Source organism: Candidatus Nitrososphaera sp. 86-2, from assembly GCF_056726185.1.
Window position 1 is genome coordinate 878307 of record NZ_JBWZON010000001.1, and the last position, 53008, is coordinate 931314.

74 protein-coding genes and 1 tRNA gene (2 of these 75 only partly in view) are annotated in these 53008 nt (G+C 50.8%); 41 read left to right on the forward strand and 34 right to left on the reverse strand.

Going from position 1 to position 53008, the window contains the following annotated elements; all coding sequences use genetic code 11:
* The 18 genes from ACYOR7_RS05305 to ACYOR7_RS05390 all read left to right on the forward strand — a co-directional run.
* Window positions 1-398, forward strand: the 3' end of a protein-coding gene (locus ACYOR7_RS05305) for a 50S ribosomal protein L3 (protein WP_294805177.1). 604 nt of this gene lie to the left of the window's left edge; the window shows 398 of its 1002 coding nt (coding positions 605-1002); its start codon lies off the left edge, out of view; its stop codon occupies window positions 396-398.
* Window positions 398-1207 carry a 50S ribosomal protein L4 gene (gene rplD, locus ACYOR7_RS05310; RefSeq protein ID WP_479913328.1) on the forward strand — a complete coding sequence of 270 codons (810 nt, stop codon included), beginning with the start codon at window positions 398-400 and terminating at the stop codon, window positions 1205-1207. The genes ACYOR7_RS05305 and rplD overlap by 1 nt, the downstream gene beginning before the upstream one ends.
* A 2-nt stretch (window positions 1208-1209) precedes the next feature.
* Entirely contained in the window at window positions 1210-1545 is a 336-nt protein-coding gene (locus ACYOR7_RS05315; protein ID WP_294805181.1) for a 50S ribosomal protein L23, read from the forward strand.
* Between the two features lie 55 nt (window positions 1546-1600).
* Window positions 1601-2008 (forward strand): 30S ribosomal protein S19, encoded by a 408-nt coding sequence (locus tag ACYOR7_RS05320; protein ID WP_479913329.1) that lies wholly within the window; start codon window positions 1601-1603, stop codon window positions 2006-2008.
* A 5-nt stretch (window positions 2009-2013) separates the two neighbouring features.
* The gene (locus ACYOR7_RS05325) at window positions 2014-2487 is read left to right on the forward strand and encodes a 50S ribosomal protein L22 (protein ID WP_294805185.1); all 474 of its coding nucleotides are present in this window, start codon (window positions 2014-2016) and stop codon (window positions 2485-2487) included.
* The gene (locus ACYOR7_RS05330) at window positions 2484-3188 is read left to right on the forward strand and encodes a 30S ribosomal protein S3 (RefSeq protein WP_479913330.1); all 705 of its coding nucleotides are present in this window, start codon (window positions 2484-2486) and stop codon (window positions 3186-3188) included. The genes ACYOR7_RS05325 and ACYOR7_RS05330 overlap by 4 nt, the downstream gene beginning before the upstream one ends.
* The gene (gene rpmC / locus ACYOR7_RS05335; protein ID WP_294805188.1) at window positions 3175-3381 is read left to right on the forward strand and encodes a 50S ribosomal protein L29; all 207 of its coding nucleotides are present in this window, start codon (window positions 3175-3177) and stop codon (window positions 3379-3381) included. Before ACYOR7_RS05330 ends, rpmC begins: the two co-directional genes overlap by 14 nt.
* A 1-nt stretch (window position 3382) precedes the next feature.
* Window positions 3383-3649: a ribonuclease P protein component 1 gene (locus ACYOR7_RS05340; RefSeq protein WP_294805190.1), complete on the forward strand. Its 267-nt coding sequence runs from the start codon at window positions 3383-3385 to the stop codon at window positions 3647-3649.
* 13 nt (window positions 3650-3662) lie between these two features.
* Window positions 3663-4004 carry a 30S ribosomal protein S17 gene (locus tag ACYOR7_RS05345; protein ID WP_294805192.1) on the forward strand — a complete coding sequence of 114 codons (342 nt, stop codon included), beginning with the start codon at window positions 3663-3665 and terminating at the stop codon, window positions 4002-4004.
* Window positions 3988-4428 (forward strand): 50S ribosomal protein L14, encoded by a 441-nt coding sequence (locus ACYOR7_RS05350; RefSeq protein ID WP_294805194.1) that lies wholly within the window; start codon window positions 3988-3990, stop codon window positions 4426-4428. Before ACYOR7_RS05345 ends, ACYOR7_RS05350 begins: the two co-directional genes overlap by 17 nt.
* A 14-nt stretch (window positions 4429-4442) precedes the next feature.
* Complete coding sequence (rplX, locus tag ACYOR7_RS05355; RefSeq protein WP_294805196.1) at window positions 4443-4919, forward strand: 50S ribosomal protein L24; 477 nt, start codon at window positions 4443-4445, stop codon at window positions 4917-4919.
* Window positions 4919-5632: a 30S ribosomal protein S4e gene (locus tag ACYOR7_RS05360; RefSeq protein WP_294805198.1), complete on the forward strand. Its 714-nt coding sequence runs from the start codon at window positions 4919-4921 to the stop codon at window positions 5630-5632. Before rplX ends, ACYOR7_RS05360 begins: the two co-directional genes overlap by 1 nt.
* Window positions 5633-5636: 4 nt before the next feature.
* Complete coding sequence (locus ACYOR7_RS05365) at window positions 5637-6161, forward strand: 50S ribosomal protein L5 (protein WP_479913331.1); 525 nt, start codon at window positions 5637-5639, stop codon at window positions 6159-6161.
* Between the two features lie 5 nt (window positions 6162-6166).
* On the forward strand, window positions 6167-6346 hold the full coding sequence (locus ACYOR7_RS05370) for a 30S ribosomal protein S14 (protein ID WP_075053861.1): 180 nt from the start codon (window positions 6167-6169) through the stop codon (window positions 6344-6346).
* Between the two features lie 15 nt (window positions 6347-6361).
* Complete coding sequence (locus tag ACYOR7_RS05375) at window positions 6362-6754, forward strand: 30S ribosomal protein S8 (protein WP_294805203.1); 393 nt, start codon at window positions 6362-6364, stop codon at window positions 6752-6754.
* Window positions 6738-7298 (forward strand): 50S ribosomal protein L6, encoded by a 561-nt coding sequence (locus tag ACYOR7_RS05380; protein WP_479913332.1) that lies wholly within the window; start codon window positions 6738-6740, stop codon window positions 7296-7298. Before ACYOR7_RS05375 ends, ACYOR7_RS05380 begins: the two co-directional genes overlap by 17 nt.
* Before the next feature lie 137 nt (window positions 7299-7435).
* Window positions 7436-7545, forward strand: a tRNA-Asn gene (locus ACYOR7_RS05385).
* Between the two features lie 72 nt (window positions 7546-7617).
* Window positions 7618-8070, forward strand: coding sequence for a hypothetical protein (locus ACYOR7_RS05390; protein WP_294805207.1), 453 nt, complete (start codon window positions 7618-7620; stop codon window positions 8068-8070).
* A gap of 24 nt (window positions 8071-8094) precedes the next feature.
* On the opposite strand, the gene ACYOR7_RS05395 is transcribed toward ACYOR7_RS05390, so the two are convergent.
* The 6 genes from ACYOR7_RS05395 to ACYOR7_RS05420 all read right to left on the reverse strand — a co-directional run bounded on the left by ACYOR7_RS05395 (window position 8095) and on the right by ACYOR7_RS05420 (window position 12159).
* Window positions 8095-8457 carry a hypothetical protein gene (locus ACYOR7_RS05395; RefSeq protein WP_294805209.1) on the reverse strand — a complete coding sequence of 121 codons (363 nt, stop codon included), beginning with the start codon at window positions 8455-8457 and terminating at the stop codon, window positions 8095-8097.
* Window positions 8458-8495: 38 nt separating this feature from the next.
* On the reverse strand, window positions 8496-8834 hold the full coding sequence (locus ACYOR7_RS05400; protein WP_294805211.1) for a Zn-ribbon domain-containing OB-fold protein: 339 nt from the start codon (window positions 8832-8834) through the stop codon (window positions 8496-8498).
* Complete coding sequence (locus tag ACYOR7_RS05405) at window positions 8824-9909, reverse strand: thiolase family protein (RefSeq protein WP_479913333.1); 1086 nt, start codon at window positions 9907-9909, stop codon at window positions 8824-8826. The genes ACYOR7_RS05400 and ACYOR7_RS05405 overlap by 11 nt, the downstream gene beginning before the upstream one ends.
* A gap of 1 nt (window position 9910) precedes the next feature.
* A complete protein-coding gene (locus tag ACYOR7_RS05410; RefSeq protein WP_479913334.1) occupies window positions 9911-10888 on the reverse strand; it encodes an LLM class flavin-dependent oxidoreductase in 978 nt (325 codons plus the stop codon).
* Entirely contained in the window at window positions 10885-11571 is a 687-nt protein-coding gene (locus tag ACYOR7_RS05415) for a nucleotidyltransferase family protein (protein WP_294805217.1), read from the reverse strand. Before ACYOR7_RS05415 ends, ACYOR7_RS05410 begins: the two co-directional genes overlap by 4 nt.
* A 162-nt stretch (window positions 11572-11733) precedes the next feature.
* Complete coding sequence (locus ACYOR7_RS05420) at window positions 11734-12159, reverse strand: hypothetical protein (protein WP_294805219.1); 426 nt, start codon at window positions 12157-12159, stop codon at window positions 11734-11736.
* Window positions 12160-12214: 55 nt separating this feature from the next.
* On the opposite strand from ACYOR7_RS05420, the gene ACYOR7_RS05425 reads away from it, so the two are divergent.
* Entirely contained in the window at window positions 12215-12754 is a 540-nt protein-coding gene (locus ACYOR7_RS05425; RefSeq protein ID WP_294805221.1) for a hypothetical protein, read from the forward strand.
* On the opposite strand, the gene bioD is transcribed toward ACYOR7_RS05425, so the two are convergent.
* A complete protein-coding gene (bioD, locus tag ACYOR7_RS05430; RefSeq protein ID WP_294805223.1) occupies window positions 12751-13446 on the reverse strand; it encodes a dethiobiotin synthase in 696 nt (231 codons plus the stop codon). The genes ACYOR7_RS05425 and bioD overlap by 4 nt on opposite strands.
* A gap of 38 nt (window positions 13447-13484) precedes the next feature.
* Here bioD and bioA point away from each other — a divergent pair, with 38 nt between their 5' ends.
* Window positions 13485-14828, forward strand: a complete 1344-nt coding sequence (gene bioA, locus ACYOR7_RS05435) for an adenosylmethionine--8-amino-7-oxononanoate transaminase (RefSeq protein WP_479913335.1) — start codon at window positions 13485-13487, stop codon at window positions 14826-14828.
* A gap of 3 nt (window positions 14829-14831) precedes the next feature.
* On the opposite strand, the gene ACYOR7_RS05440 is transcribed toward bioA, so the two are convergent.
* Entirely contained in the window at window positions 14832-15431 is a 600-nt protein-coding gene (locus ACYOR7_RS05440) for a recombinase family protein (RefSeq protein WP_479913336.1), read from the reverse strand.
* Window positions 15432-15818: 387 nt separating this feature from the next.
* Here ACYOR7_RS05440 and ACYOR7_RS05445 point away from each other — a divergent pair, with 387 nt between their 5' ends.
* The 4 genes from ACYOR7_RS05445 to ACYOR7_RS05460 all read left to right on the forward strand — a co-directional run bounded on the left by ACYOR7_RS05445 (window position 15819) and on the right by ACYOR7_RS05460 (window position 18982).
* Complete coding sequence (locus tag ACYOR7_RS05445) at window positions 15819-16286, forward strand: cupin domain-containing protein (protein WP_294805228.1); 468 nt, start codon at window positions 15819-15821, stop codon at window positions 16284-16286.
* Window positions 16287-16464: 178 nt separating this feature from the next.
* Window positions 16465-17442, forward strand: a complete 978-nt coding sequence (gene bioB / locus ACYOR7_RS05450; protein WP_294805230.1) for a biotin synthase BioB — start codon at window positions 16465-16467, stop codon at window positions 17440-17442.
* Complete coding sequence (locus ACYOR7_RS05455; RefSeq protein WP_479913337.1) at window positions 17423-18586, forward strand: aminotransferase class I/II-fold pyridoxal phosphate-dependent enzyme; 1164 nt, start codon at window positions 17423-17425, stop codon at window positions 18584-18586. The genes bioB and ACYOR7_RS05455 overlap by 20 nt, the downstream gene beginning before the upstream one ends.
* A gap of 63 nt (window positions 18587-18649) precedes the next feature.
* Entirely contained in the window at window positions 18650-18982 is a 333-nt protein-coding gene (locus ACYOR7_RS05460) for a hypothetical protein (RefSeq protein ID WP_479913338.1), read from the forward strand.
* 38 nt (window positions 18983-19020) lie between these two features.
* Here ACYOR7_RS05460 and ACYOR7_RS05465 read toward each other — a convergent pair whose 3' ends face one another.
* Window positions 19021-19671 (reverse strand): Snf7 family protein, encoded by a 651-nt coding sequence (locus tag ACYOR7_RS05465; protein WP_294805236.1) that lies wholly within the window; start codon window positions 19669-19671, stop codon window positions 19021-19023.
* Window positions 19672-19812: 141 nt separating this feature from the next.
* Between ACYOR7_RS05465 and ACYOR7_RS05470 the strand changes: the two genes are divergently transcribed.
* From ACYOR7_RS05470 to ACYOR7_RS05480, 3 genes are read left to right on the forward strand one after another with little or no spacing between them, the layout of a single operon-like run.
* Window positions 19813-20280 (forward strand): GNAT family N-acetyltransferase, encoded by a 468-nt coding sequence (locus tag ACYOR7_RS05470; protein ID WP_294805238.1) that lies wholly within the window; start codon window positions 19813-19815, stop codon window positions 20278-20280.
* A 48-nt stretch (window positions 20281-20328) separates the two neighbouring features.
* On the forward strand, window positions 20329-20592 hold the full coding sequence (locus tag ACYOR7_RS05475) for a hypothetical protein (protein WP_294805240.1): 264 nt from the start codon (window positions 20329-20331) through the stop codon (window positions 20590-20592).
* Window positions 20593-20637: 45 nt separating this feature from the next.
* On the forward strand, window positions 20638-21978 hold the full coding sequence (locus ACYOR7_RS05480) for a threonine synthase (RefSeq protein WP_294805242.1): 1341 nt from the start codon (window positions 20638-20640) through the stop codon (window positions 21976-21978).
* 242 nt (window positions 21979-22220) lie between these two features.
* Here ACYOR7_RS05480 and ACYOR7_RS05485 read toward each other — a convergent pair whose 3' ends face one another.
* Genes ACYOR7_RS05485 through ACYOR7_RS05495 form a run of 3 tightly spaced genes read right to left on the reverse strand, consistent with a single transcriptional unit; the run spans window position 22221 to window position 25585 of the window.
* A complete protein-coding gene (locus tag ACYOR7_RS05485; protein ID WP_294805244.1) occupies window positions 22221-23603 on the reverse strand; it encodes an anthranilate synthase component I family protein in 1383 nt (460 codons plus the stop codon).
* 52 nt (window positions 23604-23655) lie between these two features.
* Entirely contained in the window at window positions 23656-25335 is a 1680-nt protein-coding gene (gene ilvD, locus ACYOR7_RS05490; protein ID WP_479913339.1) for a dihydroxy-acid dehydratase, read from the reverse strand.
* 58 nt (window positions 25336-25393) lie between these two features.
* On the reverse strand, window positions 25394-25585 hold the full coding sequence (locus ACYOR7_RS05495) for a hypothetical protein (RefSeq protein WP_294808612.1): 192 nt from the start codon (window positions 25583-25585) through the stop codon (window positions 25394-25396).
* Window positions 25586-25749: 164 nt separating this feature from the next.
* Here ACYOR7_RS05495 and ACYOR7_RS05500 point away from each other — a divergent pair, with 164 nt between their 5' ends.
* Window positions 25750-26184: an HIT family protein gene (locus ACYOR7_RS05500; RefSeq protein WP_294808609.1), complete on the forward strand. Its 435-nt coding sequence runs from the start codon at window positions 25750-25752 to the stop codon at window positions 26182-26184.
* A gap of 4 nt (window positions 26185-26188) precedes the next feature.
* Here ACYOR7_RS05500 and ACYOR7_RS05505 read toward each other — a convergent pair whose 3' ends face one another.
* Window positions 26189-26407: a hypothetical protein gene (locus tag ACYOR7_RS05505; protein ID WP_294808608.1), complete on the reverse strand. Its 219-nt coding sequence runs from the start codon at window positions 26405-26407 to the stop codon at window positions 26189-26191.
* A 126-nt stretch (window positions 26408-26533) separates the two neighbouring features.
* Here ACYOR7_RS05505 and ACYOR7_RS05510 point away from each other — a divergent pair, with 126 nt between their 5' ends.
* Window positions 26534-27187 carry a hypothetical protein gene (locus ACYOR7_RS05510; RefSeq protein WP_479913340.1) on the forward strand — a complete coding sequence of 218 codons (654 nt, stop codon included), beginning with the start codon at window positions 26534-26536 and terminating at the stop codon, window positions 27185-27187.
* Here the strand turns inward: ACYOR7_RS05510 and endA are convergent.
* On the reverse strand, window positions 27184-27750 hold the full coding sequence (gene endA, locus ACYOR7_RS05515) for a tRNA-intron lyase (protein WP_294807467.1): 567 nt from the start codon (window positions 27748-27750) through the stop codon (window positions 27184-27186). The genes ACYOR7_RS05510 and endA overlap by 4 nt on opposite strands.
* 15 nt (window positions 27751-27765) lie before the next feature.
* Entirely contained in the window at window positions 27766-28419 is a 654-nt protein-coding gene (locus tag ACYOR7_RS05520; protein ID WP_294807465.1) for a DUF47 domain-containing protein, read from the reverse strand.
* Window positions 28420-28571: 152 nt separating this feature from the next.
* On the opposite strand from ACYOR7_RS05520, the gene ACYOR7_RS05525 reads away from it, so the two are divergent.
* On the forward strand, window positions 28572-29402 hold the full coding sequence (locus ACYOR7_RS05525) for a polysaccharide deacetylase family protein (protein WP_479913341.1): 831 nt from the start codon (window positions 28572-28574) through the stop codon (window positions 29400-29402).
* On the opposite strand, the gene ACYOR7_RS05530 is transcribed toward ACYOR7_RS05525, so the two are convergent.
* From ACYOR7_RS05530 to ACYOR7_RS05570, 9 genes are all read right to left on the reverse strand, one after another.
* Window positions 29399-30280 (reverse strand): radical SAM protein, encoded by an 882-nt coding sequence (locus ACYOR7_RS05530; protein ID WP_294807461.1) that lies wholly within the window; start codon window positions 30278-30280, stop codon window positions 29399-29401. The genes ACYOR7_RS05525 and ACYOR7_RS05530 overlap by 4 nt on opposite strands.
* 550 nt (window positions 30281-30830) lie before the next feature.
* A complete protein-coding gene (locus ACYOR7_RS05535) occupies window positions 30831-31127 on the reverse strand; it encodes a hypothetical protein (protein ID WP_294807458.1) in 297 nt (98 codons plus the stop codon).
* Window positions 31121-31636, reverse strand: a complete 516-nt coding sequence (locus ACYOR7_RS05540; protein WP_294807456.1) for a hypothetical protein — start codon at window positions 31634-31636, stop codon at window positions 31121-31123. The genes ACYOR7_RS05535 and ACYOR7_RS05540 overlap by 7 nt, the downstream gene beginning before the upstream one ends.
* An 8-nt stretch (window positions 31637-31644) precedes the next feature.
* Window positions 31645-32088: an RNA-binding domain-containing protein gene (locus ACYOR7_RS05545; RefSeq protein ID WP_294807454.1), complete on the reverse strand. Its 444-nt coding sequence runs from the start codon at window positions 32086-32088 to the stop codon at window positions 31645-31647.
* Window positions 32089-32123: 35 nt separating this feature from the next.
* Complete coding sequence (locus ACYOR7_RS05550) at window positions 32124-32831, reverse strand: eS1 family ribosomal protein (RefSeq protein WP_294807453.1); 708 nt, start codon at window positions 32829-32831, stop codon at window positions 32124-32126.
* Window positions 32832-32869: 38 nt separating this feature from the next.
* Window positions 32870-34147 carry a serine--tRNA ligase gene (gene serS, locus ACYOR7_RS05555; protein ID WP_294807451.1) on the reverse strand — a complete coding sequence of 426 codons (1278 nt, stop codon included), beginning with the start codon at window positions 34145-34147 and terminating at the stop codon, window positions 32870-32872.
* Window positions 34140-34424: a hypothetical protein gene (locus ACYOR7_RS05560; protein ID WP_294807450.1), complete on the reverse strand. Its 285-nt coding sequence runs from the start codon at window positions 34422-34424 to the stop codon at window positions 34140-34142. Before ACYOR7_RS05560 ends, serS begins: the two co-directional genes overlap by 8 nt.
* Window positions 34396-35838: a RecJ family nuclease gene (recJ, locus tag ACYOR7_RS05565; protein ID WP_294807449.1), complete on the reverse strand. Its 1443-nt coding sequence runs from the start codon at window positions 35836-35838 to the stop codon at window positions 34396-34398. The genes ACYOR7_RS05560 and recJ overlap by 29 nt, the downstream gene beginning before the upstream one ends.
* 9 nt (window positions 35839-35847) lie before the next feature.
* Window positions 35848-36297: a 30S ribosomal protein S15 gene (locus tag ACYOR7_RS05570; protein ID WP_479913342.1), complete on the reverse strand. Its 450-nt coding sequence runs from the start codon at window positions 36295-36297 to the stop codon at window positions 35848-35850.
* A gap of 59 nt (window positions 36298-36356) precedes the next feature.
* Here ACYOR7_RS05570 and ACYOR7_RS05575 point away from each other — a divergent pair, with 59 nt between their 5' ends.
* The gene (locus ACYOR7_RS05575; RefSeq protein ID WP_479913343.1) at window positions 36357-37724 is read left to right on the forward strand and encodes a hypothetical protein; all 1368 of its coding nucleotides are present in this window, start codon (window positions 36357-36359) and stop codon (window positions 37722-37724) included.
* 223 nt (window positions 37725-37947) lie between these two features.
* Here ACYOR7_RS05575 and ACYOR7_RS05580 read toward each other — a convergent pair whose 3' ends face one another.
* Window positions 37948-38499, reverse strand: coding sequence for a hypothetical protein (locus ACYOR7_RS05580; protein ID WP_479913344.1), 552 nt, complete (start codon window positions 38497-38499; stop codon window positions 37948-37950).
* 156 nt (window positions 38500-38655) lie between these two features.
* Here ACYOR7_RS05580 and ACYOR7_RS05585 point away from each other — a divergent pair, with 156 nt between their 5' ends.
* Both ACYOR7_RS05585 and ACYOR7_RS05590 read left to right on the forward strand, forming a co-directional pair.
* Window positions 38656-38841, forward strand: coding sequence for a hypothetical protein (locus ACYOR7_RS05585; protein ID WP_479913345.1), 186 nt, complete (start codon window positions 38656-38658; stop codon window positions 38839-38841).
* 341 nt (window positions 38842-39182) lie between these two features.
* Complete coding sequence (locus tag ACYOR7_RS05590) at window positions 39183-39458, forward strand: hypothetical protein (RefSeq protein ID WP_479913346.1); 276 nt, start codon at window positions 39183-39185, stop codon at window positions 39456-39458.
* Window positions 39459-39497: 39 nt separating this feature from the next.
* Here the strand turns inward: ACYOR7_RS05590 and ACYOR7_RS05595 are convergent, their stop codons facing one another.
* Window positions 39498-39653, reverse strand: a complete 156-nt coding sequence (locus tag ACYOR7_RS05595; RefSeq protein ID WP_479913347.1) for a hypothetical protein — start codon at window positions 39651-39653, stop codon at window positions 39498-39500.
* A 154-nt stretch (window positions 39654-39807) separates the two neighbouring features.
* Here ACYOR7_RS05595 and ACYOR7_RS05600 point away from each other — a divergent pair, with 154 nt between their 5' ends.
* Window positions 39808-39966, forward strand: a complete 159-nt coding sequence (locus tag ACYOR7_RS05600; protein WP_479913348.1) for a hypothetical protein — start codon at window positions 39808-39810, stop codon at window positions 39964-39966.
* Between the two features lie 48 nt (window positions 39967-40014).
* On the opposite strand, the gene sso10a is transcribed toward ACYOR7_RS05600, so the two are convergent.
* A complete protein-coding gene (sso10a, locus tag ACYOR7_RS05605; RefSeq protein ID WP_479913349.1) occupies window positions 40015-40284 on the reverse strand; it encodes an Sso10a family chromatin protein in 270 nt (89 codons plus the stop codon).
* Between the two features lie 154 nt (window positions 40285-40438).
* On the opposite strand from sso10a, the gene ACYOR7_RS05610 reads away from it, so the two are divergent.
* A complete protein-coding gene (locus ACYOR7_RS05610; RefSeq protein ID WP_479913350.1) occupies window positions 40439-40735 on the forward strand; it encodes a hypothetical protein in 297 nt (98 codons plus the stop codon).
* Between the two features lie 635 nt (window positions 40736-41370).
* On the forward strand, window positions 41371-41685 hold the full coding sequence (locus tag ACYOR7_RS05615) for a hypothetical protein (RefSeq protein ID WP_479914451.1): 315 nt from the start codon (window positions 41371-41373) through the stop codon (window positions 41683-41685).
* A 138-nt stretch (window positions 41686-41823) separates the two neighbouring features.
* On the opposite strand, the gene ACYOR7_RS05620 is transcribed toward ACYOR7_RS05615, so the two are convergent.
* Window positions 41824-42174: a hypothetical protein gene (locus tag ACYOR7_RS05620; protein WP_479913351.1), complete on the reverse strand. Its 351-nt coding sequence runs from the start codon at window positions 42172-42174 to the stop codon at window positions 41824-41826.
* A gap of 310 nt (window positions 42175-42484) precedes the next feature.
* Here ACYOR7_RS05620 and ACYOR7_RS05625 point away from each other — a divergent pair, with 310 nt between their 5' ends.
* Entirely contained in the window at window positions 42485-42898 is a 414-nt protein-coding gene (locus ACYOR7_RS05625; RefSeq protein ID WP_479913352.1) for a hypothetical protein, read from the forward strand.
* 513 nt (window positions 42899-43411) lie between these two features.
* Here ACYOR7_RS05625 and ACYOR7_RS05630 read toward each other — a convergent pair.
* The 4 genes from ACYOR7_RS05630 to ACYOR7_RS05645 all read right to left on the reverse strand — a co-directional run bounded on the left by ACYOR7_RS05630 (window position 43412) and on the right by ACYOR7_RS05645 (window position 47430).
* Window positions 43412-44017 carry a hypothetical protein gene (locus ACYOR7_RS05630; RefSeq protein WP_479913353.1) on the reverse strand — a complete coding sequence of 202 codons (606 nt, stop codon included), beginning with the start codon at window positions 44015-44017 and terminating at the stop codon, window positions 43412-43414.
* Window positions 44018-45487: 1470 nt separating this feature from the next.
* On the reverse strand, window positions 45488-46765 hold the full coding sequence (locus tag ACYOR7_RS05635) for a hypothetical protein (RefSeq protein WP_479913354.1): 1278 nt from the start codon (window positions 46763-46765) through the stop codon (window positions 45488-45490).
* A gap of 5 nt (window positions 46766-46770) precedes the next feature.
* A complete protein-coding gene (locus ACYOR7_RS05640) occupies window positions 46771-46965 on the reverse strand; it encodes a DUF7557 family protein (protein WP_479913355.1) in 195 nt (64 codons plus the stop codon).
* A 291-nt stretch (window positions 46966-47256) separates the two neighbouring features.
* Entirely contained in the window at window positions 47257-47430 is a 174-nt protein-coding gene (locus tag ACYOR7_RS05645; RefSeq protein ID WP_479913356.1) for a hypothetical protein, read from the reverse strand.
* A gap of 108 nt (window positions 47431-47538) precedes the next feature.
* Here ACYOR7_RS05645 and ACYOR7_RS05650 point away from each other — a divergent pair, with 108 nt between their 5' ends.
* The 4 genes from ACYOR7_RS05650 (at window position 47539) to ACYOR7_RS05665 (ending at window position 48701) form a co-directional block, all read left to right on the forward strand.
* A complete protein-coding gene (locus ACYOR7_RS05650) occupies window positions 47539-47757 on the forward strand; it encodes a hypothetical protein (RefSeq protein ID WP_479913357.1) in 219 nt (72 codons plus the stop codon).
* Window positions 47758-47955, forward strand: coding sequence for a hypothetical protein (locus ACYOR7_RS05655; protein ID WP_479913358.1), 198 nt, complete (start codon window positions 47758-47760; stop codon window positions 47953-47955).
* A gap of 309 nt (window positions 47956-48264) precedes the next feature.
* Window positions 48265-48438 (forward strand): AN1-type zinc finger domain-containing protein, encoded by a 174-nt coding sequence (locus tag ACYOR7_RS05660; RefSeq protein WP_479913359.1) that lies wholly within the window; start codon window positions 48265-48267, stop codon window positions 48436-48438.
* Window positions 48426-48701 carry a hypothetical protein gene (locus ACYOR7_RS05665; RefSeq protein WP_479913360.1) on the forward strand — a complete coding sequence of 92 codons (276 nt, stop codon included), beginning with the start codon at window positions 48426-48428 and terminating at the stop codon, window positions 48699-48701. Before ACYOR7_RS05660 ends, ACYOR7_RS05665 begins: the two co-directional genes overlap by 13 nt.
* Here ACYOR7_RS05665 and ACYOR7_RS05670 read toward each other — a convergent pair.
* Both ACYOR7_RS05670 and ACYOR7_RS05675 read right to left on the reverse strand, forming a co-directional pair.
* Complete coding sequence (locus ACYOR7_RS05670) at window positions 48688-51075, reverse strand: hypothetical protein (RefSeq protein ID WP_479913361.1); 2388 nt, start codon at window positions 51073-51075, stop codon at window positions 48688-48690. The genes ACYOR7_RS05665 and ACYOR7_RS05670 overlap by 14 nt on opposite strands.
* Before the next feature lie 1380 nt (window positions 51076-52455).
* Window positions 52456-53008 carry the 3' portion of a ligand-gated ion channel gene (locus tag ACYOR7_RS05675; RefSeq protein WP_479913362.1) on the reverse strand. 458 nt of this gene lie beyond the right edge of the window, so 553 of the gene's 1011 nt are visible here — the last part of the coding sequence; the start codon falls outside the window, past its right edge; the stop codon is at window positions 52456-52458.

The following is a 53008-nucleotide window of genomic DNA, read 5'->3' on the forward strand; positions in this document are numbered from 1 at the left end:
CACGTGGCAAGGGTGTCGAGGGCCCCATCACGAGGTTTGGCGTCAAGCGCAAGCAGCACAAGTCGAGAAAGAGCGTGCGCGCAGTCGGAACGCTCGGCCCAATATCCCCTGCAGTAGTCATGTACACTGTCGCAAGGCAAGGCCAGCGGGGCTTCCACCAGAGGACCGAGTACAACAAGCGCATATTGATAATGTCAAACACTGAAAAGGATGGACAGCAGAGTTCTATCAACCCCAAGGGCGGATTCAAGCACTTTGGACTCGTCAAGGGCGACTATATCGTCGTAAGGGGCTCGGTTCCGGGCGTTCCAAAGCGCCTGATAAAGATGAGGCACCCAATACGCAACCTTCCAAAGAAGGTCCAGGAGCCAAAGGTTCTGGAGGTAGTTGTCCAGTAATGACAAAGGCAACAATAACAGGCATCGACGGCAAGGACGCAGGAAGTGTCGAGCTTCCAATCGTCTTTGACACGCCGTACCGGCCGGAGGTAATCCACAAGGTGTACGTCAACCTCACTTCGCATACTTATCAGAGGCAGGGTCGCTACCCCGGCGCAGGCGAGAACGTCTCTGCAGAATCCCGAAACACCGGTCTGGGCATCGCACGTCTTGCAAGGGCCCGCGGTGAAGGGTTCCCAAGGGCAGGGCAGGCGGCAGGCGTGGCAGGCGTAAGGCACGGCAGAGTTGCGCACCCGCCAGAGTCGTGGAAGCACATATACAAGAAAATCAACCACAAGGAAAAACAGCTCGGCCTCTGCTCTGCAATAGCGGCGACTGCAAGGCGCGACCTGGTAGAGGGCCGTGGCCACAAGCTCGCAAAAGATGTCAAACTGCCACTAGTAGTTTCAAACGACATTGAATCCGTCGCAAAGGCAAAAGATCTGATAAAGACACTTTCAGCGCTCGGCCTAGAAGACGACCTAGTACGCGCAGGCTCGACCCACAAGGTCCGCTCTGGCACCGCAAGACGCAGGGGCAGGTCCGCAAGGGTCGGCACAAGCGCGCTCGTGGTAGTCGGAAACGATGCCAAGGCACTTGCAATAAAGTCGATACCGGGCGTAGAAGTCAAGACCGCAAGGGAAATCAGCGTCCTTGACCTGGCGCCGGGCTCAAAGCCAATCAGGCTGACAGTATTTTCGCAGAACGCAATCGAGCAATTGAAGGAAGTCAAGGCTCCGATGCACAAGGTAATGGAGATGATTAGGTAACAATGAGCAAGGCAGAAAACAACAACAAAAAACCGGCTGCGGCAGAAGTGGCAGCGCCGGCAAGCACGGCTATGACTGCAGAAGATGCGACGGTCATAATACTGGCGCCATACGTTACAGAAAAGACATTCAACCAGATAGAGAAGGAAAACAAGCTCTCCTTCATGGTCGCAGACCACGCGTCAAAGCACCAGATAATCGAGGCGATGCGCATACTCTATGAGATAGAGGTGGCAGACGTCAACACGGCGCATACTATTCAGGGCAAAAAGGCATTTGTCAAGTTCAAGGAACCGGAAGGCGCAAGGAACCTTGCGACAAAGCTGGGGCTGGTATAGAATGACGCTCGCTAGGTTTAAAAATGGAAAAGCAGCCGAGGAGAGAGTGATATAGTTGGTACGCGAATTCAAGTTCAAGGGCTATACGCCCGAACAGTTACAGTCACTGTCTATAGAGAACCTTTTGCCGCTTCTCAACTCACGGCAGCGCAGGTCGCTTGACAAGCGCATCGGCACGTACATGAACGACGAAAAGAGAAAGCTGCGCGAAAAGATAAAGCTGGCACGCGACGGCAAGCTGAAAGGCACAATCAGGACGCACGTCCGTGACATGATAATCCTGCCGGACATGATCGGCCTCACAATAAACGTCCATAACGGCAAAGAATTTGCAGCAGTCGCAATCAGGATGGAAATGGTCGGGCACTACCTTGGCGAGTATGCGATAACTAACAAGAGAGTCCAGCACGGCGCACCAGGTGTCGGCGCTTCGAGGTCCAGCCTCTACGTCCCGCTGAAGTGATGCACATGCCAAAATTTTCTTATTCTTTCCAAAACTTTGACAAGGCCCGCCACGTGCGCGCCGCTGTCCGCGAAAAGAGCATTTCACACAAGCACTCTCGCGAAATTGCAGTCGCCATCAAGGGCATGTCCATTGAAAAGGCCCGCGAGTTCCTCGAAAACGTCGTGGCCAAGAAAATTGCAGTCCCATACCGCAGGTACCACAACGAAGTCGCGCACAGGACCAATATCCGCGACGGCTTCTCCGCAGGCAGATACCCACAAAAGGCCGCAAACGAGTTCCTCAGGCTTCTCGACAACCTTGAATCAAACGCAGAGTACAAGGGCATGGACCTTGACCGCCTCCGCATAGTGAGCGCAGTGGTCCACAAGGGGACCAAGCTGGAGCGCTTTACTCCGAGGGCCATGGGCAGGTCAAGCCCCAAGATCGACACGCTAGTGCATGTCGAGCTTGTAGCGCAGGAGGTCTCTTCAGAATGAGCGCAGTAAAGAACGTAATGAAAAACACATACCGCAACATGGAAATTGACGAGTTCCTCAGAAGGGAACTCAAGGACGCCGGCTATGGCGGAGTCGAGATCCAAAAGACGCCAGTCGGCGCAAGGATAACCGTTTTCGTGACAAGGCCCGGCCTAGTAATCGGCCGCAAGGGGACAGGCATCAAGGACCTAATGGCCAAGATAGAGCAGAGGTTCGGTTTTCCAAACCCGCAGATCTCGGTGCTTGAAGTAACAAACCCTGAGCTGAACCCGAACATCATGTGCAACAGGATTGCACAGCTCATTGAGCGCGGCACAGCTTTTAGACGTGCATCGATGTGGGCGCTCAACACGATAATGAGCCAAGGAGCGCTTGGGGTTGAAGTTACAATTTCAGGCAAGCTTCGCACAGAGCGCGCCCACTTTGAAAAGCACACGGTGGGCGTGGTGCCAAAGAGCGGCGACATTGCAGGCAAGATAGTCGAGACAGGCGTCGCGTCTGTACTGACAAAAATGGGCCTGATGGGCATACAGCTACGCATCGCATCAAAGGCAGAGCTTCCGCAAGAGTTCCAGATGGTTGAGGGTGGCGCGCAAGCGGCTGCACAACCAGCACAGGCGCTAGCCGCAGAAGAAGAAGCCAAGGAAGAAACGGTAACAGCAACACAAACAACAGGAGCGGAGACAAATGGCCAGGCTTAAGCTAAAGACGCTTCGCGAAATGAACGATACAGATCTTTCGCAAAAGCTTTCAGAAATGAAGGCGGACCTTGCAAAGGTCAGGTCTGAGCAGACTAAAGGCACGCTGAAAAAGCACTCGGGCGAGATTAGGTACATGCGTCGCGACATTGCGCGCATACTTACGCTGCTCAATGAAAGGAAGGCCAAGGCGTAAGATGATAACTGCGGCAAACATCCTTGCGCACGAGCTCATCGGCCTTGACGCAAAAATAATCGAATCAACGAATGCAGCACTCGCCGGCCTTGCAGGCACTGTTGTTTTTGAAACGAGGAACACGCTTGCAATAAGATCCGGCAGCGCGACAAAAATAATTCCAAAAGCAGCAGCGAAAAAAATCGAAATCGCAACTCAAAATGGCGCTTGCTTTATAAGTGGTTCTTCGATGATAGCAAGGCCAGAGGATCGTATATCGCGATTATAATAGAGTGATAGAGATGGTAAGAAACATTGGTGTTTCAGTCATTGCTCCCCGCAAGACGTGCGAGGATGAGCTCTGCCCGTTTCACGGCACGCTCCCGGTGAGGGGCAAACTTGTGACAGGCATCGTGGCAAGTGCCAAGGCCAAAAAGATGGTCGTGGTCACGCAAGAGTACCCGAGGCCAGTCCAGAAATACAAGAGATATGAGAGGTCCAGGTCCAAGGTCCACGCGTACCTCCCGACGTGCATGGATGTCAAAGAGGGCGACGAGGTCAAAATAGCAGAATGCAGACCGCTTTCAAAGACTGTTTCGTTCGTAGTGATTGAGGTGAATACAAAGGATGGCAGCAGGATCTAAGTCAAGAGCAGTTTCGGCCAAGGGCGTAGAGGAATTCCGCCCGTACATCACAAGGGCGCTGCCGGTGACGGCAGAGCTCGTATGCGCCGACAACACTGGCGCAAAGGTGCTGCGCATCGCGCAGGTCACCAGGTACAAGGGAAGACACTCGCGTCTGCCGGCGGCAGCAGTTGGGGACTTTGTCACAGTTACAGTAAAGAAGGGTCCGGCGGAACTGCGCAAGCAGATTTTCGGCGCCGTCATTGTAAGGCAAAAGTACCCTATACGCAGACCAAACGGGGTCCGCGTCGCGTTTGAAGACAACGCCGCGGTGCTCGTGACGCCAGAAGGCGAGATCAAGGGGACTGACATCAAGGGTCCGGTCGCAAGCGAGGCGGCGGAAAAGTGGCCGAGGATTGCAAACCTCGCGGGAATGATAGTCTAGGTGTTTTATTAGAAATGGCAATACATCCAAAACTCTTGCACGTTCCAAAGCACCAGCGCGACAACATGGTCGGCGCTACCTTGTCTGATAACCTGCGCCAGCAGTACAAGAGGCGCAGCGCGCGCGTCATCAAGGGCGACTCGGTCAAGGTCATGCGTGGTGAATACAAGGGAGTAGAGGGCAAGGTCGACAAGGTCAACACCATTGAAGGCACCCTCGAAATTGAAGGCATACAGCGCGAAAAGGTGCGCGGAGGCCAGGTCAAGGTCCCTATCCACGCTTCAAAGGTAATGATTACTGGACTAAAGACGGACGACAAGTACAGGACGGCGATGCTCAGCGGCCAAAAGCAGCAGGCGGCGCCAAAGAAGGAAGAGGCAAAACCAAAAGCCGAAGCAAAGCCAAAGGCTGCAAAGGCAACAAAAAAGAAGCCAAAAGCGCCAAAGAAAAAGAAGACGACATCAGCAAAAAAAGAGGAGGAGACTAGCTAATGGGAAAGAAAGGTGGAGCAACTAGAGTAAAGAGACAGATGGCGCCGACCTTCTGGAACATCAGAAGGAAGGAAAGCCAGTTCGTCATGAGGGTCAAGCCGGGACCGCACCCGAAAAATAGCGCATACCCGCTCGGCATGGTCCTGCGCGACGCAGTCAAGGTGACACACACAGCCAAAGAATCGCAACTGATACTCAATGAAGGCAAGGTCAAAGTCGACGGCATTGTAAGGCGCGACCCGAACCTCGCAGTCGGCCTAATGGATGTGGTAGAGCTTGCAAACGGCCAAGCGTACCGCCTCGTCCCCAAGGACTCGGAACTGCTCGCGCCAGTGGCAGTCGAGGACGCGGAAAAGGCAGTGAAACTAGCCAAGATAACAAGCAAGGTCACGACCAAGGGCAAGAAACTGCAGTACGGCTTCCACGACGGCAAGACGCTCATCACCGACGCCAAGATGAAGGTCGGCGACACGTGCCTGCTCGAGCTTCCCGGTGCAAAGGTAAAGGACCACATCAAGCTAGAGAAGGGCGCGACGGCACTCATCATCACGGGCGAGAACGCTGGCAAGGTAGGCAAGATAGAGGACTTTCGTGAAGGGCTTTTCTCGCTTCCAACCCGCGCGTTCGTCTCAGTCGACGACAGGACGGTAGAGCTTCCGGTGGAAATGGTCATGGTAGTTGGCAAGGACAAGCCAGTGATAAAGGTGAACTGATAGAATGAGCCAAGTTATGGAAAGCAGTAGCATGAAGAGGATTGTCGTCGACAAGGTGGTCATCAACATCGGCGTCGGCAAGTCCGGCGAGCCGATGGAAAAAGCAAAAAAAGCGCTCACCGAATTGACGGGCCACCAGCCTGCGATAAGGGGTGCAAGAAAGACTGTGCGCGACTTTGGCATCCACCAGGGCGAGCCGATAGGCGCCATGGTAACTCTCAGACGCGAAGAAGCAGTTGAATTCCTAAAGCGCGTCGTTGCAGCAAAAAAGAACGTGCTAAAAGAATCCTCGTTTGACAATTTCGGCAACCTTTCAATTGGTATCCACGAGCACATCGACATCCCCGGCACAAAATACAACCCAGAGATCGGCATCTTTGGAATGGACGTAAACATCGTCCTCGTGAGGCCAGGATACAGGATTGCTCGCAAGAGCAGAAAACGCGCCAAGATAGGCAAGAGTCACAGGATAACCAAAGAGGACGCCGTTGCCTACTTTAAGGAACAGTACGGAGCGGAGGTACAGTAATCAAAATGCCTAAACCAAGAGAATACGCGACAACGGGCCGCAAGCAGCTTGCGCATGGAAGAGGAGTGCGCTGGTGCAAAAGGTGCGGTTCATATAACGGACTTATCAGAAAATACAACCTGATGCTTTGCAGACAGTGCTTCAGGGAAGTGGCTGAAAGCCTGGGATTCAAGAAATTCGAGTAGGTGTAGTAGAGAGAGATGCCAGCACTAAACGTCCTGTCAAACATGTTCACTACCATCTACAACAACGAGACCCGGAGAAAGAGAGAATGCATCGTGCTTCCGTCGTCCAAATTCGCAAGCGAGGTGCTCCGCGTGATGCAAAAGCACCGCTACATCGGCGAATTTGAGCAGGTGGACGACGGCAGGGCAGGCAAGTTCCGCATACAGCTACTGGCCAAGATAAACAAATGTGGCATTATCACCCCGCGCTTTTCCGTGAAAAAAGACGCGTACTTTGACTGGGAGAGACAGTTTTTGCCGGCATACAGCATGGGCATACTGCTAGTCTCGACCAGCAAGGGCATCATGTCCCACCACGAGGCGCAGGAGCAGGGATTAGGAGGAGTTCTAGTTGGCTACGTCTACTGAGCAGCCAGCGGCAATAATGGCAGAAGTCGCCATACCAGCAAGCGTCAAGGTAACAAAGGAAGGAAGCTTCCTCACAGTCAAGGGCAAGCTGGGTACTATCAAGAAGGACTTTTTGAAACTTCCTGCCACGGTGACGGTTGAGGGCAACAAGGTAATGATAAAGCCGTACGGCACGAGAAAGCGCGACCTTGCAGTGGCCAACACAGCAAAGAGCATCGTGACTAGCATGGTAAAAGGCGTCGAAAAAGGCTACACGTACAAGGTCAAGATAATATTTGCGCACTTTCCAATCGCAGTAAAGGTAAAGGGCAAAGAGGTCCACGTGGAGAACTTTTTCGGCGAGCGCTCTGCCCGCACTGCCAAGATCCAGGGCGACGCGACCAAAGTCGAGGTCCAAGGCGAAGACGTCGTCGTAAAGGGTCCGAGCCTTGAAGACGTGTCGCAGACTGCCGCAAACATCGAGCAGTCAACCAAGATAAAGGACAAGGACCAGCGTGTCTTCCTCGACGGGCTGTACGTCTACGCCCGCGAAGAAGGCATGTGAGGTTTTTCCCTCCCCTTTTCTACCGCAATTTTTGCAAAGTGCTCTTGTCGTAACGTTTGTCCTGTCATATCACATTTTTTGTTTGCAAAGCAAAATTCTAAACATTTATTTTGTGCATGGAATTTGCGTATACTTGCGCCGCTGTAGCTCAGCATGGTAGAGCAAATTCAAAGCGCAATATTGTGCTTCGGAGCTTAACTGGCTGTTAACCAGTGGGTCACCAGTTCGAGTCTGGTCAGCGGCGCCATGTATAATTTCTCTACGATAGCTTTATAGCATTTCAGAATAGCTTCACGTCAACATTACGTGAACACCCGAGTTGTCCAAAGATAACGAGCAGGCCGGCGGCAGCGACAAAATAGAGGAGCAGCTAAAGGGAAAGACACTGCAGGTGTACATGTACATGATAAAGAGAAAAGAGCCTGTGGGAGTGCGCGAAGTGCAGCGCGACCTTGACTTTTCAAGCCCCAGCGTGGCCAACTACCATATTGACAAGCTCGTGCAGCTGGCGCTCGTAGGACAGGACGAGTACGGCCGATATTACATAATCCAAAAGGTGCAGGTCGGTGTGCTGCAGGCATTTGTCAACGTCGGCGGGATTGCTGTTCCCCGGCTATCATTCTTTGCGGCATTTTTCACGACGATGCTAATCGCGTACGTCGTCCTGAACGTTAACAACCTGGACGTCTTTGCGATAGGCTTTGCGGTGGCTGGCGCCGTCGCCTTTTGGATAGAAACGTTAAGAGTGTGGATAAAGCGCCCTATTTCATAATTCGAGTTTTGAAATATTGGTATTTTATCCAAGCGGGACAATATCGAGCGCTATCGCGTCGGCAAGGAGGTCGAGATGCTTGCTTGCCACCACGTACCCGTTCTTGATGTCGGTCGATGCGACCCACCTGTTCGTGGAACTGAAAAGGCGCTCTTTTTTCATCCTCTTTTCAACTTCCTCGACGTTGAGCTCCCTTTCCTCCACTTCCTGTGTCTCGGTGTGCTTTATCGTGAGCAGAATCTTTCTGACTAGGACCCTGTTGCCAAAGCGCCGGGAAAAGTCCCTTGCGCCTTCGTCGATTTCAACGAGCTTTATCTTGATCTGAAAGCGGTTGAGGGCGTCCCTGCTTGTCAGGACCCTCTCGTCAACAAACCTGTCGTAACTCATGAGCCTGCTCCGGTTCTCTCTCAATCATTAATAAGCATTCATTTTGGGACAAAGTGGTAGAACGGCGCGCCTTCTGCGTTCACGCCGCATTTGTCCATCCTGACCTTCATTCCATTGCACAGCTTTTTGTCGCCGTCAAATGAGCCTACGAGCCTAAAGCCATTCATTTCTATAATGCCAAAAACCCCTTCGTGTCCACGAACGTGCGAAGTCGCAAACTCGACCAGAATGCCTGTCTTGTCCACTTTTTTCAGCACAGCCTTGCCAAAGCATTCCGGACAGGAAGGCGACGGCGGCCAGGCCCTTTTCCCACATTTCGTGCACATTGGCACCAAGAACTCGCCCTTTTTCAGATAGTCAATAAAGTTAAGCGCCAAGCACCATCACCGTCGCCGACGAGCCGGCGGCAGCAAGGTTGTGCACGAGGCCGGTCTTGCAGCCTTGCACTTGCCTTTTTCCCGCCCTGCCGGACAGTTGCAGCGTTATCTCGGCGACCTGCGCCACGCCAGTGGCTCCCACTGGGTGGCCGCAGCCGAGTATCCCGCCCCGTAGGTTTATCGCGATTTCCTGCTGTTCAACGAACTTGCCTCCTTTTCCCTTTTGCGCAAAGCCTAGATCCTCGTACGCCATTATCTCAAGAATTGTAAACGCGTCGTGCAGCTCGGCGACATCCACCTGCGACGGCTTTATCCCGGCCATCTTGTACGCGTCGCGCGCAGCCCTCTTGGCTGTTTCGAGTGTCGTCAAGTCGTCCATGCTTGCAAAGCTGGCACCGGCTGTCTGCTGGCCGATTCCCTTTATCCATACCGGGTTTTCAGTTTTTTTCGCCCTTTGCTCTGAGAGCAGGAGCACGGCCGAGGCGCCGTCGCACGGCGCCGAGCAGTCGAGGAGCTTTACCGGCTCGGCTATCATTTTCGATTCCATCACCTCTTTTAGAGTCACGGGCTTTTGAAAGAGCGCGTTCTTGTTTTCTGCGGCGTTTCTGTGGTTCTTGACTGACACATGGGCCATCTGTTCTTCAGTTGTCCCAAAGCACCTCATGTGCGAGCGGGCAAACATCGACGCCCAGTGTACTGGAAAGTTGAACGAGCCTCGGGTGACGTCCCAGACGAGCCTGTTTCCCTCGCTGCGAGCCTTTTCTGCGCCTACCACAAGCGCCGAGTCGCACAGGCCAGACGCAATCAGCGAATACGCAGTGGCAATCGCGTTCGTCCCGGAATTGCAGAGGTTGTCAACCCGCTGCGACATCTTGGGCGTTACCCCGAGCATTTCAGAGACTATAGTCGAGCCGTATTGCTCTGTAGCACACGTGGAGAAGAGTACGGCATCGACGCTCTTGCCATAGCTTTTCAGAATCTCGACGCAGGGCTCGCAGGCGATGTCAAAAATCGATCTTTCTGTCGCCTTTGTGAATTTCGAGGTTGCCGCAGCCGAGATAGCTACCCTGCCCACTTTAAAAGGTTGACAACAGTTCCCTAAATGAACTTTCTGCGTCCTGTACAGGATTGAACTGCAATATCGGCAGGGTGACTCCCGAGTCGGAAAACCTGGAAAGCGCCTTTCTGCATTCCTCTTTTGTGCCACAGACCGTCAGCTCCTCTAGCATCTTTAGTGAGACCTGCCCTGCAGCCGCGTCGCCGCCGTTCTTTTGGTACTCGGCTGAAATGCGCTCGACCTCGTCGCGGTAGCCGTTCTCTGCAAGGAACCTGCTATAGTACTTTCCGACTGCAACGTAGAATGCGAGGGTCTTTGCCGCACGCGCCCGGGCTTTTTCCGGCTCTTTATCCGACACGGCGCAGATGAGCGAAAGCGCGACCTCGAAATTGCCTGCTGCTGTAGCTCTTGCTCTCAGTTCCGGCACCGTTGCTTTCAGCTCTTCAAGCGGGCGCATGTAAAGGAGCACGCCATCTGCCTTTTCTGCGGCAAGCGCAAGCATACGCCTGTTGACTGCCGCAAGGAAAATTGGAATGTGCTTTCTGAAGGGCGTATTCAGCATCTTGAAGTTGTTTATCTTGAAAAACTCGCCGGAATAGTTGACCCGCTCGCCAGACGTCATCAGCCGGATGCACTCGACATACTCTTTCATCCGAGATGCAGGCTTTACAAATTCCACTCCATGCCAGTTCTCGACTATGGCCTCCGTGCTCGTGCCAAGGCCGATGACTGTTCTGTTGCCTGAAATCATGTCAAGCGTGGCTGCGCCCATCGCTATCGTGGCAGGAGTCCTTGAAAAAATGCTAACAATCGATGTACCAAGCCTGACTTTTTTTGTGGCCTGTACCACTGCACCAAGCGTGGCAAAAGACTCTCGGCCCCACGACTCTGGGACCCATATCGAATCCACATTTTTTTGCCTGTCCGCAAGGCTTGCGCACCGGAGCACGTCCTCCATAGAAAGGAGTGGCCCGAGACTGTACCCAACTTTCATCATGAGATGTGCGCAGCCTGCATTTCCTTTGTCGCTTCCTCGATATCCTTGTGCGAGTCGATGGAGCGCCAAAAGACGCTGTCGTAGGTGGTTGCCCGGAGCTTTCCTTCCTTTGCCAGCGCAGGCAGGGCGGTCATCTCTATGTTGCCATTTTCAGGCAGGTACGAAAACACTTCGTTCGTGAAATGGTAGACGCCTGCATTTATCCACCTGTCCTTTATCCGGGGCTTTTCCACAAAACCGAGCACCTTGTTCGACTTGTCCACCTCGACCACGCCGTATGGGCTGCGCAAGGGCACGAGTGCAAGCGCGTGCGCCGACCCGCCGTCGCGCAATTTTGAAGGATCGAGGTTTGAAAGTATGTCGCCGTTTAGCATGAAAAACTCGCTCTGGCCTGAAAGAAGACCCTCCGCGTTCTTGAGCGCGCCGCCGGTGCCTAGCGGCTCTTCCTCAACGGCGTAGCCGACCTTGACTCCGAGCCTGCTTCCGCTTCCAATGTGGTTTATTATCTGCTCCTTCAGGTATCCTACGCAGATTATGAACTCCTTTATGCCGTTTCCGGCCAGCCACTTTATCTGCCACTCGATTATCGGGAGGTTTGATACCTCTATCATGGGCTTTGGTATCTGGTCTGTCAATGGTTTCAGGCGCTTGCCAAAGCCACCCGCAAGTATTACTGCTTTCATGTCCCAGAATTCCTGTATAATCGTATAAAATGTTATCCGGACTCTGTCAAAAGCCAGTGTATCTCTTGATAACATTCTGTGCACACTTCCTTGTCCTCGGTGTGCACGCAAGAGTAAGTCCTGTCGGCCTGAGAGCTGCAGCGCGCGCAGACTGGCAAAAAATTACCTTGAAGCCTGCGATGGCTTGCTTGCTACACGCCTGTCGCTTGCGGCCTTCCAGGCGCCGAGGCCTACCAGGATTGCGCCCATGCCAATCGTGCTCCCGATTGTGCGCATCGCGCCCGATGCGTTTGCAGAGGCAAGAGCCCCCTGCGCGATTAAGGCAAGCATACCGGCGATTATCAGGCCGCCATTTACAAACAAGAGCGCCATGACTGCCTTTGACGGCTCTTTTCTTGCAATGACAAAAGCGATTATCGACATTATCACCGCGCCTCCTCCAAATCCGCCGCCCCTCACTGACTCGTCAAGTGGGAGAAACCCCCTGTGGTCCGGGCTAGAGCCGGCGGCTGCAGCATCTGCGCCGTATATCACCAAAAGCACCAGCGAGGCGACGAGCAGGCCGATTGCAATCTTGACCTTGGCCATTTTGTATTATTAAAGGGCAATCAGATTTAATAAACGTACCCGGGTTTGCAATGGTGTGCCCAAGGACATCAAAGAGGTCCTCTATGCAGTAATTGACCGCATAGGCAGGGAAAAGATCCGCGCAGACGTCAGCTCCAACATTGAATCGTCAAGGAAATATTGTTCCGAAATAATAGACAGGTGCACGCAGGACCTTGGCGACGAGGCAAACGACGAGACCCTCGGGACATTGTGTGAGGCGCTCTTGCATTTTATGCTCACTGCATCGCTTCTGCCGTCAGAAAGAAAAGTGACTGTGGACGGGACAGAGCTGGACGTGGTCGTGCCGTCTGTAAAGAGCCTTGCAAAAAGCCCCGACAAGGCGCTTGTCATACAGGTTTTGAAAACAAATGTAGATACGGTCAGGATAAAGCAGGCGCAGGCTGTCCAGAAAAATGTTGAAAACTTGTGGATAATTTCTGCAAGAAAGGTTGACTACAAAGGCAGGAATTACCATCTTGGCAGTGCAAAATTCCAATATTCATCGGTAGTTTCAGACATACACGCCTTTCTTGCGCGCAAGGGCGTCAGCAGCCTAAAAATGCTGCATGGCTAGGCGAGGACTGTTTCTGTAACGCCTGCCTTTCCAAGAAGCCTGCCTACCTCTTTGTAGTCGGGATTTTTCATTTCCGGAAGCACCGCAAGCACGGGCACGCCTGCAAGCCTCTGTATCACATGCGGCGCGTTCTTTTCCACGGCACTCGGCCTTTTTGGCATCATGTTGAAAATTATCCCCCGGACATCAAGGCCGAATTCGCGGCAGGCACGCACCGTAAGAAGGGTGTGGTTCAGGGTGCCAAGGCGCGGGTGCGTCACTATCACCACGGGCACGCCTGCAAGCCGTATAAAATCCGCGATAAACTCGCGCTCTGTCAGGGGCACCATCAGGCCCCCGATGCCCTCGACGACTACGAACTGGTGCTTTATCCCCAGTTTTTTCAGCGGGAACAGCGCCCCATGGACGTCCGGAGGGCTTTTCTTCAGGATCTGCGCGGCCATAAGTGGAGATGCAGGCACCCTGAAAAAGACAGGGTTCAGCTCATCGTCAGGCTCGACGGTTCCTGCGGCCTCTGCAAGGATGGCAGTATCCTCCGACTTGAATTTCTTTGAATGATATTTTGCGCCCGTCGCAAACGGCTTCATGGCAACAACGTCTATGCCCCTTTTCCTCAAGAGCCATGCGATGCCGGCCGCAACAACGGTCTTGCCGACACCAGTGTCGGTGCCCGTCACAAACACGCCGCGCATGGAAATAATTAGATAGAGCAAGGGGTTGCATTTAACCTATGAGCGATCCTGGCCTACAAGACGCCGACAGGAATTTTGTCTGGCACCCCTACACCCAGATGAAGGACTGGGAAAAGCAGGACAACAGAGTCATCGTGCGGGGCGAGGGCTTTTACATGGTCGACGATGAGGGCAGGCGATACCTCGACGGGACCGCGAGCATGTGGTGCAACGTGTGGGGCCATGGGCAGAACAAGGTGGTCGAGGCAATGCGCGAGCAGCTTGGGCACCTGCAGCATTCCACGCTGTTTGGCCTTGCAAACGAGCCATCCGCGCGCCTTGCAGAGCGATTGATAAAACTGACAAAAGGCATGGACCGCGTATTTTACACGGACAACGGCTCGACTGCGATTGAAGCCGCGTTAAAGATGGCGCTTCAGTACTGGCAGAATCGCGGAAAGCCGGAAAAGAAGGTGTTCGTGTCGCTTGAGGGAGGATACCACGGCGACACGGTCGGCGCCATGTCGGTTGGGTACATCGAGCAGTTCTTTGGCGCATACAAGCCGCTCTTGGCCAAGGTGAGCAGGGCGCCAAGCCCCCTTCTCTATGGAAGCAAATTCAAAAGCGAGCAAGACTTGGTCGAGCATTGCTTGGAGCAGACGGAAAAGACGATGAAAAAGCTGGACGGAAAATGTGCCGGCCTAGTCATGGAAAGTGGCGCCCAGATAGCAGGAGGCGTGGTCGTATACCCGAAAAACTATCAGCAGAAAATTTCAGAATTGTGCAAGAAATACGACATCCTTTTGATCCTTGACGAAATCGCGACCGGCTTTGGTAGGCTTGGCAACATGGTCGAGTACCTGGCGCAAAAGTCAAAACCTGACATTGTCTGCATGGGAAAGGCGCTCACCGCAGGCTACTTTCCACTTGCAGTCACGCTGGCGCAGGAAAAGATCTATGACGCGTTTCTCGGCAATTACGAGAAAAACAAGCATTTCTACCATGGCCACACGTTTACCGGCCATCCTGTGGGCTGCTCCGCTGCACTTGCAAACCTTGAACTTTACGAAAAACGCAATTTGATGCAACAAATCAGAGAAAATGCACAGTACATCAAGCAGAGGCTGCGCGAATTCGAAGAAATTGGCATCGTTGCGGACGTACGGCACAAGGGAATGCTGGCAGGGATAGAGCTTGCACGAAACGGCAAGCCCATCAGCCACCTCAAGAACAAGGAGCGCATTAACTACTTTATAGAAAGAGAGTCGCTTGCGATGGGCGTGCACCTGCGCGCACTTGGCAACATCATGGTTGTCATCCCACCTCTTGCGATTGGCAGAAACGACCTGGAAAAGATGATGGACGCCCACTTAGAACTGGCAAAAAAGGTTGAAAAACTGTAGCAGCTATTTTTGCCCTATTTGGCGCAGTTCCTTGTAGAGGGTCGCCTTGGAAACTCCCAGTTCCCTAGCAATCCTTGCCTTTGAGCGGTTCTCCGCAAGCATCAGGATTAGCCGGTCCTTGTCGAGCACCTTTTGGGGTCTGCCTATCCCGCGGCCGGCAGCCCTTGCGCGCTCCATGCCATCCTTTGTGCGCTGGACGAGCATCTCGCGCTCGCGCTCTGCCACCCAGGTGAGTATACCTATCATCAGTTTCCTGACGCTTGGCTCCGTCGTCTGCAGAAACGACTCGCGGGGCGAGCACGACAGCAGTGGTGTGTATTGCTCAATCACCTTGATGGCGTCAAGGGTATCCCAGAAGGTCCTTCCGACCCGCGATAATTCATAGACTAGCACCGCGTCAACCTGCGCGGTCTTGACCATTTCCACAAGATCGCAGAATCCTCGTCTTTGGGCCGCCGGAACCCTGCCGGAAACGGCCGAATCTTCGAAAAAGTCAAGGATCTGAAAGTTGTTGTCACGGGCCCACTTTTCAAGAGCCAGCTTTTGGTTCTGGACGGTCTGCTCTTCGGTGCTGACCCGCAGGTAGGCAAACGCGTATTTCATGGCTGTCTTTTGCCGGCGTGGCTTAACAGCAGGCTAGTCAACAAAGTGCAATCAAGCGTTCAAAAATGGTAATGGTAGTTTCTAAACCACCTGTACGCAAGTGCCTGCAAAACAAGGGTAAAAAAACGGGGCTAATTTTCACACGGTCTAGAAAACGACCCCTTTTTGAACGGCTTAGGGCCTACCGCCGCGATGACGATTTTCGGTTTTTCTTCCAAAAGGCTATTTCTACAAACAAATTGTTAACTTCAAAAAATGCAAGGTGCATAACTGCCGGAAAAATAGCGCCAAACCCCCACCTAGAAAGGCCAGAAAAGCCGAATTGTTGCCAGATGTACACGAACGGGTTGCACCTAGAAATATGGCCGCCGCACTGCAACAGGGCATATGGGAAGCGATGCTGGCGGATATGCTTTGAAGGATGGCAAAGGAACGCAAATCAACTTTCGCGGCACCAAGATAACGGTAAAAGTGTCCGGCGAAAGGTCTGAAGGCGCCTACACCCTGCTTGAAATGACCCATCCGCCAAATGTCGGACCCGCGCTCCATATCCACCCAAAAGCGCCGGAAGCGTACTATGTGCTAAAAGGCAAATACTCTATCAGGTATGGCGAAAAGACGGTCATTGCCAAGGCGGGAGATTTCGTCTTTATACCAAAGGGGACGCCGCATAACTACCAGTCAGGCCCCGAAGGCGGCAAGGTCCTTGTCATATCCCCGGCAGGTCTGGAAGGGTATTTTGCAGGCGTGGCCGACGCGCTCAAAGAACGTCCAATAACGTGGGAGATGGAACAAGAGATCGCCAGAAAATACGGCCAGGAGTTTCTGGATGGGCTAAAGCATTGGGGACAATAAATCATCAAAACTGGCCTGTAAACCCCTGCTGCAGGCGCCCAAAACCTGCCAGTTAGGGACAGGTAGTTTTGAGCATGACTTTAGATAATATTTCTAAACTCGAATTTAGAAATATTGTCATTTTTGGCCTACTTGTAAACCAAACTTTTAATTACGAGTTTACAACATCGATTCAAAAATGTCAGACGCGGGTTTTATCAAGGCTTGCATGGATAAAGTGCTAGCAGGCGGCAAGATAACAATTGACGAAGCCGAAAGGCTGCTTGCTACCGACGACGTCGTGGCCCTTGCAGACTGCGCCAATACCATAACGCGCAAGTTCAATGGCGATGTCGTTGATGTTGAAGCCTTGATTAATGCAAAGTCGGGCAAGTGCCCGGAGGATTGCAGTTTTTGCGCCCAGTCTACGTTTTACGAAACTGGCATCAACAAGTATCCCCTCTTGCCAAAAGAAACTATAATCGAGCAGGCCGAGATGGCCAAGGCAGGAGGCGCCACCAATTTCTGCCTCGTCTGCGCGTACAGGTCGCCTCCGGAAAAGGACTTTGAGCAGATTTGCGAAACGATAACCGCGATAAAAGAGCAGGTTGGGACGGAAGTGAACGTCTCGCTTGGCTTTATGACCCTTGAGAGGGCAAGGCGCCTGAAAGAGTTAGGAGTAAAGCGTTATAACCACAACCTCGAAGCTTCGGAAAGTTATTTTTCCAAGATATGCACTACCCACGACTTTGCAGACCGCGTAAACACTGCAAAGATAGTAAAGCAAGCCGGCTTGGAATTGTGCTGCGGGGGAATAATAGGCATGGGCGAGACTCCGAGGCAGAGGCTGGAACTTGCGTTTTCAATCGCTTCGCTGGAACCGGACGAGGTGCCGATGAACATACTCATCGGCAGAGAAGGGACACCGTTTGCTGGCTACAAAGACCTCATCGAGCCGACTGACGCCATCAAGGCGATAGCGGTATGGCGCTTTATTATGCCAAAGACGATACTGAAAATAGCAGGCGGAAGAGAGGTCCACCTCAAGGACAAGGACAGGCTTGCGCTAAAGGCAGGAGCAAATGGCATCATTACCGGTGGCTACCTGACTACAGGTGGCAACGCGCCCAACAAGGACATCACGATGATCAAAGAGATTGGCCTCAAAGCAAAGTAAGACTCTCTTTGTAGACGAAAAACTTCTCGCGCTTGAAAGGGATGGCCTGTACCGCTCGCTAAAGACGGTGAGTGTGAGAGGCCCATTTGCAACTGTTGATGGCAAAAAAGCTATCCACCTGTGCTCAAACGACTACCTTGGCCTGTCGCAGGACAAGAGGGTCATAAAGGCAGCGGCCAATGCATTGAGGCAGGTATCGCAGTGCAGCTCGCGGTTAATCGCGGGAAACGATCCGGCCATCATGAAGCTGGAAGAGACACTTGCAAAACACAGGGGAACAGAATCAGCACTCGTCTATCCTACAGGATACGCGGCAAACCTTGGAGCTGTCACGGCGCTTGCCGACAAGAATACAACCATTTTCAGCGACGAGCTGAACCACGCAAGCATCATCGACGCCTGCAGGCTCTCCGGCGCCAGAATAGAAGTGTTTGGGCACAACGACATGGTGCACCTGGAGGACATTGTCTCAAAGGCGGCAGGAAGGAAAATCGTGATAACAGAAGGCGTTTTTAGCATGGACGGCGACTCGGCCGACGTTGGCGAAATTTGCAAGATCGCAGAAAAGTACGACGCGCTGACAATGGTTGACGACGCCCACGGCGACTTTATCTTTGGCCCGAAATTTGCAGGAGTTCCTGCCAAGTTTGGTGCCAAGGTCGATGTGCACATTAGCAGCATGAGCAAGAGCCTAGGCTGCTTTGGCGGGTACGTGGCGACAAGCGCCAGAATACGCGAACTCTTGGTCAACACCTCAAGGCAGTTCATCTACACCTCTGCTCTTCCAGACCACTTTTGCGCAGCTGCGGCGGCCGCAGTTCCGCTGGCAAAAAAAGGCGGCTTGCAAAAAAGGCTGTTTGAAAATATTGGGCAGTTTTCCACGCAATTGAAAAAGCAGGGATTCACCCTCGGCAACTCGTCAAGCCAGATAATCCCTGTCATGATAGGCGACGAGAAAAAGACAGTAGCATTCTCGAAGAAACTCTTGAAAGAAGGCGTATTTGCGCAGGCCGTGCGCTACCCTACGGTGAAGAAGGGCTCGGCCCGTCTGCGCGTTTCGCTCACGGCAATGCACGGAAAGAAGCACATTGAAAGTGCGATTGATGCTTTTGATAAAGCAGGCAGAAAGACGGGCGTAATCTAGAGTATATTTCTAAATTCGAGTTTAGAAACAAAGTTAATTAACACCCGTCTGCAACAAAGAATCATGCCTGCAAGTGAATTTGCCTTCCGGATAAAGCTGTCAGAGGAACAGGGAAGGGAACTTGTGACTTACCTCAACTCGCTTCCGGCAGACGACGTGCTCTTTGGCTTGCGTTTTGCGTACAACCGCTACACTGCTGCAAGTGGAGGATATCTCTTGCCGGGGCGAAAGAGCATGGTCAAGAGGGAGACGCACCTTCTTAGCGCCGACCAGGCAAAATGGCGCCTGAATAACTGGAAGACGATGATACGTACGTACCGTGAGAAGGGCTACAGCTACCCGACGATATCGAGAATAAAAAAGCAACTGCAAAAAATTTCTACGGGGAAAAAGTAGAGTAAGAAAAGAAAGAGAAAGGAGGGGGGGGGCTTTTTTTAGTAGCCTGAAGCCTCTGCGGTGGATCTCTGCGAGCCACCGGTGGAAGGAAGATCGGGGAATTTGTTCTTCATGTTCATTTCCACGATTGCGCTTGCCTCCTCCATTATCCTCGCAGTGTCGTCGTTGACCGCAGTGTATCCGCCTATCTCGCCTGACGGAATTTGTCCCGAGTCTGTCATGATGTTGCCAAGCAGGTCTGAGATCTGCGCAAAGGACTGGTCTGCCTCTGGCATCATGCCCGAAAGACCGCCTTGGAGTCCCTTTATCACAGACATCGCAGGGCTCAGCGTCACTACGACGTCGCCAAGTTCTGTTATGGTGTTCAGTCTCAACTGGATCTGTTCCAGCGCAAGTTTTGCAGAGCCTATCATTTTGCCCATCTTGCGGATCTGCGAGAGCTCGCCTGAAAGCACGCGTGCGTGCTGAGCATCGTGGCTCTGCATGGCAAGGACGACGCGCTTGAAGATCACCTGATCCTTCTCGTTGATGCGCGAGTTTATCGCGTCCAGCTTTTGTATCTGCATCTGCAATTTCTTTTGTGCTTCTTCGATTCTCGGCTTTAGGGGTGCTTGCGGCCTAATGCCTTCGATCAGCTTGTGTCCTGCGCTTTCTCCTTGTGGTTTTACCCATTTGTTACCAAATGACATCTTGACTATGATGACACCTAGCAATGCTTTGCGGGCAATCGGGTAAAAGAACGGCTGTACCGACGCCTATTGTAACCGCGGTAACAGGGCACGGCGGTTACAAATGCCGCGTGCACCTCACGCAGCGAAACGGTTTTGAACATGGGCACGGCGGAATACACGTTGTCGTACAGAATACGCGCAGCGCGTGCAGGCGATCTTGACGCACTGTTTGCGCTCATGGAAATGTACTATGATTATGACCACCACGATTTTGACAGGAAAAAGGCCAGAAATGCTATGCGCAGGCTGCTGCAGGACCGCAGGCTTGGCACGGTGCTTCTAGCGCTTGACGGCAGAAAACCCGTGGGATACCTTGTGCTTGCGCTTGGCTACAGTCTGGAATTCGGTGGACGCGATGCATTCATTGACGAGTTTTTCATCCTGCAGGAATACCGCGGAAAAGGCATCGGAAAAGCAGTCCTTGTACACGCGCAAAAAGCGGCAAAAAAGCAGCAGGTAAAAGCGTTGCACCTAGAAGTGACAAGGCACAACAGCGCAGTCATCGGGTTTTACGCACACGACGGCTTTGTAGACCACGACAGGTACCTGATGACAAAGCGCATCTAATCTCATTAGACAAGTATTTTAAACACCCGTAACCCCGGTCAGATACGGATGATAAAAGAAAAGATAAAGGTAAACAATCGCAGCTACAACATCAGCCTCAACGAGCAGACGCAGATGTACGCGATGAAACTGCGAAGGCTTTACCAGCAGAGCTACAGCGACATGGACAGTTTTGATGAGGTCAGCTCTGAGATATCATCCACCATCAACAATCTGCTAAAGAACGCGGCTTCGCCGGAGGTCCGCGAGGACGACATGGACGGCGTGATACAGCAGATCTTAAAGATGTACGAGAAGAGCGTCAAAAAGTAAAAACACCTAAATAGCAAGCGCTAACGTCTCATTCCGGACATCACAATGGCCGAGCACGCCATAAAAAAATGCATCAACCCGGACTGTGGCAAATCATACGGCATCGACAATGACATTTACAGGTGCACGTGCGGCTCGCTTCTTGACATTCAATACAGCGCAAGGCCAAGCCGCGACCTCATTGAAAAGTTTTACCAGAGGCGCAACCACGGCGGCAACATTTACAACGAGTCAGGCGTCTGGCGTTTTCGTGACCTGATAAACTTTGCAGGCATTGATACTGAAGATTTTAACGAGTGTGCACGCGTGCTGGTGTCGCTAGACGGCTCAGAAGGCCGGCTCTCAAAACCGTACAACATGAGCAAGGCTGCAGATTATGCGGACATGAACCACGGCAGCTTTTTCCTCCAGCCAGAAGGCTATAACCCGTCAGGGTCTTTCAAGGACAACGGCATGTCGACTGCCGTGACGCACGCCAAGATGCTCAAGGTAAAGAAAATCATCTGCGCCTCGACCGGTAACACTTCTGCTTCTGCCGCAATGTATGCTGCAAACGAGGACATCCAGTGCGACGTCTACATCCCAAAGGGCGAGATCGCGCCGGGCAAGCTCGGCCAGGCGTTCCAGTTTGGTGCGCAGGTAATCCAGGTGCAGGGCAACTTTGACGATGCGCTTGCAACTTCTCTCAAAAACGCCAAGGAGACGGGTGGCTACACCGTAAATTCTGTCAACCCATTCAGGATAGAAGGCCAGAAAACCATAGTCTACAGAGTGATGGAGCATCTGAACTGGAATCCGCCGGACTGGATAGTGTATCCCGGCGGCGCGCTGGGCAACACATCCAGCTGTGGAAAAGCGCTAATCGAGCTGTACGAATGGGGCTGGATAAAAAAGGTTCCGAGGCTCGCGGTGGTTAATGCCGAGGGCGCAAACACGCTGTACGAGCTCTACAACGGCATGTTTGAGGGCAAAAAGCTATCGTGGAACGACGGCAGGCCGGACCTTGGCATGGTTGACAGGTATTACGCAGACCTTGACAAGCGCGGAATTAGGCCCAAGACGCACGCGACTGCGATACAGATAGGAAGGCCGGCCAACATCGTCAAGGCTCTCAGGGCGCTTCATTTCACCGACGGTATAGTCGTACAGGCGACAGACAAGGAGATGAGCGACGGCATGTCGATAGTCGGCCTGAACGGCTTTGACTGCGAAATGGCGTCAGGCGCGGTGCCGGCAGGCGTGCGCAAGCTGCGAAAAGAAGGCACGATAAAGAAGGACGATGTGGTTGTCGGCATCCTCACAGGCAGGCAGAAAGACCCGTCGCTTGCAGTTGATTACCACATGCACGCGGACAACATGTTTGCAAGGCCGCCTACAAACCACTAGATTCTTTTTAGTAATGCAATCGTGTATATTGCTACTTTATAGTGTACACTATTTTAAACTAATAACATTAGCACAATACTATAAACTTCAATTTGCAATCGTAAATATCATTACATTATCAATAACATCATTTTTGCAGCCGGCAAAACTGCTGACCGCCGACAAGGGCCCGTTTTGAGCATACGCCAAGCACGAAATGCTCGCAAAAACGGCCAGAAAGCAGTCTGGAATTGAGCGAAAAGTCAGTTTGCGGCCTTGCGGAGCGCGGAGAGCAGAGCGTTTGCCTTGTGCTCCGTTTCGTCCCACTCTTTTTCAGGCTCTGAATCCATTACTATGCCGGCACCCGACTGGATGTATGCCTTGTTCTGGTCGACAAAAAGCGAGCGTATCGTTATTGCAAAGTCGCACGAGCCGTTGAATGAGAAATAGCCCAGCGCGCCCGCATACGGACCTCGGAGGTCAGGCTCCAGTTCGTCGATTATCTCCATCGCGCGCACTTTTGGCGCGCCCGACACGGTGCCTGCAGGAAATACTGCTTTTAGCGCGTCATACGAGTCGTAGGATTTTTGCAGGCTGCCCGTGACGTGCGAGACGATGTGCTGCACGTGGCTAAAGCGCTTGACGGTCATCAGTTCGTTCACCTTGACCGTGCCGTACCTGCACACCCTGCCGATGTCGTTTCTTGCAAGGTCCACTAGCATGGTGTGTTCGGCAAGCTCTTTTTCGTCCTTTAGCAAGTCTTGGCGCATCTCCTCGTTCTTTTTCTCGTCTTCCACTATCGGCCTCGTGCCGGCTATGGGAAATGTCTCGACATAGCCCTTTGTGACGCGGATCAGCATCTCCGGACTAGAGCCGATGATGCACCTTCTGCCCATTTTCATCAGGTACATGTAGGGCGACGGGTTGACCTCCCGGAGCGCTTCGTAAAAGCGCAACATGTCGCCCTTTACGTCAAACTTGATGTTCTTGGCAAGGACCACCTGGAACGTGTCGCCGTCATAGACGTATATCTTGGCCTTTTTGACCATGCCTGCGAAATACTCCTTGGTCATGTTCCTACGTGGCTCGGTGTATGAAAACGGGGCAGATTTTGCTGATGCCTTTGCCAGCCTGCGCTTTATCTCCTTCAGCCTCGACTTGCCCAGATAAAAGTAGTAGGCGCGGTTTTCCTTGTGGTTGTACAGTATGCCGTCTGTGTAAATCCCAAACTCCATCAAGGGAAACGTGTTTTTGCCCTTGCGTCTGTCAATGGGCAGGCTCTCCCAGAACCTTATTGCGTCGTAGCTGATGTATCCCACCGCGCCTCCGATGTAGCGGAACGTGTCGTCCTTTACCTCTGGCACGAGCTGGCGCAGCTGCGACAGGGGCTCTGTCACCTTTTGCTTTTTTATCTTGCCGCGTCTTTCTACAATAAACGCCTTTGAGTCACAGGTTACCGTGACCTCCGGATCAAAGCCGATGACGGACATCTCGGCAAGCTCTTTTGGGCCTACGAGCGATTCTAGGATGAATGCGCGCTCTGAGGAAGAATAGAGTTTCTTGAAAAGTGTGAACTGGTCTTCAGTCGTGGCTAGGGGCTCGATCCTTATCTTGCCGCCCAAGTTCAGACGGCCAAAAGCTACCATCCTGTTTCATTCTCTCCTCTAGCCTTCTTCCCTCATGCTCCTCGATAGGCATTTAAAGTTTAGGGACGGTGATTGCGCCTTCAGACGCCGACTGGACAAGCGACGCGTATTTTGCAAGAGCGCCTGACTTGTAGTGCGGCTTTATCGGCTTCCATTTCTTTGCCCGCCTTGCCAATTCGGCCTTTGACACCATCAGATCTATCTTGCTTGTCGCCGTGTCGATGACTATTTCGTCGCCTTCCTTGACAAGTGCAATTGGACCTCCCACCATTGCCTCTGGCGCCACGTGACCTATCATGAACCCTCGGGTCGCCCCGGAGAACCTGCCATCTGTGACCATCGCCACCTTCTCGCCAAGACCCTGCCCCACGATTGCGGCAGTGGTTGCAAGCATCTCGCGCATTCCAGGCCCGCCCTTTGGACCCTCGTAGCGTATGACCACGACGTCGCCTTCGACTATTTTGCGCTTGGACACTGCGTCAAACGCCTTTTCCTCGCTGTCAAAGACGCGTGCTTTTCCTTTGAATTTCTTGCTCTTTACCCCTGCGACCTTGACCACCGCGCCATCAGGCGCAAGCGTGCCCTTCAGTATCTTTAGCGTGCCCTCGCTGCTTATCGGCTCGTCAAGGCGCTTCACCACCTTTTCCTTGCCCTGGCTCAGGTCAAACGTCATCGACGCAAGGTTCTCCTTCATGGTTTTGCCCGTCACGGTCATGACGTCGCCGTTGAGAATGCCTTTTTTCAACAGCGCGTTCATGATGACCGGCACCCCGCCAATCTTGTCAAGGTCCAGCATGACGTACATGCCTCCCGGCCTCATGTCGGCAATGTGTGGTGTCTTTTTGCGGATTTTTTCAAAGTCGTTTAGATTCAGTTTTACTCCTGCCTCCCTTGCTATCGCAAGCAAGTGCAGGACAGCGTTTGTGGAACCGCCGATGGCGTTTGCCATCATTATCGCGTTTTCGAACGCCTCGTAGGTGAGTATGTCCCGCGGGCGGACGTTATTGTCAATCAGGTTCATCACAGCCTTGCCAGTGTTGTAGCATATCTCGTGACGCCTTTCGCTTTCTGCGGGCGGCGACGCACTTCCCGGCAACGACATTCCAAGTGCCTCGCTTATCGACGCCATAGTGTTTGCCGTGTACATGCCTGCGCACGAGCCTGCCGTCGGGCAGGCGACATTTTCAAGGCTGATAAGCTCTTGCAGAGTCATCTTGCCGGCGTCGTATGCTCCAACGCCTTCGTACACGTCCTGTACGGTCACCTGCTTGCCGTTCCACTCGCCCGGCATTATGGTGCCACCATACACAAAAACGGACGGCAAGTTCAGGCGTGCCATCCCCATGAGCGTGCCGGGCAGGCTCTTGTCGCAGCCAGAGATTCCCACGATGCCATCGTAGCCGTGCGCCCTCATCATTATCTCTATAGAGTCGGCTATTATCTCCCGGCTGACAAGCGACGCCTTCATGCCCTCGTGGCCCATCGCAATGGCGTCAGAAACCGCTATGGCGGTAAATTCGCGCGGCGTGCAGCCTGACTCGCTCACGCCCCTCTTGGCGCTCTGCGCAAGCTGTCCAAGGTGGATATTGCAGGGAGTTGCCTCGTTGCAAGTGGTAGAGACGCCGATTATTGGCCTGTTCAGGTCCTCGTCGGTGAGGCCCATTGCCTTGTACATTGCTCTGTGCGGCGCCCTTGCTGCTCCTTCGACAACCTTTCTGCTTGGAAGCTCCATATAGAATGAGAGAAGCCCAAGGTGTATATTTTAAGATTCTTGGCGTTTCTCAATCTTCTCAGTCGAGGCTTGCCGTTATCTTGACGCCATCAAGGCCCTCAACGCGAAAGACGGTCTCGCACATGCCGCACTCGGCGTTTCCGCTCGACAGGTCCTTGGCAGGCACCTCTTCGTTGACATAGTCACACTTGGGGCAACGGAATGAAAACGCAATGTCAAAGTCTTCCAGCTCGACTGTCTCGGCCATCATAAAAGGTCTAGAATCTGGCTTATTTAAAATTGGCTATCAAGGGCATCATAGCGTTGCAGCGTGTCAATGTCAAAAAAACAGCTGAACAATTTACCAGATACGGGACAAGCATATGCACCAAGCACAAGAAATAAACATCCATTAAATCTTAGCAGGCGCGAGAAATGCCCAAGCCGTGCATATTCTGCTCCATAATAGCAGGCGAATTGTCAAGCGCCCAGGTCTACAAGGACGACGACTTGCTCGTGATAATGGACAAGTACCCGATAAACCCGGGCCATACGCTGGTAATACCGACCAAGCACCACGACACTCTTTTAGACATGCCGCCGGCCGAAGTTGGCAAACTGTATGCAGAGGTACCAAGGATAGCCAAGGCAGTCGTGGCCGCAGCAGGTGCAGACGGGTTCAACGTCGGTCAGAACAACGGCATTGCCGCTAACCAGATAATCCCCCATGTACACGTGCACATCGTCCCACGGTTTTCAGACGACAGCCCAGATGGCAAGTGGCCCGCAAGGCGCGTCGCTCCGGAGGAAGAGCTTGAGAAAATGGCGCAGAAAGTGAGGCAAAAGCTGTTGCCTTTGCGCGCAAAATAGTCAGTCAGTGTTTCTTGTCCTTTTTCTTGGGCTCCTCGCCTTCAGATTCGTTGAACACCTTTAAGTCGACCGGCTTTTTCATCCTGTTCTTGAATTTTATCAGGTAATTCTCTGCATCTTCCTTTGTCTCAAACTTGGCCTCTCCCCGGAAAGACCCGTTTTCGTCTATCAGACTCACCGTTCCCCACATCCCGTTCTTGCCCAATTTTTTGACCGAAAACATAAGGCGCAAGTTATTTCTGATACGGATATTTAAGAAAGCCGGAACTTTGCTTAACTAGTTTCTTTAGCAAAGCTGCAAAGGTGCACCACCAACTTGATAAAGAAGCTTTGAAAATACTACGCGGGCTTGAGCTCGGGAAATAATTCTGAAGCAAGATTTACGATAAACGTCAAGGAGGGCATCGTCGAACTGGAGGGCAAGGAAAGTTTCGTCGACAAGCACCTGGAGAAATTCGAGGAGATATTCAAGACGGCGGTAAAGGAGGCGATAGCAAGTGGCATGCAGCAGCAAAACATCGCGCTAAAGGCGCAGGTTGCGCTCCCACAGGAGGTCCAGGAGGTGCCGCAGCAGGCGCCAGATGGGCAGGCAACAACAGCTATTGCTGCTCCAAAGCCGGCGGCAGCGGCGCCGGCCAAGCACACGCCGCGCGTGGCGCCCACGCTCCCGCCGATACCGGTCGACCTGAAGGCAAACGAGAGCAAGCCAGGGCTGCGCGAGTTCTATGCAGAGAAAAAGCCCCAGAACCACTACGAAAAAACCGCGGTGTTTGCATACTATATCACAAAATTCAACAAGCAGCATGAAGTCAAGTTCGGCGAGATACTTTCGTGCTACGAGGAAGTCAATGAGAAAAAGCCGAGCGTGACTGATATCGTCAAGAACTCGGTTCGGTACAAGGGCTGGCTGGAGCAGGGCTCTGACAAGTTCTCCACGCGCCTAACGATATCGGGCGAGAACTATGTCAAGTTCGACATGCCAAAGAAAGATGCAGCGGCCTAGGCGCGCCACCAGTCAAAGCCGACGTACTCTATTTTCTTTTCAGTCACTTTTGGTATCGCAAGTATAAACTGCTTTTTCACGGTGGTGGCAAGCCTGCCGGCAAGGACGACACCGGTAGCAGTCATTTCGTCGGTCGCCCTGAACACCTGCACGAGGTACGGAGCGTGGTCGATTCCCGGCCCCTGCTCGTACACCGCAAAGTCGCAGCCAAACTTTATCCCCGGCGAAACCACGTAGCCTTTTTCCCGCAGGTCTGAAAACACCAGGTACTTGGCGTCAAAGTCGACGTACTGTTTTTTGCATACCTTTCTTATCTCGGTCTGCGAGACTGGTTTGTTTCCATCCATCTGCGATATTTTCAACCTGCCCTTTTCGGCAAGATAACAGCCTTCCATCAGGTCAAGCACGAGGGGTGCATCGAACTCTACTCCCTTTGGTTTTGGCACCCCGATGGGCTTGCCGTAGTAGCCCGAGCCGTACAGCCTTTTCGAGTCTGAAATGTCCCAGACTATAATCCTGTTGCCAAAAAGCCGGCCATTTGCTACGGTTGATGTCGTCGACATTTACACCATTTTCTTTTACATTCCAAGCGCAAGTATCGTAAATGAGTCGGACGCCTCCTGGCACTTGTCGACCATGCCCTCGATGCCTTCGACCGCGTCCTTGAAAAGCAAGAGATCCTTGTTGTTTGTAATCTCGCCCAGCGCCTTGATTATCATCGCTCTGTATTTGGCGTCCACCTGGTGCTCCAGCTTTTGCATTTCCTGCGCAAGCTCGAACATGCTTGCAGGGTTTATCGAAAGAGCCCTGCCCATCTCGTTCAGCTTGAAGATGGCGTCGACTACCATACCGACCAGCTCCTGCAGGTCTGCGTCGCACTGGGCCTTTCTGAGCGTCTCGCCCTTCATGTTTGCCAGCCGGAACGCGATGCCGTTGATGTAGCCGGCGACGTCGTCCATAAGATACGCCGTGCGCAAAATGTCCTCCCGGTTTGCCATCAGGCCGCCGAGCTCCGACACTTCCCTTGTTATCTTGCGCCGGAGGTTCTCCACTTCCTCCTCGCTGTTGCGCATACGCTCAAGGCAGGCCTGCATGTCGTTGTTGTCGTCCTTGATGAGCGACGAAGTAAGCGTAGAAAGGTCTCGCGAAGAGCCCAGAATCTTGCTGATTTCGTCCTGCAAAATTGCCAGCGCCTTGCGCTTGGCCTGTACCTCAAGTTCCCCGCTGTACATATCGTTTGCACACCTAACCGCCGGCTGGCTTTTAATCCTTTTGACGAGGCGCTGTAGGCGGGGTGCAGATCATTGTTCAGTATTCCGCCCCTAGAATCCTATCGCGCAATTGATTACTATAACCTTAGGTTTGCACACACTCGCAAAGGGAAATGAGGAAGCTTGCACTTGCAATAGCAGGCTGCGCAGTGCTACTGCTTGCTACCGTTGTCGCTGCGCCAATTTTTAACGCCCAGCAGCAGACACCTGTGGAAAAGTGCAAGTGCGTCGCATTCCGGCTGGACGACATCCAGGATTACTACCTCGGGGGAGTCCAGATCCAGCTGATGGACGAGTTTGAAAGGCACAATCTACCGCTTACTGTGGGCATTATCGGCAACTACTTTGGCCAGGACCAGAAAATAGTGTCGGATGTAAAAGAAGGCGTCGCCGCCGGACGCCTTGAAGTCGCAAACCACGGGTGGAACCACGAATGGTTCACTCACTACAGTCAGAAAGAGCAGTCGGACTTGATGACAAAGACAAACGAAAAACTAAACAGCATATTTGGCTTTAAGCCACAGATATTCATCGCGCCATATAATGCTGTGAACAACAGCACATTTGCGGCTGCAAAAAAGAACAACATCCTGTACGTGAGCGCAAACATGACGTATGACAAGCCACCATACGACAAAAGGGATGATGGGTTGTGGCATTATCCGGAAACGGGAGAGACAGGCGACCTGAACAAAGACAATACTCGCTGGCTTGGCTACGATCACGAAAAGACAATGTCAGAGATAAAACGCGGAATCGAGGAAAACGGATTTGCAGTCGTCACAATGCACCCGATGGAGTTTGCACGGCGAGACGGACTGAACTTTCATGACGAGCTAGATGAAAAGCAGATGCAAGAACTCGATATGCTCCTCAAGTCCATTAATGAGCAAGGCTACGAGATAATAACGCTAAGTGGTCTTGCTTCGCGCAATGGCCTTTAAAAGCGGCGCAGGAACTTGGGCTTTAGCATCTCTGGATGCGACTTTAGCCCTTCAATGAGCGACAGCATCTTGCCCTTGTCATCGGGCATCGTCCCGCCGATAGAGTAGACGTTAGAAGCGTGGTTTGCGCGGAACACTACCGGAGTCTTTGGATCAAAGCCTTGGACGAGGCGTTCCAGCTCCTCAAGCACCTCAATATCGTCGATGAATTCAAAAGGCTCGCCGTACTTGTTCATGAACTCGTCGTGCACGCCTTCCTCCAGGTACAGCGTGAGTGCGCCCACATAATCCGGCGCTATTTCGCTCAATACCTTTGCAGTGTCGGCGATGTGCTCCTTTGTGTATTTCCTGCCGCCAAGCCCGAGGATTACCATGCACGAAAGGATATAGCCGTGCTTTTTGGCTTTGTTGCACGCCTGGACTATCGACCTGCCAGTCGCGCCCTTTGTCACCTTTTTCAAGACAACGTCGTTACCGCTTTCAATCCCTACATAGAACATGTGCAGGCCGGCGGCGCGTAACGCTTTCAATTCTTCGTCAGTCTTTTGCAGGAGGTTCTTTGGCATGGCATAGCAGGAAATGCGCTCGATGCCGGGAAACTTTTGATACAAATACTGCAGTATCTGCACCAGCTTGTCCTTGGACATGTTTAGCGCGTCGCCGTCGGCGAGGAATATCCTGCGCGTGTCTGGGTAGAACCTTGCCATCATGTCTATCTCCGCGCGAATCTCATCCCACGGCCGTTCAGAGTATTCCTTGGTGCGGTACATGTTGCAGAAGGAACACTTGTTGAAGGAGCAGCCTAGCGTGACTTGGAATATCAGCGAATTGGCCTCTGACGGAGGTCGGTAGAGAGGGTAGTCGTAGGCCAGCTCCATATGGTTCCAAGGAGGCGTCCCTGATAATTATATGTTCATCTTGTGCAGTGTCTATAGCTATTGTGCGCGCGTTTCCAGCGGACTACAAAAAAATATCACACTGTTCGATCAAAGTTCACAGTCTGCACTAGACAAACACATGTCACAGAACCTCTGCATTACAATAATACCTCCACCCTGCACCTGAAAGAGTGCTTCCACAGTTGCAAAATCTCCGCATGTGTTGCATCGATAGGGACCAGATCTGTTCTTTCTTGGTTCTAGGCGTTTTGTATCGAAGGGTTTGGACATGTTCACAGGGCGGCGATTTTACGTAATAAGCCTCGCTTATCAGCCGAATACTGATGGGCTGGTCAGTGTAAATCATCTATATGCGCCTACCAGTACGGCATATCGCTGGCAGATGCATTTCTGAGCCTCCAGAAAATGTTATTTTTAGTATATATGTATGGGTCGGTTCGTCGCGAGATCTTCATCGCTTTTGACTCAGTCTGGAGCAGCGAAACTCACCTCATCCCCGTTTGATAGAGAGGGCCTGCAAGATAAAACCCTATGTTTGCCTGCGCTTTAGTCGCTTCATGCTGGACGACATGTCAAGTGTGACGATTGGCGGGTTGCATAGCGCAACTGTCGCAAGGATGCGTTCTATCTCTGCAAGGCTGCAGCGAATTATCACGGCACCGTTTTCGTCTTTTATCAGCCTAAGAGACGCCCTTTCAAGCGCAATGCTGCCAAATAGCTCTGCGTGTCGCTTTTGGATTGCGGCAAGCGCGCCAACCCCTCCTTCTCCTACAGCCGCCTCGCACATGACAGAGATATAGCGCCTCTTTTCACGCCTCTTTAGCACGTGCGCACCCTCCGTTCAAGGCGCGATTCAAGCCAGCCGGCAAGTTCCTTCCAGTGCTCGCACGGATCGACGCCTATCACCTTCAATATCGCGTCAAAGGACTGACCCGACACGGTGCCTGCCGGCGAGCCGGCCCCGCTTGACAGCACGAACTGAAAGCCCGACGACTGGCAGAATTCGTACAGATCGTATGCGTCAGAGACCCACCTTGCGACTCCCGCCGCGTCCATTCTTCGTGCCTGCTCGACTGTGATCTCTATCCCCGCGCCGGCCTTGGCCTTTTTTTTCAATTTCTCCTTCGCCCTGCGGAAATCCCGCAGTGCAAGTATGTCGGTGCGCGAAACTTCGTCAATATTCTCAGTAACCAGCAGGTAATCGTATTTCACAGGCTTTGGTGGCAGGTTCTTTAGACGGTAAATTATGTCGGTATCGGAAAATTCACTTGCAGCTGCTGCGGCTCCTACTCGCAGGCCAAGCGCCTTTGCTGCAGAAACGGCGCGTTCGCCCACAGAGAGGTCTATTCGATTGAAGAGAGTAGCCCCCTGTAGCTCTGCAGGCTGCTTGACGGCTTGTAGCGGTGGACGGGCTTGAACTTGACCCTCACCGCGTCAGACTCTGCAAGCGACACCTTGCCCTGACAGAGCCTCTGCTTGTCAAGGCGCAGGTAGAGGTTGCCCTTTTCGTCAGAGTACTCTTCGATGTGGTCGGAAAGTTCTTGCCGGTCGATGCGGTTCAGGGCAGAGACTACTCTGGTGGCAAGCGCGCTGGCGTCCTTGCTTGCGACCATGGCGCCAAGGAGCGCTATCTGGTTGCCATAATGGCCCTCCGACTGCTCGCCCTCAAAGCTTGCGGCCGGCACGGAAAGCACCTTTTCAACCGCTGCAAGCACCTTGCCATGGTCCTCCGTGGCGTGGAGCACGAGCTGGACCTCTGCAGAGGAGAAGCGTATTTCCTCAGACATCTAATAAAAGAGGAAAAAGGGAAGGGACTAAAAAGTTATTGCGGAGCCGGTTCGGCCATCGCTGTCGCTTCGACCGGTTTGGCGTCGCTCACTGCCCTAGACTCAGGAGTAGAGATCAGCTTGGTCTTCTTTATGCCGATGTGGCGTATGTTCGAGATCTTTTTCGCCTCATTCATGATTGCCGCGCCAAGCAAGCTGTTTGTCTCCCGCGGTATGTCGCCGGGCTTGCTGCCTGTCGTTTCCTGAACGAACTGCTCGACTGTCATCTGCGGGATTTTCTCGGACAGGATGCGGCGGGCTATCATGCGGATCTCGTGCTTTTTCGAAGCGTTCACGCGCCTCTGCGTAAAGGCTACTACTGCCACACGGAAGGTGTGACCGTCCTGCGTGGTATAGTCATGCACAAAGGTGACCATGGAGCTTCCGCGCCTTATCAGCGAGCGGAGGAATTCCTTGGCATACTCGTGGCCCTTGAAGCGGGTGCTTGCTGTGCCGTCGTTTATCTTGTCAATCTGGATGAAGATCTTTATCTGGTGCTGGTCCATGGTCTGATCGGGGTTGCCCTTCATCATGTCATGGAGTGTATTTTCAATTACCCTCCCCTTGGCCTGCTCGCCGTCGGTTATGGGAACATAGTTAACTGATCCGGGCGGCTCAAATCCTGATGGCTTGTTGACGATGACCCATTGCTTGTCTCGCCACTTGTCGCGGACTCTGCCTCCCTTCTTTGCTGCCTTGACCATCGAAAACCACACTTGGCCTCCAGAATATATATTGTGCGTCAGGACTTGGGCTTGATTTCTGCAAGGCCGCCCATGTACTTTTGCAAGACCTCCGGTATTTCCACGGTGCCTGCAGGCGTCTGGTAGTTCTCCATTATTGCGACGAGCGTGCGCTGTACCGCAACAAGGGTGCTGTTGAGCGTATGCACCAGTTTTGTGTCCTCGTTTGTCTTGTCACGGAAGCGTATCGCAAGCCTGCGGGCCTGGTAGTCCGTGCAGTTTGAGCAAGACACTATCTCCCGGTACGCGCCCTGACCGGGCATCCAAGCCTCGATGTCGTACGTCTTGGCCGATATCTTGCCGGTGTCGCCCGAACACAGGAGCATCACGCGGTACGGGATGCCCAGCGCGTCAAAGAACCCCTGCGAGACTTGCAGCATGCGCTCGTGCTCCTTCCACGAGTCCTCCGGCCGGCAATAGACAAACTGCTCCACCTTGTCAAACTGGTGCACACGGAATATCCCCTTCATGTCCTTTCCGTGCGCGCCGGCCTCCTTGCGGAAGCATGGGCTGACGCCGGCATAGCGCATCGGCAGCTGCCTGCCCTCCAGTATCTCGTCCATGTGCATACTGGCTATGGCGTGCTCTGACGTCCCTATCATGTACAGATCCTCGTTTTCTATCTTGTATATGACGTCTTCAAAGTCGCCCAGTATTACCGCGCCTTCCATCGGCTGCCTGCGTATCATGTACGGCGGCTGTACGAGCGTGTAGCCTTTTTCAGTCAAATAGTCAAGCGCAAAATGCACGAGCGCAGTGTTCATGCGCACCAGCTCGTTTTTCAAAAAGTAGAATCTTGCACCAGAGATCTTGGCCGCCCTTTCGATGTCAAACAGGTCCAGCGCGGTTGCAATGTCTACATGGTCCTTGGGCTTGTCGACAATAGTTCTTATCGTGCCGGTAGTCCTGACAACCACGTTGTCCTTTTCGTCCTTGCCCACAGGCACCGACTCGTGGAGCATGTTTGGCAAAAGTGCGGCAAGCTTGAGGTACTTGTCCTCGGCCGCGACCTTTTCCTGCTCTACCCTTTCCATGTTGGCGCTGACCTCCTTCATCTGCGAAAGCTCGGCCGACGCGTCCTGCTTGGCCTTTTTCTTTGCCGCGACTGCCTCTGACAGCTTGTTCTTTTTGGAGCGGTATTCCTGCGCCTCGGTGATGAGTTCCCGCCTGCGCCTTTCAAGCGCGACAAGCTCGTCAAGCGGGAATTCCATGTTGCGCTTTTTGAGCATCTCGTGCACAGAGTCGGGGCTGTCCTTCAAGAGCTTGGGGTCAAGCATTTTCCACAATCACTTTCCGGGCAACTGAAATGTGCTCAAGGATCTCGTCGAGCGTGCTTGCGACGGTGGCGATGGAAACTGCGCCGTTGCCTCCGACCCGCACCCAGACTGTCCTGCCTCTTGAAAAGATGTCGACGGTCAAGCCCGCAGGCATGTTCACATTGTCTGGTATTAATGCCTTGACCGCAGCCCTTGCGTGCGCCGGCGTCGGAAACGACACGCCGACCTGTGCGTCAACTACCGCAAAATCAGGATGCTGTCGAGAATTTCGCGTCATTCACTGCGGACCTCAGGCATGAAAGGAACGAGTCAAGCGCCACCGAAGGTATCCTGCAGCCCGCCGCGGCCGAGTGGCCGCCTCCTGTGCCCTTGACAGACTCGGCGCAGTGGCGCATCACGAGGCCGAGGTTTGCCGGCGACGTGCACCCAAGGCCCTTTCTAGACGAAAACTTGTACGTGCCGTCCTTTGAAAGCGACCTTACGAACACGAGCCTGCCTGCAAGGGTCGGCGACCCAGAGAGGAGCGACGAGACGGCGCCTAGCATGTCCTCCGCGACAAGACCGTCGCCGTTTACTAACGCCACTTTGCCGTCGTCTGCCACCCTCCACTTTTCTGAAAATATTGTCGAGATATAGTTGCGCAGGGTGGTGCGGTACTCGGCGCTTATTTCCTCGCCGGCGGAAAGCATGGCGTTTCTGTCGCCCATGCAAATTGCTATCCCGACTCCGGATTTGCCTATCCTGCCACACGCGTTTAACAGCGTGGAAAACTCCCTTGCGTCGCGCAATTGGCTGCGCTTGTCCTCGCCGGCGAGCGTGTACACATAACCAATGAGGTCGTCGATGACAGATGCAGAAGTCTTGCTCGACGTGACTACGAACTTGGCAATCGCGTCGAGTATCGCGCTTTTTTCCTCCTGCGAAAACTCGGCCGGCACGCGCCACCGCCCATTGTCCTTTAGCTTTATACCTGCGTTCTTTAACAAGGCGTGGCAGTTGTCACGGTTCCAGGTCAGCCCGTCGATGTAGGGAAACGAAGTGAATGCAAGCGCCTCGTGCAAGGGGCGCGTCTCTCTGCCCGTCAGCATGATGTCGAGGTCCACGTTGACGAGCCCAAGTGCCTTGGCAGTTTCAAGTATCTCCTTGTTTAGTCCAAGAAACGACTTTTTGTCGCCCTGGTCCTGCCTGTCGCCGACCGCGGAAACCACCGCCACCTGCGAGAGGTCGCGGTTCTTCCGGTCAAGCGTGCTTGCAACAATGTAGGCCAGGCCGCCTGCCGGAACCTCGATGCCGCCGTCTATGCCGTATTTCCAGGCGTTCATGATCTGGCCCGCATCATCCGTCAAGATCTCCTCTTCAGGTATCTGGTGGTGGTCGATTACAACCCACCTGTCGCCAAGAGCTTTGCGAAAATTCGCGGCCATGCCGCCGCCAAGGTCCGTCACGACATAAAACTCGTGGTCCTCAGCCTTCATCCGCTCTATCACGGACGGCGTCATGTCTGACACAGTCCTGACGGAGCACTTGGCACCCATGCGCGCAAGCGCAGTCCCGATTATGCTCCCCGAAGTGATGCCATCGGCGTCAAGGTGCGTAATGACTGAAATCTCGCTCCCGTTCTCCACGACGGAGCGGAGCTTTTCGCAAAAAGGTTTGAGCGCAGAGAAAAGCTTGGAGCTGTCGCCACCCATCTCGGCGTCTTACTCTAGCTGGGCGATGACGGCGGCGTATTTCCAAGTGGCAGGAATCTTGCCGATTCCCTTGTAGTATTTTGCCAGGCGATGGATCTTTGCCTCTACAAGCTCTAGCGAGCGGACGTTTCTGTGGTCGCTATTGTGCGCCCTCAGGTGCTTTTGCAGGCCAAGGGCCTTCATTACCAGCCTCTCAAGGTCTTCGGGCATTTCGGACTTGATGTTGTTCTCGGAAAGTACCTGCGTCACGGTCTTGCCAGTCACCGACCGGGCAAGTGGGACTCCATGCTCGTCGCGAAGCTTTAGGCCGATTACGCTCGGGGTAACTCCGTCTTTTGCCATCTTGACCACCAGCGACGACACCTGGTCAGGGCTTGTAGTTAGCCAGGAAGGAGCAGACTTTGAAGTGGGACGGATAGAATGTGACTTGCCATGAGTGTGAACGTGAATCCTTGCCATGATAGACAGGTATGAAGGATTCCACCCTTAAATATCATACGCTACAGACACCCGCTGTAATGCAGGCTACCGTGATGAAAACGCTCCCTTCGGCTATAGACTTGTTTGAAGAGTCTATTAGCAGTCCGGTTACTAGGGAGGACTATAAACAGGATCTACGGAGATTCACACGGGCTACAAGCTTTATCTTTGGCGAACAGCACACGGACGCAAAAGTACTACAGGATAAGCTACTGGCATACATTGTAGAACTCAAGCACGACGGCATTTCCTATGGGCGGCGGAACGCCGTCATATCAGCAGTAAAAAAATACTGTGAGGTTTATGAGGTCGAAGGAGTCAAGTTCAAAAAAATCTATGCAGTGATGGGTGAGAAAACCCGCAAGTATAAAGATCGAGGCTATACCAAAGAAGAACTTCGTACTATGTTGGAGGCAGCCAACGTCCGAGTTAAAGCCCTCATCTTGCTATTTGCCTCTACGGGCATACGTGAAGGAGCCGTGCCTGAGTTATTCCTCAAACATTTAACAAAGCTTGAGGATGGACGGTACAAAGTCTCAGTATATGATGAGAGCGAGAAGTTCAATTACTATGCCTTCTCCACGCTGGAAGCTGCAAAGGCATTAGACACTTACTTCGGGGATAGAGAATTAGAAGGAGAGCAGATTTGGCTAAGAGATGAGAATGACAGAATCATCGGATGGGTTAATCCTGAGGCTCCAGTGATTAGGAAGGAGTTCTCGTGGAGATCAGTAAATGCGTTAGAGCCACTCTCCGAGAATAGCCTTAGGCGTATGGTTGAGGATGTAGCCGTCCGAACCGGTATTAGGAAGCCTCTTCGCAGGAAGGCACTCCTAGCCGAAATAACGAGATTGAAGGCAGAAGGTAAAGATACTACTGCCCTAGAAAAACAATATCAAATCAAAAGGCACCCCATCAAATGCGTTCACGGCATACGTAAATTCTATTCAACCCAAATAGGAGAGGCAAATCTCAATAACTCTATCCAGTCTGTGCTCATGGGCTGGAGCGAGGGAACTCGTGGTTTGAGAGGCATTTATCAGACTTTCTCGGAAAAACGAATCTATGAAGAATATCTGAAGGCTGAGAACTGGCTTACCATCTCGCAAGAGAAGGAGTTGCAAGCTGAGGTAGAACGACTGAGAACAGAGCGAGCAGATATCGAGATATTGAAAGCCAAATTGATTGAGCAAGAGAGACGGATTGCTATGATAAAGAGCGAAGTTACGAACGGGCTGCCAGATGATCCCCAAACCACGCAGCTAAAGAGCCGAGTCCAGATGATGGCTGTTGCGGCTACTTACAAGGGACGGAAGTTAACGAAGGAGCAGTATTACGCTTTGGTAGAAGCTGCTAAAGTGTTAGAAGAACTGAAGCCCCAGAGTATTTCTGACCAAAAAGGGTAAATTGGATATGTACTGATCCTTTAATTGGGATTAGCATAACATGACAAATCCGAGAGTTATCGACACCATAACCAAGATCATGAATGACAACAGCGGTGACAGAGGAGTAAAGATTGCACTTCTGATGCTGGCCTTGGAGCTTGACCGACTTAACGAAAGGCTAGATAGCAGGAAGAGTTCATAACTCTTCCATCCTTCTCTAATAGAAGAAGCTGGAGCATGGCTAAGCCACAAGCATAAGCGACTCAAGCAGGGTCTTTCTCGGCCTGCCCCTCTTCTTTTGAACCTTGGATGCTTGCACCTTAGTTTTCTTTACGCCTCTCTTCTGCGGGCGGGGTTTGATTGCGAGTGGCTCTAAAGCGGCAAGCCGGCTATGCAGTCGTGGGTCGCCGTTCTTGATCAATTCGCAGAGAAGTCGAACAGGCTCGTACTTGCTATACAATCCCTTCCGCCTTTTCAGAAGCAACGTCATAACCTCATCAGCAAAACGCTTTGGGATATGGTGCTGCTCACACAATCTTTGGATAGCCGTGTAACTGCGCAACTTGGCAAGTATCTTGATATCGACATAACGATCTCGACATTTGATCCTGCGCAGGGTGGGAACCAAGAAGGATTCGAGCGCAATGGGTGTGGCAGGGCCCCACGAAATATTTCGCCACCAGTCTTCAGGGTCAATGCCGCCCGTCAAGCGAGCAGCTTCGGGGATCTCGTTGCTCCCAACAACACCGCACCTGAAGCATATGTTTTCGTTGCCGCTGTCATCTATTGACAAGGTCTCGGTAAAGACGTGATCGCAGTCAGGTTTCTCGGTTTGTTTGACCTGCCTGCGCTCGAATGCATCTAGGACCGATTGGTCCTGAAAGATTGTTGAGTAGCTCTGCCGTTGCAAAACAATCTAAAAAGGAATGTTTGAAAACTGGACTCGGCCATGCCAAGCCGGGCCCCGTACATGGCCGAGCAGGACAGCAAGACCCTCATTCTCGGGCTATTTGAGACGCATGATGAGCTTTTCTGTTATCAGATGGTACCGGCGCTCAAACTTCCATACAACACTGTGTCCCGCTGCTTTCAAGAGATGACCGTCGGCGGAATCTTAGTATGGTCGCAGAACTAGATTATGCCGAGCAGAAATTTTAGGAGAAGCACGATGACGACTATCGCGACGAGCGCGGAAACTATTTGCCAAAGCATGAATTATCTTACACTCCAAAATAATAATGGGTTGCGCTATATCACAGTATAGCCACCGAAAAACGTACTGCATGTGTTATTTTGACCCCATTCGGAAAAGCCAGCGCCTTAGTAGCACGGCTTCTCTGAAACCTGAGTGATGTATCTTTTACATGGCTAGGCAATGGCCGATGACTCGCCCGAACGGAGGGCATTGGCGAGCCTGCCGTGCACAAGGAACTTGATTATAGTAAATTCTATTAACATGATGGCACGTTAAAGATCATGTTTGAAGGCTATCTCTTTGACTGCAAAACAAAGAGAGCAGCCCTCAAACATGCGTTGAGTATATTCGGTGAAGATGCATCAAGGCTCTTCATTTCTCAGCTTGAAGATAAGTACAAACTGATTGTTGACGGCGGCACGCCGTGCTCGTCCGTTGAAGATATAGACAATGCTATCATGGATATTGCAGGACCGAGCGCTGATTTGATAATCAGTAGAATGCATTCCTATTTGAGAACATCAGGTGGCACTGCATCTAGCGCTGCAACGCTCTAAGAATAAGCCCGCTGAACGGTGGGGAGGGGACTATGCTTTTCATCCAGTCCCCGCTTTGCCTGCTATTTCGCCTCTTCTTTTCAATTCTTTGTTTATAGATTCAAGCAGCGTCCGGGCCTGTTCATCAGTGAGCCCCGTTAGCCATTCCTCAAGCTCCTGCTGTGTCGCGTTATTTGGGTCCGGTGGAAGTTTCATTTGCGTATGCTTAGCCGGTTAATCTTTAAAAAAGTACTTGAAGTTCACGTTAGGAAGTAATGTGAGTCCGAGCCAGATATACTGCGCTACGCACGTTCGAGTCAAGCTACACAACTCATTAATAAATTACTGCAGATCATTACGTTGAAAACTTATGCCTGAAGGAAAAAGTCGAAGGTTTTCAGCCAAGCAAGATAGACAGGCAAAACACATTGCAGCCTCTGAAAGGAAGAAAGGCAAATCTGCAAAGGCTGCAAAAAGAATAGGCTATGCAACCGTAAATAAGAACAAGGGTAAGAAGAAAAAGGACTAGTTGGACTGGCAGAGATGACAATCTTGGGCCGGGCCTCCTGTGGGCTCCTTACCTTTTCCTTTTCTTATTGGGCCTTATGCCATCGGCAACGGCATCATATGCTTTACGATATAGACTACCTTTTTCAGTCGTTTTGTATAATCTTGTTTCTTCTGAAAATTCTATCAGGCCAAGCTCTTGAAGGAGTGGAATATACTTTCTAAGCTGAGAGATCGAGACATAGCAGTTGTACATGAGCATGGTCTTCGATACGCCTTTCCCCTCAGCATTTGCAAGAATGCAAAACAGAATCTGATCGGGACTTCGGTTTTTTGGCAATCTGGACATTCTAAGATCATCCTAATACAAATGAGAGTAGCCGTAAAGTTTTAGCAAAATTCGAACATTGTTTTCACATACAGGTGATTGTCCAACCCCTCCCTCTCTTCAGGGTGATTTAGACTTTATAACATGTTATCACATGTTATAACATATGACCACAATTATACAACAACACATATCCTCAAAGCTTTGCAATGACATGGCGGAGATAGGTCTGACAAAGGAGCAAGTCAACTTGATTCGTGATCTGAGTAGCTGTATGTGCCTTGAACTCGAAATATTCGTCAAGATGGCCTTGGAGGAATACATGCAAATATTATTAGAAAATTATGAGCGAATAGGAAGAAGTGCACGGGAAGGGATCGTCAAGAAATATGCTAATATCGTCATTCCGATTCGCCATTCCGGGACGCTAGAGCCTGAAGGTCAGCTGCAGGGTAAGAAATAGTGGGCACGGTCGCCGTTCAGAAAGTTTGGGAAAGAGAGCGAAGCCCGGCTCGATATGGCCGGGCCCCAAAGGACGGGACGTGATGCCGATACAAATGGGCAAAGAGGGGAAGCAGCGAACTCTCTCTGCTATGATAAAAAAGGAGAATCGGCTACGATTCTTTCGATTCCCTCACAAGTTTCTCTAGCCGCTCTACCAACTCCGACAGCTCTTCAATTGTCAGGTCTGCCTTCTCGACTGCAGCGACATTCACACCAAGAGACCGAAGGCGCTCGTAAAGGAGATCTCTTTTGCGTCTTGAGTCTATGGATGATGATATCATGCGAAACTTTTGCATTTATGAAATAAATGATTCTTCATGTATCAGACACATCTTGAGGAGATTGTCGGATCTTTTCCTCGCAGACGGCTATTGTTTTTGCCAGCCAGCTCTAAGCGGACTGGATTTAGTCGAGTTAGGACCTTGAAGGTAGGAAATAGATGACTGAATGAAACGAGTCTTTCCTCAGTACACCGGACGCCTGCGAGAGGCACGGTTTTTTGAGTATAGGATTGGACTATATTTCACGATAGCTAATGCTGTACCAATATTCTTAAATTTGCTGAAGTTTTTTACTATATTCGGGTATATTGCTATGTTTCAAACCAATATCAGCGTCCTAGTTGACGGCATGCTGCAAAATATCAGGGCAACATTAGGTAGAGAGGCATACGATGTAGTTATGTCTAAAATAATTGGCGACTACTTTGGCGAGACGATAGAAATACGTGAAGCAATAATGTACAAGCCGGAATTATTTGAAACCGCCTTTCTAGAGTTGTTAGGACAAATGGGTTTCGTCCTTCTTGCAAAATCGTTAGCCGAGACCTGTCCCGAAAGCATTGGAATGCAGTATTCGAAAAGAGGAGATTTTGCAAGATACATCACCGTGCTACGGGCATACTCATGAACGGCGATTGTGTTAAAAAAGAAGGTCATAGTTAGAAGTAATATTTCCGTAAGTATCTGTTAGAGTCCATCTTTGGCCATACCTTGGAATAGGTTCAATCAGTGTTAAAACACAAAGTCCCAGAAGACATTTCGTTTGCTAGTCCATCTTTGGAATACGCTGTTGAATATTCTCTACTAAACTAATTTTCTGCTTGCCTGATTTGACGACTAGACACAAGACCTTCTGCACGCCTGTTGGAATAAGGAACACCTGTCCAAACTTGTAGCCGGCGTTCACATATTCAAGATCTCCCAAGTAGTCTCTTGCACTTTCTGTCATTGAGGTGACCATCTGTGCCCTGAATGCCAGCTGTCTCCATGCTTGCTCGTTAGGAACTGGCGTGCCTTCTCTAACGTACCAATCTACGGGCTCGTCTGCTTCAAGCAGCGCGGCAATCAGGATATCCTCATCAGATTTAACTAGTGATTCAAGAGAAAGTTCGTCCACGAGAGTCCCGAAATAATTTGGCGGAAAACCAATTCTAAAGAGTATCTACCGACTCTGGATTCTACATATTTAGAAATAGAACGATCAAAAAGGCGGGAGGGCCCGGCAAACTACAGAAGACGAGCAGGGGCGGAAGAGGCTAACCGCCTTGCTCGACATAAGAAAACGGAGAGCACTTGGTCCTGCAATTGCTTCTTCTCAAATCCTGCTCCAAGGATCAGATTATACAATTTTCAAACGAGCAAAAGTACCATTTTATTAAACAGAAATGGTCGCCTTCGTGTTATAGAAACTTCTAAGATAAGCTAATGTGGAAGTAAATCCTGCCATCTGCAAGTTAATTATTGCGGGTGCTGTTGAATTGGTTGACAAAGAGCCGGTATTTACAAAGAGCTTTATGATTCATGTCACACACATGCTAGACACCTCTCCATCTAAAGGCGAATCATCAGATGGATGGAGCGATATCATTTCAACTTTTGACAAGTCCCTCAGAGACGTCAGTATTTGGGACTTGGGCATAATCATGTCACTTCTAGCATATCATCTGGCAAACAATGATAGTGTTGAGGGCGAGAAAGATGACTCGGACAAAATAGATAATGGTCCCAAATACAAGTGCAACGGCAGAGATGCTAAAGAAGAAGCAAAATCGCAAACTTCTCTTGAGCCCAAGAAACGACGAACTTTCCTCGGCAATATTTTGAGGAAAACCATTAGTTAGTATAACATGAATCTCGAAAGGCTTGAAGTGGCCCTCGTTCGGGAGACACGCTCATCAAACGTGATCGGAACTTTAAGCAGTCTCGATACTCGTTTATGCGATAATTGGACAGACGGCTATAGCCCTAACTAGAATCCATCATCTCGGTCAGATTTGGACCGTTCAATTGCATAAAGAATGTTTTTCACGAGTTCCTTAGCTTGGGTGGGATGCAGGCTTTCAATAAATTCCTTGTTAGCGCCATACTTTGTCAATTGGTAATAATCCCATGTCGAATCACTTTGTGTGTGTTTTGTTGCCATCAAAATCACTTACAGGTTATCCCGACTAGCAGTTTATCAAAATTGTGGACCTATATTAACTGAAGAGAGTCCTAAGCTTCAACGAATATTGGGCTTCGCAATGTTCGATATGCTAATTCTGATCGTCTGGGACTGGCACCGACCAAGCAGCTATTGCTAGGTCTCGGAGGAGAGGGAGAGGTATAACCACAATGCCGTTAGCTAAGATTGTCTAGCGATCATCGTACTCAAAAATCAAGGAATTATTGGTACTTTGGAACTTTACATTATCAGCCGCAGTAATCAGAGCAGACTTGAACAATTCGGCGAAAAAGAGCGACCATCTTTCGCCCATATCATGTTGTAATACCAGCGAGTGCTTCGTAATACCGCTTTCAATTCCCTTTACGTGATGGCGTACTGCAAAACCTCCAATCTTTGCCCATGCTTCAATAAATCCGATAATGGAGCTTGCGTTGTATTCTCCAAACATAAGCAGGATAGTATCCTGTAGATCATTCTGGGCAATGTAGCAGGAAAGTTCTTTCACTTCCTGCTCAGTCAACCTATCCATTATGCGTACCATTAGCGCTTTCGGCATTGATATCATCCCCGCCTTGGAAGAGAATGTGTGGTATTCCATGTGAGACTTTAGAATTTGGTTTACAAGAGTATTCACGGTTACACCTTTCATTCGTGACTCCTCATCCAACTGGCTGTTCATATCATCTGCAAGTCTGAAGGTCTTGCTAATGCTTTTTCCAGAGCCAGAGGTGGCCATAATGATTTTCAACGATTCAACTTTAAATCTTTTTTGAGAGGCAGGCATTGCTGCCATTCTGACGTTTGGTGATACGGAGAGTGATCGAAAAGGCCCTACTCGCCCCAACCCAGATGGGGCTTTTGGGACCTAATGAACAGAGGACTTGCTCTACACCGCAACTACACTTGTCGAGCGTGCGGGGATATGGAAAGGCACGTCGGTAGGTTGGTTGATTGTTTGTAACTTAGTGAATGACTTTATGGTTTTAGAGAATTGTGGTACATTAGGGGAATGTACTACTAGGCGGTAGGCCAGAACCGCAGTGGGGCGACAATGGGCAAGCACGGCTTTCGTTCTGAGTGTTAATGATAGGATGAGCTCCGGCAGCACCAAAACAATGGCAAAACCATAACATGCAAGCAATAATCTAGACAGTTAGGTTCACCGGACATTATATACTCCGCCTAGAATGTAAGTCATGAGGGATGGGTTTGCCCGCTCCTGTCACGAAAGTCGCACGTCGTAAGGCGGGGCAGTCTTATTGCCCGATAAGTGCCAGTAGCACCCATCCCTCATTTGATGACAACAGTTAACCGCACTAGCATATTAAGTTGGTTGGTTGGTGGGTTGGTTGGTTAAAGCCCTCCGAGCCTCACTCAGGGAGACTAGGGGGAGTAAATTATTGCCATCAATCTTTGAACTTCAGTCTTACGCCTGCTATTCAAAAAAGGCCTGACTGCCGTCATGGTCTGGCTTAGACCTAACGCACAGTCAGGCTGTTTGCATTTTGTGCTCAGCGGAACGAAAAGCTACCTAGGACACGAGATCCTAGTACCTTTATTCCAAAGATGGCAAGGAGGCCGAAGATCAGTAGACCTATCCATCCTGTCATCTCTGTTGCAACCCTTGATACCCCTACACTGAAGATAGTCAGTGCAAGAATCAAGGCTGCGGTGGTTCCGAGAGCACCTTTTCCGATTGCGGAATTGATACCCATTAATTGACGGGTAATTAGTAGGAATCTTTAAATCTTCTCTATAATTTTGAACTAATAACACTGTTATAGAGTGGCAATTTAGGCAAATGTTGCGGCTGGAGATTAGACTAAAGCTTTTCTGCGGAGTGTGGAATAACGCAAAATCTGACTCCACATCTAATTAGGGCAAAACCGTGCTTGAATTAGAGCTTCTGTGGAGTGTGGAGTTTGTGGAGTCAAAATTACGAGTTCTCTCCTAAATCCTTTCTTTCTTTTTCTCTTCTTTCTATTCTATCTTTTTTCATTCCCTATAGGTATAGAAAGGATATGAAAAAGTGAGTCCACTGACTCCACACTCCACAAAACAGAAGATTTACGCTCAAAAACAGCCGATTTTGCTGTGGAGTCAAAAATCGGTGAGTCCACTGACTCCACACCCCATGCAGGATAGACCATAGTATAGGAACTAATTATTCACCAGAACAAACAAAAACTGTGGAGTCAACAGTTGACTCCACACAAGGAATTAGAGAAAAGCATGTGGAGTCAGAGTTTGACTCCACACGATTCTAAGCTGCTTCGGCGTCTGATGTCCATACCCCATCTACGAGTTTCATGTCTATTACGGAGACGTTCTTGCCAGCCAGCCTATCTATGCTGTAGTTTATGCCGGCTTGCTTGAGTTCTTCCCTGATCTTCGGGTCTTTCATCTTTCTGCCTAATACACGGCCATCTATTCCTGTTGTCTCTGCCAAGGCCTTCATCTCAATACGTGGGCCTTGCTGTCGCATCATCTTTAGTATTTCCGCTAATTGTTGTATTAGGTCTGCATTTTTGTTGGAAGGTGCTATATCTCTGATGAATGGAGCGTCGGCAATAGTCTTTCCTTCATATCGAGTGAGTATCTGGGCCGCCCCAACCACCGACTTTATCTTTGTGCTGTTAGGATGCCGGCCTGTCCTATTGTAGAATTTTAGGAAGATCTCGTCTCGTACTCTCTCATGATCAATGTCGTATGCATGGTTGTCAATTACTGCCAATGGAGTACCCGCCTCATCTTTGTAGAAAAAGATCTCATCCGTTAATTCTTGTAGAAGCAATGAGTCTACTTCTCCCCTTCCTTTGAAGATCCCTGTTACTTGAAGTTGGTAGTTTCTATGAGTATAGAACTCGTCTGTGTCTACTAATTGGACTAATTCTGTTCCTCTCCAACCGGGGAAATACACTCTATCTTTCGGGATCACCACTTCTCCAGATGTCAAGAACTGAACTCCGTTTTCAAACTGTTTAGAAGGCTTTCTGAAGTTCTTGTCGCATTTGAAAACAAAGACTAAATTCTTGTGTCGATCGGTAAACGCAACTGTTTGGAGGAGTGATAAGGAAACGTATTGGTCTTCCACTACATTATGATGCTCAGATAGCCACTCCTTGAGTTTGACTTCTGGATTGAGAGAAGACGGGACCTTTACGATGAACTGCCCATTTCCGGCTTGTATGCCAATATCCAGATTGTTATGTAGGATAAAGTACATCAGATCATTGAACTCATCTTCGGACTTGAAGCCATAATCCTCAAACCTTTCTATGTCGATCTCAGGTAGTGAAGAATCTACCTTCCCATATCTAAGAAGTCTAAATTTTACGACGTATTGTACCTTATCGAACAGCTTACTCATTTTTTCCAGCTCTGGCGTCATCTTATCTTCTTCATCGTTCTCGCCTACTATCCAATACTTGCTGATAATTTCCTCAGAGACTTTCAGGTTGCATTTACCTTTTATATCATTGACCTTTTTATTCTGGTAGTCGTCGGTTCTTGGATTGGCTTCTGGGACCTGACCGCTCATTTCTTTTATTCAGTCCTCTGCTCTGCACCGTTGATCACGGTGACTCCCGCCATCTCATCATTTACCTCAGATTCCGTGTACCGCTGGAGCAGTCTATTGATCACATGGTCATAACTATCGCCATATGCCTTCAACTGCCTAAGTCGCTCGTTGGTGGCTTTGGTTATAGCCACCGTCGTCACGTCTTCGCTTATAGCCATACTATAATAAAAAAAGAATTATGATATTTAAGGGTAGTACCATTTATATATAAGTTCCGCATGTTGTATTTAAGGATTAGAGGCTAACTACCTAAAGATTGGTAGATACCAATAAGGTGGTCACAATACGGCAACTGTCTAAGCCTTCATCCAAAACTAGCCTTTAATATCATAACGCATCCACAGAAGATGGCAAGCCAGAAAAAGGAGCGAACCATGCAAGCGAGCTAGCCAAATTAATAAGTGAACCAAACCGGTAAGCGCAAAAACGGAGGGCAAATCCCTCCCATTTTACAACTTTTGCAAGGCATTCAGCACAGAGTTAATCAACAGTACCTGCTCCGTCATTATGCCCCGTTTCTTTAGAATCCTGCTCTTCAATGTCTTGCGATAACCATCCGAATAAGCTTTGACATCTCCCTTCCGCAGGTCCTTTAGAAACTTTTCTTCCGTAGGACTTAACATAATATCGTAATTTCCCAATCTTGTATATAAGCATACATATCGATAACTGTATTACGTAAGCTAGTTAGCTTAGCTGATCTTATATACTGGATTACGGTATCCTGTAATATGAATAACGCAACAAACAACGCAAACATGAAAACACGCATGATCGGTGTAGGAATGGTAACGGGCGGAATGCTGGCAGCAGCGCTAGGCAGCGCAGCGTCGAACTCGTGGTTGGGAATCTCTATGATGACCATTGGGATTCTGTCCATCGGCATCGTGATTGGTTTTGACATCGGCATTCGTCAAGCACGCAAGGAAGCAAGGGAGGCTGTCCTGTAGTTGGCCCGCTTTTCCACCTCTGACCGCATTGCCGGCGTGATTTGTACCGGCGGCCTTTTGTTTTTGGCTGGCTGGTCGGGAGCCACTTTGAATGCGCACACGATATCGCTGCCGTTGCTCGTGGCATCGAGCGCAGGATTGGGTGCCTTGGTTGGGAGGCTTGTGAGCGTTATTGGCAAAAAGGAGGTCAGTGCATAACTTGGGCTGCCGTAACATCTGCGAACGACCGAACATCCGTTCCAGCAAGGAGCCTCGTATACCGCATGTGTTTTGCGCAACATGCGGGATTAATATCCACAAAGATTCCTTACTGCAAATGACCAGCGGAATGCTAGCATGCCCGTGTTGCCATTATCGTATAAGATCAAAGCCGAGAGACAAGGGCTACATGTTAACGATAGAGAACAGGCATTACTTAGCCAAGCTGAATCGTGAAATCGGACAGTCGATGAATAGTTGGATAAAGTCACTATGCGATGAGTGTGAAAAGGAGGTCGCACACTAGTCGTGATCAATCGTCCCTTGATCTGGAACCGTGAATGCCAAAACAAAGACTGCAATAAGATAGCACAAACTGCCTATCACTGTCGCTACTGCGGGCTGTCTTTTTGCGTCAACTGTCGCCTTCCGGAGAAGCACTATTGCCTTAAACAGGACCCGGCGTCACTGTGGATGGTATAGCATTTTTTGAGGTAGACAGAAAAGTGAACAAAATCATAACATGGCTTAAAGAACCGGGCTCTAAGCACTTCGTAGCCGCTGGCCTATGGTTCATCGGATGGGGACTCTTCGGTCCTCCAGTTGACAACCCTGCCGTCATGCCCATTGCGGTAGCCATCGAAATAGGTGGCTGGTGGCTAGGAATTACGGCTGTGCTTGCTATCTTGGGCCTAAGAAGAAGGAGTCAAGCAAAGAAGAAGGGCAGTGCCATTAGAACAGCGTAAATCTTTCCTTTTTCTTCCTACCTTTTCCGCCTCTTCTACCCTCTTTTTCAAAGGAGCCGATTCCCAAGAACTCAGAATCTCCGACTTTCCCGCCGCCTGTGAAGATGCCGCCCGAACCGTGTCTTTTCACTGCGCCTTTGGTAGGCTTGACAGCGATCGACAGCGGCGTATAGAATGGGTTGGCTACTCCGAGCTTGTCAACGTCGCTGGCAATCTTTCTCGGCCGCCTCATACTCAATAGCCCAAAGGAGCCATCACCTAATTTAGGAGGAGGCGGCAGTTTGATATTAGGTGGAGAAGGCGGAGGCGGCACTCTTGTTGGAGGTTTGCCCGGCGGCGGCATCCTGATTATGTCGGTAACTTGCCCCGGCGTGAATGTCGGTATAGTTTTGGTTGTCACTCGGCTTCCTTGTCCCGGAATGCGCAGGACGTCGAGTGTTGGCGCAGTATTTTGCCGCTGGCCTGTTTGCGAAAAGCCTGACATTGTGCTTTTCTGCTTCGTCTTGGCACGGCTCTGAATATCCATCAGTGCCGTTTGCCGAACAGCAAGAGATATGCCAAGGTCCTGAGCCTGTTGCGATGTAGATGTTGTTGCTTCCTGCGCTTGTAGAAGTTGCACAGTCTCTGTTTTCTCTTGGACCTTCTGTTTGCGTTTCTGGCCAGTGGTTTGAATTACCGGATTGATCAAAGACTGCAGTGCGGCAACGTCTGCCGGCTTGCTCTTTGATATTCGAGGCTTTGGCTTCGCCGTGGTAGTCGGTATACCTAAGAGATTCCGCAGCTTGTCTGATTGCTGTGGAATATTTTCCGCAGGGCTCGCTTTTGGTTGCACTTTTGTTTCTTGAGGTTTTGGTTTTGCAACAGTCGTGAGGTCCTCCAGCTTTTGCAATGTGACCGTCCCGTCGCTGCCTTTTGACTCTTTAAATCCAAAGTCCTCGGGCTTTATGTTTTGTGTCGGAGTAAACTTTGGACCTGTCCCGGTAGAAGGTTTTCCGCCGCCTCCAGTTAATCCACTCCCTAGTCCTGTCGAGGATGATTTGCCGAGATCGACCGTAACGTTCTCAAAGGGAGGAATTTGTGTCAACCTACCACTGCCAGTTCCAAGGTTTATGCTCTCGTTTGTAAACGGCTTGGCTGTTGCAGGTATCTCGATATTCTTTACGAGGCCACCGCTTAGAATAACTGGATTGTTCTCAAACGATGTGCTTCCAATTGGCTTTGATGCTATTGGTTTGATCTCAACAAACGAGACGTTATCGACAGGAGGCTCAGCCGGCTTTGATGATAGAGGAGCCTCATCTGCAAATGCTCGTTGAATGAATTTAGAGGATGCAGGCTTTGGTAGAGTAGGTTCAACTGATCCACCCTTACCTAATCGTGCGCCAAATATTGCCGGCAGTACGTCGATTGCCGTCGCAGCAGCAAAACCAATGGGATGCTCGGTCGCATATTGCTTGGCATACTCTACATTTTCCTGTTCTTTCTTGGCCCTTTCGCTATCACCGCTAGCTGTGGCAAGCGCACCGGTGCCAGCTCCGATAATCAAACCACCAGCACCAACAGATGGATTCTTTCTGTCGATGCCAAGCAAATCCTCAAAATGCCTTGCGCCCCTTTCACCCACGTCTTTGTAACCGATCTTTTCATAAAACGCCCTCATGCCGCCCGATAGAAACTGGCCGACTGCACCGATTGTGCCGGCGTACAAATCGTCAATCGGGTTCGCCGGCTTCTTTTGCTCCTGGGTCTCTTGTTTGTTGGCGCTCAGACTGTCATTGAGATTTACAGAATAGTTGTAAGGTCCGCCACTAAGCCTATCTTCCAGAGCGACAGTATAGTGTTTAGTGTATGTGACGGCAGGATTGTTCTTCGCACCCTGTGCAGTATTCGCCCGCTGATCGAGATACTTTTTTTGAAGTCCAAGATTCTGCCGCTGATAGTCGCTATAAGCGGCATTGAGGGCTTTGGAGCGAGCCTCATTCTCACCGACCGGCACGCTTATAGTGCGAGTGCCGGGGATCACATTCTTCCCGCCGGGTCCGATGATCGTTATGTCTGGGGTGCGTGACGTCGTGTAACTGTCCAAAACTTTCTCTTTTGCAGCGGCAACACGAGACTGCGTCAGCTCAACAGGCTTGCCCGTGCTGAGGGCTTCAGCCATTGCGTCATTTTGTGCCCGCACGTAGGCATTTGTCGCAATCTTGCGAGTGGCTTCATCTTTCATTGCAGCCTCTCGATCACTTGCAGACTCAGAACGTATAGGACCAATATCGTTTGAAGTTATGGTTTGTGACTGACCGGTACGAATAGCCTCAGCTTGCTTTTGCAAATTGACCTGTTGATATTTCTTATAGGCATCGTCAATCCCAGTCATTCTAGCTCTTGCCCTCTTTGGAATGAAGGACCTGATACACAATGTCGCTCATGCTAGCATAAGGACTCGGAGCTCTTGCTTTGAGCTCTTGGTATAATTCAGTACGAAGTCTAACGGTATGGAATCGACTTTGTTTGTGTGACATACTGTTCACGTAATAAAAAAGAGAGGTCTGGATTCGGGCGCTAGTCTTATCCCCAACGGAAATCGAGATATTGAACAAAAGGAGTCTAAATCTCGTAATTTGATCTCCAGTGGAGAATCAAACTTTGGAGCTTTTCGATAATTGTAAAGGGGTTAGGTGATTTGAATAAAGAAACCAACACGATGATCTCCTTATTTGCGATTGTCCAGCTAAAGTGCAGCACGTCCTGCAGGTCATGCCGAGTCAGGCTAAAATGCATTTTCCCAACGTACTCTTTTCTAAGATTCAGAAGCGAATTTATCAAAACTCGCTGGAATAGCAAATCTTTGATTTTGTCCTCGGGGGGGCAACATCACACCCTGCCGGCCCCTCCAAGTTTTGAGCTGTCCGTCTTCGATGAAGAGTGCGGAGATCACTTCCTTACCCACCTTCATTATTTCTGTTAGAAGGGTATCTGTAGACACCGATCTCACCTGAGCGATGTCGGGTGTGTCGTTAAGTTGTAAAATCTTGTTTGGTTGTTAGTCCGCATACGGGTAGATTGTCAAAATTCTAGAAATATGTTTCTAACATAATATGTCACTTTTAGGAAAATAACACAATATTTTTACTTCTACGCTAATGCCTCAATATCTTGCCATGCAAATAGCGTTGCATGGCCATTATCGTGTCGTGCTATTCGTACCGGTTTACTCTAATTGCCGATATACTCTAATCCGCAGTTCACACTATTTAGCTGTGAGGCGATGGAAAATCTTTGTAGCTTCAGTAATTGGGCTTGCAGCAGCATTGCTAGCGGCTTTGTTGCTAACAGGTGTTTTGGTCATATCTCCACCGAAATGACAGCGTGCTAAGTGTAAGTCCCGCTCGGCAACGGCAAATCCTGCCTTGGCTCGCGTGACTGGATGCGCAGCCGCAACCATAGTCGGCCGTTGTAACAGTATCTCATTTATTCGATCAAAGCAAGATAATCTATGGTAACGTGTCCGCAATGTCTGACAGAACTCATCTCCGAACTCAATGACGATAGTGGAAGGACTGTAATTTGGAAATGTAACGACTGTGAAAGTCTGTACGATATCACGTTTTTGAAGCGAGCTATGGCCTGCGCCTAGAAAACGAGAGACATGAGGCCTTGCTATTACATGCAGAATGATTGGGACTGCCCGCCCTGCCTTTCTTCGTTAGTCTTGCTTTGAGTACTTGTATTGATATTATCTAAATATGCGACTATTTTACACTAGTCTCAAGTCAAACGGGACCAACACTACCAATATGATGCCAACGATTACTGGCATTAACTTACGCATCTTCGCATTGACTTTTGCCGCCTGCTCCTCCTTCTTGTGGTCCACTAATCGCATCTGCAGCACCATAGACACGAGGTTGTTCAGAAACAGCGCATATGCAACAATCATAACCTTATCCATGAGAGTCAGATAGCCTATAGGCGGTAGCTGATTTGCCGCAGCCAAGTGTGCTGCGACTGCCGCTAACAAAGTTGATGCAGCCAGACCGATCCTTGATGTAAAATTTGTGGGGCTCATCCAGAACGCCAACATCGCTATCGTCGTGATGATAATTACAGGAAAAATTGTCTTTAGAAATGCGGAAAGCTCAGCTCGCTGGATGTCAAATGAAAAGACATATCTTGAAAAACTTTGGTCGGGATAATGATGGACTATTACATTCTGCTCAGTCTTTCCAAGATTCCACCCCGGCACATTTACAAGACTGTCATACCCGCTTGTTGTATCTGGAACAAATACCAGTTTGTCAACTGTCTCA

Bases quoted from the DNA above. Each gene is read 5' to 3' on its own strand.
- ACYOR7_RS05495 (WP_294808612.1), bottom strand. From the start codon at position 25,585: ATGATGGCCGAGACAGTCGAGCTGGAAGACTTTGACATTGCGTTTTCA.
- ACYOR7_RS05530 (WP_294807461.1), bottom strand. From the start codon at position 30,280: ATGGAGCTGGCCTACGACTACCCTCTCTACCGACCTCCGTCAGAGGCC.
- recJ (WP_294807449.1), bottom strand. From the start codon at position 35,838: ATGGGTGGCGACAGCTCCAAGCTTTTCTCTGCGCTCAAACCTTTTTGC.
- ACYOR7_RS05560 (WP_294807450.1), bottom strand. From the start codon at position 34,424: ATGACGCGAAATTCTCGACAGCATCCTGATTTTGCGGTAGTTGACGCA.
- ACYOR7_RS05350 (WP_294805194.1), top strand. From the start codon at position 3,988: ATGGCAGCAGGATCTAAGTCAAGAGCAGTTTCGGCCAAGGGCGTAGAG.
- ACYOR7_RS05505 (WP_294808608.1), bottom strand. From the start codon at position 26,407: ATGTTTTCGGTCAAAAAATTGGGCAAGAACGGGATGTGGGGAACGGTG.
- ACYOR7_RS05315 (WP_294805181.1), top strand. From the start codon at position 1,210: ATGAGCAAGGCAGAAAACAACAACAAAAAACCGGCTGCGGCAGAAGTG.
- ACYOR7_RS05325 (WP_294805185.1), top strand. From the start codon at position 2,014: ATGCCAAAATTTTCTTATTCTTTCCAAAACTTTGACAAGGCCCGCCAC.
- ACYOR7_RS05470 (WP_294805238.1), top strand. From the start codon at position 19,813: ATGGGCACGGCGGAATACACGTTGTCGTACAGAATACGCGCAGCGCGT.
- ACYOR7_RS05460 (WP_479913338.1), top strand. From the start codon at position 18,650: ATGCCTGCAAGTGAATTTGCCTTCCGGATAAAGCTGTCAGAGGAACAG.
- ACYOR7_RS05525 (WP_479913341.1), top strand. From the start codon at position 28,572: ATGAGGAAGCTTGCACTTGCAATAGCAGGCTGCGCAGTGCTACTGCTT.
- ACYOR7_RS05360 (WP_294805198.1), top strand. From the start codon at position 4,919: ATGGGAAAGAAAGGTGGAGCAACTAGAGTAAAGAGACAGATGGCGCCG.
- ACYOR7_RS05550 (WP_294807453.1), bottom strand. From the start codon at position 32,831: ATGGTCAAGGCAGCAAAGAAGGGAGGCAGAGTCCGCGACAAGTGGCGA.
- ACYOR7_RS05445 (WP_294805228.1), top strand. From the start codon at position 15,819: ATGGGAAGCGATGCTGGCGGATATGCTTTGAAGGATGGCAAAGGAACG.
- ACYOR7_RS05635 (WP_479913354.1), bottom strand. From the start codon at position 46,765: ATGAGCGGTCAGGTCCCAGAAGCCAATCCAAGAACCGACGACTACCAG.
- rpmC (WP_294805188.1), top strand. From the start codon at position 3,175: ATGGCCAGGCTTAAGCTAAAGACGCTTCGCGAAATGAACGATACAGAT.
- ACYOR7_RS05500 (WP_294808609.1), top strand. From the start codon at position 25,750: ATGCCCAAGCCGTGCATATTCTGCTCCATAATAGCAGGCGAATTGTCA.
- ACYOR7_RS05395 (WP_294805209.1), bottom strand. From the start codon at position 8,457: ATGAGTTACGACAGGTTTGTTGACGAGAGGGTCCTGACAAGCAGGGAC.
- ACYOR7_RS05340 (WP_294805190.1), top strand. From the start codon at position 3,383: ATGATAACTGCGGCAAACATCCTTGCGCACGAGCTCATCGGCCTTGAC.
- ACYOR7_RS05650 (WP_479913357.1), top strand. From the start codon at position 47,539: ATGAATAACGCAACAAACAACGCAAACATGAAAACACGCATGATCGGT.
- serS (WP_294807451.1), bottom strand. From the start codon at position 34,147: ATGCTTGACCCCAAGCTCTTGAAGGACAGCCCCGACTCTGTGCACGAG.
- ilvD (WP_479913339.1), bottom strand. From the start codon at position 25,335: ATGGAGCTTCCAAGCAGAAAGGTTGTCGAAGGAGCAGCAAGGGCGCCG.
- ACYOR7_RS05640 (WP_479913355.1), bottom strand. From the start codon at position 46,965: ATGGCTATAAGCGAAGACGTGACGACGGTGGCTATAACCAAAGCCACC.
- ACYOR7_RS05345 (WP_294805192.1), top strand. From the start codon at position 3,663: ATGGTAAGAAACATTGGTGTTTCAGTCATTGCTCCCCGCAAGACGTGC.
- ACYOR7_RS05330 (WP_479913330.1), top strand. From the start codon at position 2,484: ATGAGCGCAGTAAAGAACGTAATGAAAAACACATACCGCAACATGGAA.
- endA (WP_294807467.1), bottom strand. From the start codon at position 27,750: ATGTCGACGACATCAACCGTAGCAAATGGCCGGCTTTTTGGCAACAGG.
- ACYOR7_RS05465 (WP_294805236.1), bottom strand. From the start codon at position 19,671: ATGTCATTTGGTAACAAATGGGTAAAACCACAAGGAGAAAGCGCAGGA.
- ACYOR7_RS05670 (WP_479913361.1), bottom strand. From the start codon at position 51,075: ATGACTGGGATTGACGATGCCTATAAGAAATATCAACAGGTCAATTTG.
- ACYOR7_RS05410 (WP_479913334.1), bottom strand. From the start codon at position 10,888: ATGATGAAAGTTGGGTACAGTCTCGGGCCACTCCTTTCTATGGAGGAC.
- ACYOR7_RS05485 (WP_294805244.1), bottom strand. From the start codon at position 23,603: ATGGTAGCTTTTGGCCGTCTGAACTTGGGCGGCAAGATAAGGATCGAG.
- ACYOR7_RS05590 (WP_479913346.1), top strand. From the start codon at position 39,183: ATGTTTGAAGGCTATCTCTTTGACTGCAAAACAAAGAGAGCAGCCCTC.
- ACYOR7_RS05575 (WP_479913343.1), top strand. From the start codon at position 36,357: ATGCAGGCTACCGTGATGAAAACGCTCCCTTCGGCTATAGACTTGTTT.
- ACYOR7_RS05630 (WP_479913353.1), bottom strand. From the start codon at position 44,017: ATGGCAGCAATGCCTGCCTCTCAAAAAAGATTTAAAGTTGAATCGTTG.
- ACYOR7_RS05570 (WP_479913342.1), bottom strand. From the start codon at position 36,297: ATGGCAAGGATTCACGTTCACACTCATGGCAAGTCACATTCTATCCGT.
- ACYOR7_RS05375 (WP_294805203.1), top strand. From the start codon at position 6,362: ATGCCAGCACTAAACGTCCTGTCAAACATGTTCACTACCATCTACAAC.
- bioD (WP_294805223.1), bottom strand. From the start codon at position 13,446: ATGCGCGGCGTGTTTGTGACGGGCACCGACACTGGTGTCGGCAAGACC.
- ACYOR7_RS05420 (WP_294805219.1), bottom strand. From the start codon at position 12,159: ATGGCCAAGGTCAAGATTGCAATCGGCCTGCTCGTCGCCTCGCTGGTG.
- ACYOR7_RS05600 (WP_479913348.1), top strand. From the start codon at position 39,808: ATGCCTGAAGGAAAAAGTCGAAGGTTTTCAGCCAAGCAAGATAGACAG.
- ACYOR7_RS05585 (WP_479913345.1), top strand. From the start codon at position 38,656: ATGCCAAGCCGGGCCCCGTACATGGCCGAGCAGGACAGCAAGACCCTC.
- bioA (WP_479913335.1), top strand. From the start codon at position 13,485: ATGAGCGATCCTGGCCTACAAGACGCCGACAGGAATTTTGTCTGGCAC.
- ACYOR7_RS05370 (WP_075053861.1), top strand. From the start codon at position 6,167: ATGCCTAAACCAAGAGAATACGCGACAACGGGCCGCAAGCAGCTTGCG.
- bioB (WP_294805230.1), top strand. From the start codon at position 16,465: ATGTCAGACGCGGGTTTTATCAAGGCTTGCATGGATAAAGTGCTAGCA.
- ACYOR7_RS05595 (WP_479913347.1), bottom strand. From the start codon at position 39,653: ATGAAACTTCCACCGGACCCAAATAACGCGACACAGCAGGAGCTTGAG.
- rplD (WP_479913328.1), top strand. From the start codon at position 398: ATGACAAAGGCAACAATAACAGGCATCGACGGCAAGGACGCAGGAAGT.
- ACYOR7_RS05610 (WP_479913350.1), top strand. From the start codon at position 40,439: ATGACCACAATTATACAACAACACATATCCTCAAAGCTTTGCAATGAC.
- ACYOR7_RS05440 (WP_479913336.1), bottom strand. From the start codon at position 15,431: ATGAAATACGCGTTTGCCTACCTGCGGGTCAGCACCGAAGAGCAGACC.
- ACYOR7_RS05365 (WP_479913331.1), top strand. From the start codon at position 5,637: ATGAGCCAAGTTATGGAAAGCAGTAGCATGAAGAGGATTGTCGTCGAC.
- ACYOR7_RS05520 (WP_294807465.1), bottom strand. From the start codon at position 28,419: ATGTACAGCGGGGAACTTGAGGTACAGGCCAAGCGCAAGGCGCTGGCA.
- ACYOR7_RS05480 (WP_294805242.1), top strand. From the start codon at position 20,638: ATGGCCGAGCACGCCATAAAAAAATGCATCAACCCGGACTGTGGCAAA.
- ACYOR7_RS05475 (WP_294805240.1), top strand. From the start codon at position 20,329: ATGATAAAAGAAAAGATAAAGGTAAACAATCGCAGCTACAACATCAGC.
- ACYOR7_RS05545 (WP_294807454.1), bottom strand. From the start codon at position 32,088: ATGTCTGAGGAAATACGCTTCTCCTCTGCAGAGGTCCAGCTCGTGCTC.
- ACYOR7_RS05645 (WP_479913356.1), bottom strand. From the start codon at position 47,430: ATGTTAAGTCCTACGGAAGAAAAGTTTCTAAAGGACCTGCGGAAGGGA.
- ACYOR7_RS05415 (WP_294805217.1), bottom strand. From the start codon at position 11,571: ATGAAAGCAGTAATACTTGCGGGTGGCTTTGGCAAGCGCCTGAAACCA.
- ACYOR7_RS05615 (WP_479914451.1), top strand. From the start codon at position 41,371: ATGTTTCAAACCAATATCAGCGTCCTAGTTGACGGCATGCTGCAAAAT.
- rplX (WP_294805196.1), top strand. From the start codon at position 4,443: ATGGCAATACATCCAAAACTCTTGCACGTTCCAAAGCACCAGCGCGAC.